Source organism: Streptomyces sp. NPDC002055 (assembly GCF_040296705.1).
Classification (GTDB): Bacteria; Actinomycetota; Actinomycetes; order Streptomycetales; family Streptomycetaceae; genus Streptomyces.
This window is the reverse complement of the sequence record NZ_JBEOXS010000016.1, coordinates 1-57671: the sequence shown is the minus strand read 5'-3', so window position 1 is coordinate 57671 and position 57671 is coordinate 1. Positions and strand designations below refer to the sequence as shown.

Below are 57671 nucleotides of genomic sequence, written 5' to 3'. Positions count from 1 at the left end.
CTGGCCAACCAGGCGCAGCACCGGATCCCGGATCCGGTCGACTACATCGAGATGCGCCGGATGACCTTCGGCGCGGATCTGACGATGGCCCTGTGCCGGCTGGGCCACGGACGGCGGATCCCCCCGGAGGTCTACCGGAGCGGGCCCATGAAGTCGCTGGAGAACGCCGCCGTCGACTACGCCTGCCTGCTGAACGACCTCTTCTCGTACCAGAAGGAGATCGAGTTCGAGGGCGAGGTCCACAACGGGGTGCTCGTCGTCCAGAACTTCTTCGACTGCGACTACCCGACGGCGGTCGCCATCGTGCAGGATCTGATGACCTCCCGCATGCGACAGTTCCAGCACGTCGCGGCACATGAACTCCCGGTGCTGTACGACGACTTCGACCTGGGTGCGGAGGCGCGCGGGATCCTGGACGGGTATGTGAAGGAGCTGGAGAACTGGCTCGCCGGGATCCTGACCTGGCATCAGGGCTGTCTGCGGTACGGGGAACCGGAGCTGCGCCGCCAGTTCCGGCCGGGGCTGCGGATCGGCATCCCGGCGGGGCTGGGCACCTCGGCCACGCGGATCGCCCTGCCCGCGGCGTCGCTCTGAGCCGCGGGGCGTCGCTCTGAGCCGCGCGGCATCGTTCTGACCCACCCGGCCGGGATCCGGCATCGGCCCGGCTCGGCGTCGCAGTGGCTCACCGGCGCGTCCTCACCTGAGACCCTTCGGCCCGTCCCCACCGGCGAGATGTTCTCGTTCGGTGGGGGCGGGCCGGGGAGCCGAACCCCCAGCCTGGTGTCAGAGCCCGCGTCATGACGCGCCGCCCGTCCGGAACGAGGCGCCACTGCCGCTCGGGTCCGAGTGCGACGGTGACCGCTGTGCCGCTGACTTCCCCTCTGCTTCGATGATCTACGACGAACAGAGAGGAAGATCCACCATGCCCACCACGACACTGCAGATACCCACCGAGGACGGCCGGGCCGACGCCTTCGCCGCCTTCCCCGACCACGGCGAGCGGCACCCGGGGGTGCTGCTGTACTCGGACGCCTTCGGCGTGCGGCCCGTGCTGAAGGAGATGGCCCGTGAACTGGCCGAGCACGGGTACTACGTGCTCGTCCCCAACCTCTACTACCGGCACGGCCCGGCGCCGGTGATCGACCTTCCCGAGCACATCGGGGAAGAGGCGCGCCCCGCGGTCATCGGGCAGCTGATGCCGCTGATCGAGGCGCACACCACCGACCATGCCCTGCGGGACGCCGACGCCTACCTCAGGTTCCTCACCACCCGGCCCGAGGTCGGCCCCGGGCCGGTCGGCGTGATCGGCTACTGCATGGGCGCCGCCCTGGCGATGCGCACCGCGACGGCCCACCCCGGCCAGGTGGCCGCCGTCGCCGGATTCCACCCCGGCTTCCTGGTCACCGACGCTCCCGACAGCCCGCACCGCGGCGTTCCCGAGCTCACCGCCCAAGTCCACCTCGGCCTCGCCGAGAACGACTTGACCCCCGAGGCCATCAGCGAGCTGAACCAGGCCCTGGACACCGCGGGCGTCGGCTACACCACCGAGGTCTACCCCGGCACCATCCACGGCTTCACCATGGCCGACACCGACGCCTTCGACCCCTCCGCGCTGCAGCGCCACTGGGACCGTCTGCTCCCCCTCCTCGACCGCACCCTGGCCAAGAGCTGAGGGTCCGGCCCGGACAGTGGAGCTGAACGACACGGCTCACGGAGTCCTCGGCTCACCCGCCGGCCGCGAACCACCGTCATCACGGGTGCGCCTCGGCTGAGTTGTGGTGCGAGGCCAGAGGGAGGCGCAGGCACAGGCACACGGGCACGGGCACCGGCACCGGCACCGGCACCGGCACGCGAGGCTCAGTCGGCGTCCGCAGTCCCGCCGAGGTAGCGGCGGGGCACGCGGGAGCCGATGCGGGCGACGATCTCGTGGGAGATGCTGCCCGCGGCGCGGGCCCAGTCCTCCGCGCCGGGCTCGCCGCGGTCGCCGGGGCCGAACAGGACGACCTCGTCGCCCGGTTCGGCGGTGGACTCGCCGAGGTCGACGACGAACTGGTCCATGCAGACCGTGCCCGCCACCGTGTGCCGCTCCCCGCTGACCAGGACCGGGCCGGTGCCCGAGGCGTGCCGCGGGATACCGTCGGCGTAACCGAGCGGCACCAGGCCGAGCGTGGTGGCGCGGGGGGTGCGGTAGCGGTGACCGTAGGAGACCCCGTGGTCGGCGGGCACCCGCTTGACGGACGCCAGCGGCGCGGTGAGCGTCATCGCCGGCCGCAGCCCGAAGTCGGCGGGTGCCGCGCGGTCCGCGACCGGGCTCAGGCCGTAGAGCGCCAGCCCCGGGCGGACGAGGTCGAAGTGGGCCTCCGGGAGCGTGAGCGTGGCGGCCGAGTTGGCCAGGTGCAGCACCTCGGGGTGCAGTCCCGCCTGCCGCGCGAGCGCCACCGCCACCTGGAAGTTGGCGAGTTGGGCGTCACAGCCGGGGTGGCCGGGCTCGTCGGCGCGGGCGAGGTGCGACCAGATGCCGACGACCTGGATGCAGCCGGCCGCCTCGGCGCGCGCCGCGACGTTCACCAGGGCGGGCCAGCCGTCGGGGCCGGGGCCACCGCGGCCGAGCCCCGTGTCGACCTTGAGGTGGACCCGGGCGGTGCGTCCGGTGCTGCGCGCGGCCCGCGACACCGCCTCGATCGCCCAGGTGGCGCCGGCCGACACATCGATGTCCGCGGCGAGCGCGGCGTCCCAGTCGTCCCCCGGGGTCAGCAGCCAGGCGAGCAGCCGGCCCGGCAGGCCGCCCTCGCGCAGGGCGAGGGCTTCGCGGAGTGCGGCGACGCCGATCCAGGTGGCGCCGCCGGCCCGGGCCGCGCGGGCGGATTCGAGCATGCCGTGGCCGTAGCCGTCGGCCTTGACCACGGCCATCACCTCGGCGGGCCCGGCCAGCTCCCGCAGCCGGCGCGCGTTGTCCTCGACGGCCGAGAGATCGATCAGCGCCTCGGCGTGCGGTGCCGACACCCCGAAAAGGATCGGTGCGGCGCCCGTGCCGTCGGGTCCGCCCGGGGTCCCGGAGCTCCCGGCCCGGTCATCCGCCGGGAGCTGCGGCGAGCGGCCGGCGTGGTCCGTCGTTGCTCCGCGGTCGGCGGTCCCGTCCGCGCGGGGCGTGCCGAGGGTCATGTGGGGTGGTCCTTCCGTGGTGTGAGCGGGGCCCGCTCGGGCCGGGGCCGCCCGCTGCGTCGCGGGGCCGCGAGGAGCGCGTCCGCGGGGCGGCTCCGCGGATACCGGCGCGGGCGGCGCCGTCCGCCGTGGGCGGTGACCCCGGCGGACGGCGCGTACCTCTGCCGGGAGGAGGGGTCGGCCGACCGACAGCGGCGAAGTGTGCCCGCAGGCACCTCCCGGACGCCCTGCCGGGAGATGTCGCAGCCGGGTCCGAGGGGGGAGGTTCAGGCCGGCCCCGACTGCGCATGCAGCCATGGTCGCGAGCGGGGTCCGGGCCGTCATTGTCCGATCGGCACCGTCCGCGGGCCCCGGACGGTGGGCAGGGCACAACGGGGGTCAGGTGTCCTCGCCGACCGGGCCCCCGGGACAGCCCTGCCGACCCCCTCGGTCCCCTCGGCCCAGGCGGCCCCCTCAGTACGGGTCGGCCCCCTCAGTGCGGGTCGGGGCCGTCGGCCGAGGCTTCCCCGTCGCCGGCAACGCCACCCCCGCCGGCACTTCCGGCACGGCTCCCGCCGGCAGCGCCGTCGGCGCCCCCGTCGGCAGCGCCGTCGGCGCCGTACCGGCGGGCGGTGAGCTGGAGCAGCAGCGCCGTCCGCACCTCGGGGTCGTCCAGCGGCACCGCCACCACCTCCTGGAGGCGGCGCATCCGGTGGCGGAGGGTGTTGGGGTGGATGTGCAGCCGGGCCGCCGCCGTCCGCGGGTCGCCCATCTCCTGGAGCCAGGCCCGCAGCGTCGGCACACAGCTCGTACCGTGCTCCCGGTCGTGCTCGACCAGCCGGTCCAGGGGCCCGATCCCGGCGATCCGCGCCGCCGCGGCGGACCGCGCCACATGGCGGAGGACGACGGTGGCCCACACCGCGTCGTGCACCGCCTGCTCTCCGTCGACCAGGCCGGTCCGCAGCAGGTCGAGGGTGTCGTCGGCCTGCTCCCGGGAGCGGGCGAGGCCGGGCACCGTCGACGCGAGGCCGCCCACGGCGACCAGCGGCGCCGGACGGCCGGTGGCCTCGCGCAGCTGCCGCAGCCAGCCGCCCCCGCTGTCGGCCGCCGGGCCGACCAGCTCGGCGGGGACGATCCCGTAGACCACGCCGCCGATCACCGCCGCCGGGGACCGCAGACGGGAGCCGCGGAACCGGGACATGCGTTCCCACGCCGTCAGCCGCTGCCGCTCGGCCTCGTCGTCGTCCTCGCAGCGCACGCCCACGCCGACCACCCGCCACGGCCCGGCGGAGAGCCCGAGGCGGCGCGCCGCGTCGGCCGCCCCCTCCTGGCCGTGCAGCACGGTGGCGACCATGTCGGTCAGCACCAGACGTTCGACGTCGGCTCCGGCCCGGCGGCGCAGCAGGTGCAGGGCGGCCGTGGCGGCGGTGGCGGCGAAGGCCTCGGCCCGTTCGGCGGAGACGGGGCCGGGCACGATGGCCCAGATCGAGCCGAGCACATCGCCTCCGGCGTGCACCGGCACGACGAGCCGCGGCTTGGTCCCCTCGACGAGCTCGGGTACGTAGATGGCGCCGGTGTCCTGGGCGATCCTGCGGAACACCCCCTGCCGCCGGAACCGGTCCTGGACCTCGTCGGGGACGCTGCGGCCCATGATCGTCGCCACCCGCGCCTCGTCGCCGCGCTCCTGCCGGGTGGAGTAGGCCAGGACCCGCGAGTTGCGGTCCTCGATGGTGACCGGGGCATCGATGACGGCGGCGATCGCGTCCGCCAGCCCGAAGAGGTCTCCCGCCTCGGCGCCGCCGAGACCCGGTACGGAGTCCGCGGAGCTGTCGCTGTCGAGCACCGCACGCACCAGCGACACGACCTGAGCCCAGCCCGCCTGCTGCTCGACCTCCACCAGCGCGACCCCGGAGGCGTCCGCCGCGGCGATCACCTCGCGGTCGGCCGCGGCCGGCGCCTTGAGCAGCAGCGCGGACGCGGACCGCCGGGCGCAGTGCGCGAGCAGCCGCAGGGCCTGGGCCCGGTCGGTCAGGTTCACCCCGAGGACGACGTCCCCCGCCCGCAGGTCGAACCCGCCGTCCGGCTCGGCGATCACCACATCGCCCAGGGGATCCGAGGAGCCGTCGGGGACGCAGACCTCACACAGCACGGCCGGTCCGACGGAACCGAGAAGCCGTTGCAGCGTCATCACTGGGCACCACCCGCTCACCTACCGTCCCATCGTGCACCACGGGAGGGGTCGGTGGCCGTCCGGGCTGCGGGGTGGGCCCTTGCCCCTGCCTGCACCGGTGCCCGGCCGAGGCGGTGAAGGGATCCGAGCGGAACCGCGTGTGCCGGGTCGGACCGTCCGTGGTGCGCCCGCCCGAGCTTGCTCCCTCACCCGCCGGATCCGGACACAGCCCACAGCAGGATGGCCCACCGGCGTCGCCGGTGGGCCATCCTGCTGTGGGCCTTGCCGTCAAGGACGTCCGAGCACTCGGACAGTCCATCCGGCGTCACGCCAGCGTGCGGGGTCGAGGGTGCCACGGCCGTCGATGATCTTCGGGCAGGCGACCCGCTGGGCCAGCCGGTGCGGGTCAATGGTGGCGAACTGGGGCCACTCCGTCAGGTGCAACAGCAGGTCCGCATCCTCGGCCGCAACGACCGGGTCGTGGACATAGTCGAGATCGGGCCGGGCCTTGCGGGCCTGATCGAGAGCTCTGGGGTCGGTCACGGTGATCGTGGCGCCGAGTTCGTGGAGCTTCTGCGCGACGGCGAGCGCCGGGGAGTCGCGGATGTCATCGGTGTCAGGCTTGAAGGCGGCGCCCCAGACCGTGATCCGCTTGCCCACGACAGCGCCGGACAGCAGTTCGCGAGCGAGGTCGACCATGTGGTCGCGGCAGCCGTTGTTGATGGCGTCGACCTCGCGGAGAAGGGACACGGCCCGGCCTGCGCCGAGTTCCCCGGCCCGGGCCATGAAGCCACGGAGGTCCTTGGGCAGGCAGCCGCCGCCGAAGCCGAGCCCGGGCCGCATCCCGCGCCGGCCGATACGGATGTCGTGACCGAGGGCATCGGCGAGCTCAAAGACATCGGCACCGGCGATCTCACAGACCTCGGCCATCGCATTGATGAAGGAGATTTTCGTGGCCAGGAAGGCGTTCGCAGCGGACTTCACGAGCTCGGCAGTGGCCCAGTCGCCGACGAACGTCGGGGTTCCCGCGTCGATGATCTTCGCGAAGCACTCACGAAGGACACGTTCCGCCCAGGAGTTCTCCGTGTTGAAGCCGAGGACGAGCCGGTCCGGACGGAGGGTGTCCTCGACGGCGCACGATTCCCGCAGGAACTCCGGGTTCCAGGCAACCTCAATGGCATCGCCGGCGGGAGCCATGTCGCGCAGCAGAGCAGCGACTCGGGGTGCGGTGCCGACCGGGACGGTGCACTTGACTGCGATCACAGCAGGTGAGCTGAGGCGGGGTGCGAGCCGACGGACGGCCGTGAACAGCTGAGTGAGGTCGTAGGCGTGTTCGCCGGGCTGTTGAGGGGTGCCCACGCCGATGAAGTGCAGGTCGGCGAAGGCGGCGGCTTCGGAGAAGGAAGCAGTGAACCTCAGCCGGCCGGTCCCGGTGTGCTTGGCCAGGAGGTCATCGAGGTCCCGTTCGAGGAACGGCGCCTTTCCGGAGTTGAGGATGGCGACCTTGTCCATGTCGGCGTCCATGCCGAGGACTTCGTGGCCGAGTTCTGCCATGCAGGCGGCGTGGGTGGCGCCGAGGTAGCCGCAGCCGATGACGGTGAGCTTCACGAACGGATGGTCCTCTCAGGGCGGGCCGCTGACGACGGCTCGTCCCGCTGCCCCCTGGAAGAGCGAGGTATCAGGCGAGCCGAGCGGCCAGGTAACGGTGGATCCCGTTCCGGATGAACGGCGGGATCGTCAGCATGTCGAGGTGTTCAGGGGCGAAGAACTGGAGCGTGACGCCCTCGCTGAGCGGGAGGCCGGTCTCGTCGCCGTCCCAGGTGGCGGCGAAGAAGGTGATCAGCTGCCCGGAACCGTGTGCGTCACGGATGTCGAAGAGCTCTTCGAGGCAGCCGATGGCGAGCCCGGCTTCCTCGTCCAGCTCGCGGACGATCGTCTCCAGGGAGGTCTCGCCCTCGTCGGTACCACCGCCCAGTAGGCTCCAGTGGGCGGGCCAGGCGATGTCCGGCAGATCGTCGCGCAGGTGCATCAGGAGGTCGCCGTGTCGGTTGGCGATGATGGCGACCGCTCCGCGGGCGGCGGCCTGCTTCTCGGTGGCGGTGGTGTCGGAGTGCATGTCGATACGGTAATGACGGGCGCAATCGCCATCAGGCAGCGCCCTTCACCGTCTGATGCGTCACCCAGGCGGCGGCCATCAGTGCCTGCATTCTGGTGCGGTCGAACCGTCCTCCCGGCTTGAGGCCGCTCTCCAGCAACGGCAGCCAAGCAGACGGCGCATCGCACAGCGCAGCGTGGATCCTGGCGTCCGTCCAGGCCGCGAGCGGGCCGTTGAGCCAGGCGGGGACAGGGCTGGCGAAGCCGAGCTTGTCCCGGCTGCCCCAGACCTCCTTGGGGAGGCCCAGGACCTTTGCAGCGTCCCGCAGGACCCGCTTTCCCTGGGCCGGATCGGTGATCTTGTGTTCCGCCGGGAGCCGGTAGGAAAGCTCCACCAACTCGCGTGCGAGGTAAGGCGACCGACGTTCCAGTGCGTACGCGGAGGCGAGCTTGTCGCTGGTCATGACCAGCGGACGCCAGGCGGTCGCCAGGTCCACAAGGGTGAGCGCGCGGGCGAGGTCCCCGCCCGCCCGGCTCATGGCATCGGCGACCAGTTCGCGAATCCGGCCCTCGGGATCCGGGCCGCGCAGGACGAGACGGGTGAGAGCCTCGACGGGATCGAGCGGTTCACCCGCATGGTGCCGCAGCCGCCCGGCCAGTGGGCGGTATGCCTCCAGGCCCGCGTCCAGTACCGAGTCCGGGCCGAACAGAACCAGTGCCTGGCGGACGTAGCCCATCAGGAACTCGTCCGGCCCGAGCCCTCCGACCACGACCCTCAACCCCAGCTCGGAGACCTTTCGGTAGGCCATGTGCTCCGAGAACGTGGACGCGTTGCCCATCGGGTAGTCCAGGGCGGACATCATGTGCGGCAGGACGGGGGTGAAGTCGGCATGGTCCGGCTCCACCACCACGAGCTCGGCGCCGATGTCCTTCGCGATCCGGGCCGCGATCCGTGATTCGTCGAGACGGTCCTGCCCCCGGTAACGGACCGTGACACAGACCGGAGGTCGCATCAGGTAGGCCAGCACCGAGGAACCCAGCCCGCCGGACAGCAGCAGCGCGAAGTCGCAAGCCGGGACTCGCAGCGGGACCTGCTCGGAGAGCACGACGGAGTACCTCGCGAGCGCCGCCCGGTAATCACCGTCGAAGGGTCGCCGGTCTTCCAGCTGCCACCAGGTCTGCTGGACGAGTGATCCGCTGGCGACGTCGAAGGCCAGCAGCGTCGCGGGAGCCAGCAGCTGAATGCCTTGGAAAGGGGTGTCGACACCGACCGGGGTCTCGATCGCGACGGCCTCCGGGCTCAGGACCAGTGGCGCCGCCCCGTAGCCGGTGAGGGTGGTGACCTCGGAGGCGAAGGCGAGTCTGCCGCCGTCGAGGCGCCAGTAGAGAGGCTTTTCACCCAGTCGGTCCCGCGCGAGGAACAGTCGGCCGGCCCGCGGGTCGTAGACGGCGACGGCGAACATGCCGTCCAGCCCCTCCAGGCAGGCCGGCCCGATCTTCGCCCAGGCACGTAACAGGAGGTGGGCGTCCGACTCCCGGTCCGTCAGCCGAATGCCCCAGGCGGCGGCCTGCTGGGCAAAGTTGTAGATCTCGCCGTTGAAAGCCAGCAGGATCCCGGAGTCTCGGTCGAGGTAGGGACCGGGCGGGGCCTGCGGGTCGACAATCAGCAGCGAGTTCATGGCCAGCACGGCCCGGCCGTCCGGGGCGGCGACGCGCCTGGTTCCGTCCGGGCCCCGGTAGCGCTGCGCATGGCCCATGGTCTCGACGGTGGCCTGATGGCGGACGGCGTCGCCTCCGGCCAGTCCTGCGATTCCGCACATCTGGTTCGCCCCCGAGTGTGATGGTGTCGTGGCTGCGGCCGCCGCGGGGAGGAGAACCCTGCCCGTCCCCAGGAGCGGCCCGGGCTCTCATCTCAGCGGTCCGCGGAGAGCTGCGCGAGGGCTCACAAGGGGGCTCACAACTCGCAGATGCGGTTCGCGGTGGGCGCCCGAAGCAATACGCTCGGTGACCCGACACAAGGGCGTGGCGTCCGACTCCGCGTTCCCGGCGAGGGCCAACGCTTCGCGCCCACAACGGGCTCGAGCCGACGCAGACGCTCCGGACTTTGGCCAAGGGGGAAGATCGTGGCGTCGACCGTCCGCCGGACTCGTCCGCCCAATGCGGACCTGGCCCGGCTCATCAAGGCTTCCGGCGCAAGCCACAAGGCCCTTGCTCTGCGCATCAACCAGCTCGCCCGGGCCACCGGCCTGGAAACGGACTACTCGCACACCTCCATCGCGAACTGGTCCCGACGGGGCATGACACCGAAGTGGCCGGTACCGAAGCTGATCGCGCAGGCCCTGGCCGAACGGCTGGGTCGGCCCGTCGGTCCCGCGGAGATCGGTATGGGCGATGCGGAGACACCGGACGCGACCATGGGGTTGGATTTTCCGCGGGATCCCGCCGATGCCGTCCGTGCTGCCACTTCGTTCTGGAGCTCCGTGAACCGCCGCGACTTCCTTGCCGGATCCGGCTTCGCCGTGTCCGCCTTCAGCACACCGGTCACCCGCTGGCTCGTCGCCCCTGCCGACGATGCAGCCGATCACCGCGGGGGCCGACAGGTAGGCCGGGCCGACCTGGACGAACTGCGCGAAGCCGCCGACGACGCCAGGCGGTGGGACTCGAAGTACGGCGGAGGCAATTGGAAGGCCAACTCCGTCACCGTCTGCCTGCACGAACGGGCCGCTCCACTGCTGCAGGGCTCCTTCTCCGACGAAGTCGGCAGGGAGCTGTTCTCCGCGGCCGCCGAGTTGTCCCGGCTGGCGGGCTGGACGGCGTTCGACGTCGGGCAGCACCAAGCCGCCCAGCGGCACTTCATCCAGGCGCTCCGTCTCGCCCGCGCCGGCGGTGACGTCGAACTGGGCTGCTACGTACTGACCACGATGGCGATGCAGTCGTTGTTACGAGGATTCGCCGGTGAGGCCATCGACATGGTCCAAGGAGCGTTCGAGCGGGCCAAAGGCCGGGCCGTGCCCCGCGTCCTGGCGTTCACGAAACTGATCGAGGCCCGTGCTCATGCCCGCGACAACGAGCCCCGAGCCGCCTCACGTGCCCTCGCCGTCTCCGAGCATCTCCTCGGGACGGCGAACACCGAAAGCGGCGACGAACCGGCGTGGATCGACTTCTACGGCCACGCCCGCCTTTCCGCGGACGCCGCCGAGGTCTTCCGGGACCTGAGGAACCCCAGAGCGGCTCTGGGGTGGAACCAGCAGGCCACCGCCATGCCGCCCGGCGTGTTCACCCGTTCCGTCGGCATGCGGCTGGCCATCGTGGGGACCGCTCACCTCCAGGCCCGCGACCTCGACCACGGTCTGGAACTCGGCAACCGCTCGGTCGACATCCTTGCCCGTGTGAAGTCCTCCCGGGCGAAGGACTACGTCCGCGAGTTCACCGCCGCCCTCGGTCCGTGGCGGCGCGAACCGGCCGTCCGCGACTTCATCCACCGCACCCGCACCGAACTCGGCGTCACGACCTGAGTGGTTCCCCAACCGCCGTGTCACAGCAACGTCGCCGGGCAGGGAAAGGCCGGCCAGGTCCCCTGGCTACCCGACTGCGGCGCTCCACGGCATCCCGCGGACCGACGCGCTCCCGGCCGGGGGCCGAGACCCTGTCCCGTAGCACCGTAGAGCCGTAGTGGCGTAGTGGCGTAGTGGCATCAACGGCCCGGGCCCGCGGCGGTCATGGCCACCGCGGGCCCCGTCCTTCGGAGCGCCGGAGCCGTCGCTCCTACAGGAAGCTCACATTCTGCGCGAGTGCCAACTCGCTGGAGTAGTTGACGGTGTTGGTGGCCGCGCGCATGTAGGCGCGCCACGAGTCGGAGCCGGACTCGCGGCCGCCGCCGGTCTCCTTCTCCCCTCCGAAGGCGCCGCCGATCTCGGCGCCGGAGGTGCCGATGTTGACGTTGACGATGCCGCAGTCGGAGCCCTCGGCGGACAGGAAGCGCTCGGCCTCCTGCTGGTCGCGGGTGAAGATGCTGGACGACAGGCCCTGGGGGACGTCGTTGTGCAGGGCGATGGCCTCGTCCAGGGTCTCGTACGTCTGCACGTAGAGGATGGGGGCGAAGGTCTCCTCGCGGACGACGGCGGTCTGGGCGGGCATCCGGACGATGGCCGGTTCGGCGTAGGCGGCGTCGGGTGCGGTGTCCGAGAACCGCCGGCCGCCGCCGACGAGGAGCTTGCCGCCCTCGGCCTGGGCGCGGGACAGCGCGTCCTGCATGGCGTCGTGGGCCGTGGCCGAGATGAGTGGGCCGACGAGGGTGCCGTCGTCGAACGGGTCGCCGATGGGGAGCTTGCGGTAGGCGTCGGTGAGCCGGTTGATCAGGGTGTCGGCCACGTCGCGGTGGACGATGAGGCGCCGCAGGGTGGTGCAGCGCTGTCCGGCGGTACCGGCGGCGGCGAACACGATGCCCTGGACGGCGAGGTCGAGGTCGGCCGAGGGGGCGACCACGGCGGCGTTGTTGCCGCCGAGTTCGAGCAGGCTGCGGCCGAAGCGGGCGGCGACCCGCGGGCCGACCTCCCGGCCCATGCGGGTGGAGCCGGTCGCGCTGACCAGCGCGACCCGGGAGTCGTCGACGAGCTTCTCCCCGATGACGCGGTCGGCCAGCAGCAGCCGGTGCACGTCCTGGGGCGCGCCGACGTCCTCGGCGGCGCGGGCGAGCAGCCGGGCGGAGGCGAGCGAGATCAGCGGGGTGAGCTCGGAGGGCTTCCACACCACGGTGTCGCCGCAGACGAGGGCGACGGCGGTGTTCCACGACCACACCGCGGCGGGGAAGTTGAAGGCGGAGATCACGCCGACGACGCCGAGCGGGTGCCAGGTCTCGGCGAGGCGGTGGCCGGGGCGCTCGGAGGCGATGGTGCGCCCGTAGAGCTGCCGGGACAGGCCCACCGCGAAGTCGCAGATGTCGATCATCTCCTGGACCTCGCCGAGCGCCTCGGAGCGGATCTTGCCCGCCTCGATGGTGATGAGGTCGGCCAGGTCGCCCTGGTGCTCGCGGAGCAGTTCACCGAGGCAGCGGACGAGCTCCCCGCGCCGCGGCGCGGGGGTGACGCGCCAGTCCCGGAATGCCCGGTGGGCCGCGGCGATCGCTGCGTCGGCCTCGTCGGCCGTGGTGGCCCGCAGCCCGAACAGGTCCTCGCCGGTGACCGGCGTGCGGGCGGAGAAGTCGGTGCCCTCGGGGATTTCGGCGCCGACGCGGTGCAGCGCGGTGCGGGCCGTCTCGCGCAGCGCCTCCGTGGTGGGGAGGCTGATGGCGGTGGCGGTCATGGTGTCCTGCCTTTCAGGTGGGTGGTCGCGTCAGGTCAGGTGGGTGGTGACGGCGCGTCCGGTCACGAGGACGTGCGGGTGCGGTGAGCGGTGGGTTCGTTCGGACGGGATGGGTTCCTTCGGTCGGCGCGGCTGCCATGAGGTGGCGTGTCAGGTGCGGTCCGGGTCGCCGGTGCGGTCCGGGTGGCCGGTGCCGTCCCGGTCGCCGGTGCCGGACGGGCCGGTGGACGGATCCGTGGCCGCTGCGGGCGCCGCCGGCTCCGCGGACGGGACGCCGGGCAGCCCGAGTTCCCGGGCGGCCCGGGCCAGGGAGGCGTTCCGCTGTTCCTCGTAGAGCGCGAACGGGTCGAGCACCGGGCGGCCGATGGCGCCCGAGAGCCAGTCGCTGTCGTAGGCGACCGCCGACCGGGCGTCGTCCCGGGAGCCCTCGCCGCTGAGGTTGGACTGGAAGATGCCGGCCGCCGACCGGGGCAGGAAGTCCTCGTAGACGATGGGTTCGGCGCGCAGCCACCCCGCGTCGAGCAGTCCGCCGAGCGTGGGCGGAACGCCGTCGGCCGTCCGGCCGGGCCCCGCGCTCCCGGTCTTCGCCGACGGCACCGCGTGGTAGGTGAAGAACCCGTGGCCCCGGGCGGCCAGTTCGCGTTCCGTGCCGGGGAAGTGCCGCTCCCACAGGGTGCGGAGGATGGCGCCGCGGTCGGCGCCGGGGTCCTGGGCGGCCAGGGTGTCGGCGCGGGCGAGCAGGTCGTCGTAGTGGGCGCGGCCCTGCCGGGTGAGGGCGATGCCGCGCGCCTCGACCTCGCCGAAGCGCACCCGCAGCGCTCCGGTGGTGACCTCGCCGTCGTCGGTGCGCAGGGCGCGGGGTTCGGCCAGGGCGCGGAACGAGGTCTGGCGCAACAGGACGTCCGGCCCGTCCCAGCGCGGCGGGCCCTGGATGGTGTCGATCATGGCGATGCCGCGGTCGGTCATCCGCCGGTAGAGCTCGTCGATGTCGAGGACGCGGGGGGTGAGGTGGTTGATGTGGGTGCTGCGGACGCCGCCGATGTCCGCGGCGACGGCGGAGACCCGTTCCAGGGTCTCGTACCAGGACCGGTCGAGCGGTTCGGTGGAGAGTTCGAAGGCCTGGACGGCGAGGTGCAGGAAGCGTTCGGCCTCGGCCCCGGGGAGGCCGCCCCGGGCCTCCGCCCGGTCGGCCAGGTCCAGCAGTTCCGGCGGGAAGAGCTGTCGTTCGGCGAGGAAGCGCTCCAGGCGGCGGCGCAGGTCGTCGTCGAAGAACCGGGGGTCGGCCGGGGTGAGCATCGAGGTGAACACCCGGAACGGGTTGCGGGCCAGCTCCTCGGCGTCGACCGGGCGGAACGCGGTGGAGACCACGGGTACGGCGCTGGCGGCGGCTTCGCGCAGGTCGTAGAAGCCGACCGGGTGCATGCCCAGGGCGCCGAAGATCCGGGCGACCTGCTGGAGTTCGTCCGGGGTGCCGACGCGGATGGCGCCGTGCCGTTCGGCGGTGACCCGGCCGATGGAGCCGAGCCGTTCGGCCTCGGCCCCGGCAGCGCACATCACGTCCCCGTTGACCTCGTGGGAGACGTCGACGAGCGTCGTGTAGGCGGGGACCTCCCGTCCGTACATGTCGGAGAGCCGCTGGGCGAACGCGGCGCGCAGTTGCCACTGGCTGATCATGACCGGGGCTGCCTTTCGGTGCGGGGCCCGGAGGACCGGGCCGGTGCGGGCCGGGGTGGTGCGGGGCTCAGACGATGTGGGCCTCGGGCCGGATATCGGCACCTGCGGTGAAGCGGTCCACCCCGAGCGGAGTGACGTCCACCGGTGGTGTCCGCCCCAGGTGCAGATCGCGCACGATCTCTCCCACGGCCGGCGCCTGCAGGAAGCCGTGGCCGGAGAAGCCGGTGGCGTAGAGGAAGTTGTCCGGCTCGGCGGCCCGGCCGATGAGGGCGTTGTGGTCGGGCGTCACCTCGTAGAGGCCGGCCCAGCCGCCCGCGGTCTCCATCTCCGCCAGGGCCGGGGCGCGGCGGCGGGCGGCGGCGCGGAACAGGTCCAGCCACTCGGGGGTCCAGGTGGTGTCGAACCCCTCGGCCTGGCGCGGGTCGGCCAGTCCGAGGAGCAGCCCGTCGTCGCTGTTGTGGAAGTAGGCGCTGGTGGCGAAGTCGATGGTGAAGGGGATGCGGGGCGCCGGGGGGTCGAGCGGTGCGGTGAAGGCGAGCTGCCGCCGTACCGGACGCACCGGCAGGTCCACGCCCACCATGGCACCGATCCGGGCCGACCAGGCGCCGGCCGCGCAGATGACGGTGGTGCAGCGGACCGGGCCGCGGCTGGTGTGCACGGTGGAGACCCGGTCGCCGCGGGTGTCGATGCCGGTGACGGCGGTGTGCGGGGCGATCACCGCGCCGGCCGCGGCGGCGGCCCGCGCGTAGCCGTCGACGACGAGCCCGGGGCGGGCGTGGCCGTCCGCCGGGGAGTGGACCGCCGCGAGCAGGCCGTCGGTGCTGACGTAGGGGCACAGCCGCCGGGCCTCCTCGGGGCCGGTCATGCGGCTGGGGACGCCGAGCCGGTTCTGCACGGCGACGCAGTCCTCGAAGTCGGCGACCTGCTGCGGGGTGGTGAGGAGGAACAGATAGCCGACGGTGTCGAGCCGGATGTCCGCGCCGGGGCGGCGGGGGAAGTCCTGGTAGGCGCGGAGGCTGCGGTTGCCGATCTCGATGTTGAGCGGGTCCGAGAACTGCGCGCGGACGCCGCCGATCGGCTTGCCGGAGCTGCCGCAGCCCAGCGTGCCCTGTTCGACGAGGACGATGTCGGTGACGCCGGCCTCGGCGAGGTGGAACGCGATGCTGGTGCCGATCACGCCTCCTCCGACGATCACGACGTCGGCTGTCCGGGGGACGGGGCTGGATGTGGCTGAGAAGGACACGGGCCGATCCCTTCCTGGCCCGCACCGGGCGTGAGCGGTGCTCGCGGTGACCGGACGGCGCCAGTGCATGACGGGCGGTGCATGACGGGAGAGGGTGCTGATCAGCGGCTCGGAGCCATCGTGCCTCTCCCCGACCGTTGACGTCCATGAACGGTTCTTCCTCTCGATCCATTAGCGTTGCTATATGGAATGGACGAGTGCGCAGCTGCGCTCCCTGGTGGAACTTCCCCGCCGCGGCACCATCACCGCGGTCGCCCAGGCGCTGGGTTACACGCCCGGCGGGGTGTCCCAGCAGATCGCGGCGCTGGAGAAGGCGACGGGGATGGAGCTGCTGCGCCGGGTGGGGCGCCGGGTGGAGCTCACCGACGCCGGGGTGACCCTGGCCGCGCACGCGGAGCGGATCCTGGCCACCGAGGCCGAGGCCGTGGAGGCGATGGAGCGGGCCCGGAGCGAGATCGCCGGGGTGCTCCAGGTGGGCCTGTTCGCGACCGCGGCGGCGGAGATCCTGCCGCTGGCGCTGCAGCAGGTGCACCGGCGGCATCCGGGGCTGAGCGTGCACAGCCAGGACATGGACGTCGACGAGGTCTTCGACGCGGTCGCCGCCGGGGCGGTGGACCTGGCCCTGGGCCTGGACTACCCGGACGTCCCGATTCCGCGGAACCCCGCACTGCGGCTGCGCCGGCTGTACCGGGAGCGGTTCTCGCTGGCCGTGCCGACGGGGACGATGCCGGGCGCCGACGCCGTGAGCCTGGCCGCGACCCGCGACCTCGGCTGGATCCTGCCGTCGGCCGAGAGCTACTACGGGCGGGCGGTGCGGACGGCCTGCCGGCGGGCCGGGGTGGAGCCCGACGTCCGGCACGTGGTGACCGACACCGCCGCGACGCTGGCCCTGGTCGAGGCGGGGATCGGGGTCAGCACGGTGACGGACCTGATGCTGCGGCTGCGGTCGTCACGGTTCGACGTGGTGCCGCTGGAGGAGACGATCGAGCGTCACATCGTCGTGGTGGTACGGGCGTCGGCGGAGTTCCGGCCGACGGTGATGGCGCTGGTCGGCATTCTGGGGGAGCTGGCGGATCACGCCCGCGCGGAGGCCGGCCCTCGGGGACTCGTGTGACGCTGCGGACCCGCGGCCCGGCTCGCATCACTCACGGCTCCTGTGCGCACCGCCACCGACATCGCCCGCGTGCTCTTGCGTTCAGGCCAGGCGCAAGCCGCCGGCCCGATCGGGGGCCGACGCACAGCCGAGCGGACACTCAGTCCGCGCGGGGCCTGAGCAGGTTCTCGACCAGGGTGTCCACCAGACCTCGGGGGACACTCGACCCCGTCAGGGCGCAGTAGACGATCGGGCCGACCAGAGCGTCGAGCGTGGCGTCGGGGCCGAGTTCGGGCGAGACCTCGCCGGCGTCGGTTCCGCGCGCGAGCATGTCGCGTTCCAGGCCACGCCGTGGACCGAGATAGCGCTGGTGAAAGCGCTTGGCCGTGTCGGGATGGTGCTGGGCCTCGGCCATGAGCGCGAGCAGGACCTTGCCGGCAGGGTCGCGGGTGAGGAATCGCGCGAAGGCGCGCAGGTAGCCACGGATGCTTTCCGCCGTGGGCTGCTCCGTCGGGACGGGGAGGCGTTTGTCGCTGTCCTCGATGAGCGTGTCGAGGAGGATCTCGACCTTCGAGGGCCACCAGCGGTAGATCGTCTGCTTGGCGACGCCGGCACGACGCGCGATCGCCTCGACGGTCAGAGCGCCGAAGCCGTGCTCGACGAGCAGATCGTCCGCGGCATGCAGCACAGCCAGACGGGCGGCCTCGTCGCGCCGGTTGCCGGAGCGCGGCCTGCGGGGCTGAGAGCTGGCGGCGGGCATGCGAGACACCCTACCCGTCAGGAGTCCCGCGGCATTGCCTAGACGCAACGCCGCGTCTAGGCTGCAGTCACCCACCACAAAGGAGTGCATGTGTCCGCCACGCCCCACCGCCACGCTCTCGTCATCGGCGCCTCCCGAGGGTTAGGGCTCGTCCTCACCGACGAGCTCGCCCGACGCGGCTGGCACGTCATCGCCACCACGCGCCAGGACGGCGGCGAGTTGCAGGCGCATGCCGATGCCTGGAAAGGACGGTTGAGGGTCGAATCCCTGGAGATGACGAGCTCCGGGCAACTGGCCGCTCTGCGCGAGCGCCTGGACGGCTGCCGACTCGATCTGCTCTTCGTCAACGCCGCAGTCGACCGAGGCAATCTGCCGATCGACGAGGTCTCCACCGACATGTTCACCGAGGTGATGATCACCAACACGTTGAGCCCGCTGCGCGTCCTCGAGGCCCTCCGCGGACTCGTCGCGCCCGGCGGGACCGTCGCGGTCATGTCCTCCGATCAGGGCAGCATCTCGCGCAACACCGAGGACGGCTACGAGCTCTACAAGGCCAGCAAGGCCGCGCTCAACCAGCTGATGCGCAGCTACGCCACCCGCCATGCCGACGACGGACGGACCAAGCTGCTCATCGACCCCGGTCACAATCGGACGCGGCTCGGCGGACCCGACGCGCCGCTCGCTCCCCAGGAGAGCATCCCGGCCGTCGTCGACGTCCTCGAAGCGCAGGCCGGCGCCCCCGGCCTGCAGTTCCTGGATCGCCATGGCGAGACCGTCCCGTGGTAGAGCTCCGGGCCGGAGCGCCGGGAGCGCCCGAGGGTGCGCACCATGCGCTCCCCGGAGGGCATGTCCGGCTGCGTGGGGTTCCTGCTGGAGGTGGTGGGCGTCCAGCTGCCGGTCTGGGCCATGGGGGCGCCCGGCACCGGTGACGGCCACCGCATCGACCTGGTGGCGGTGCTGATCTGTCTGGGCGTGGCCTGGCTGCTCACCCGCGGCACCCGCACCTCGGCCCGGGTGGAGACGGTGCTGACCATCGTCAAGATCGCGATCGTGCTGGTCGTGGTGGCGTTCGTCGTGGTCTCGGCGGCCGTGCTGATCCTGCGCTACCGGAAGCCGAACCTCAGCCGCGGGTTCCGCTGCCCGGGCATGCCGTTCACCCCGGTCCTGGGGATCGCCTTCTCCGTCTGGCTGATGTCGTTCCTGCGGATGGAGACCTGGCTGCGGCTGGGCGCCTGGCTCGTCGTCGGGCTGGTCGTCTACGCCGCCTACGGCTACCGCCGCACCCGCCGGGTGATGCCGGGCGGCTCCGTCGACCTGGACGCGCTGGAGGAGATGTCCGACTCCGACGAGCCGGCGCCCGCCGCTGCGGCGCCGCCTCAGGAGACGACCGGGACCAGGTGATCCGCGTCGCCGGGGACGGCGTGACGCAGCGCCTCCAGCACCGCCCCGAGCAGGGGGTTGCTGCCCGCCTCGCGGTGCAGGGCCACCACGGTCCGGTGCGCGGAGCGGCGGGTGAGCCGGGTGGCGAGGATCCGCTCGTCGTCGAGGTGGCCCAGCGCGGGCACCACCGCCATACCGAACCCGGCGGACACCAACTCCCGTACGACGTCGTAGTTGTTGCTGCGGAAGCCGACTTCGGCGGTGAATCCGGCCGCGGCGCACAGCCGGGTCAGCGAGAGCGCCCCGGCCGTGCCCTCGCGGCTGGTCACCCAGCGGGCGCCGGACAGGGCGGGCAGGTCGCCGCCCGGACCGCTGTCCCGGGGGCGCAGCAGGAGCAGGTCCTCGCGCAGCAGCGGGCGGGCGGTGAGGCCGTCGGGCCACTGCCGGGGGCTGAGCCCGTACTCGTAGACCAGGGCGACGTCCAGGTCGCCGTCGGCGAGCGGCCCCAGCAGCTCGTCCGGTTCACCCTCCTCCAGCAGGATCTCGGCCCGGGGATGGGAGGCGGCGAAGGCGGTGAGCGCCGCGGGGACGAGCCGGACGCTGGCGGTGGGGAAGCTGCCGAGGCGGAGCCGGCCGACGGTGCCGGTGGCCAACTCCCGTACGTGGTGGTCCAGATCGTCCAGCGCCGCCAGGACCCGGGCGCTGGAGTCGACCAGCCGGCGGGCGGCTGTGGTGGCGCGGATGCCGTGGGCCTCGCGTTCGAAGAGGACGAGGCCGGTCTCCTTCTCCAGGGCGGCGATCTGCTGCGAGATCGCGGAGGAGGTGTAGCCGAGGTCGCGGGCGGCGATGGCGAACGAGCCGCTCTGGCAGACGGCGCGCAGGGTGAGCAGATGCAGGGGCTTGAGCATGCGGTGCTCCTCGGGGCGGTCCCGGTGTGCCGCGGGCGGCCGGGGCCGGTGGCCGGCCGGTGGTGGTGACGGAGCGGCGGAACGGCGGTGGCGGGGCGGCCGGCGGTGGTGACGCGCTTCCGGACGTCGTTGCGGGATGTCCGCAGCACCGTACCTCCGGGCCCGGCCGAGGCCAAGCAATCCTTTCCCTCAACATCGAATTCTGTCGTGCTGCTGGCCCTTGTGAGGCCCGGAAGGCGGGCTTCATGGTGGACAGGTCCTGGTCACAGCGGTGATCCGTGAGCAGAAGGAGCGAGACACGTGGCGACGACTGCCGAGCACAGCGGCCGGATGTCCGACCCGGACGCGGTGGCGGAGGCCCTGGCCCAAGCGGGCTGCGGGGAGGTGGCCGCGGATGCCGGCCGCCGTGCCCAGTACTCCGCCGACGCGTCCAACTACCGGCAGGTGCCGCTGGCCGTGGTCTTCCCCCGGAGCCGCGAGCAGGTGATCAACGCGGTCGCGGCCTGCCGGCGGCTGGGGGTGCCGGTCACCTGCCGTGGCGCCGGCACCAGCACCTCGGGCCAGGCGGTGGGCCCCGGTGTCGTTCTCGACCTCTCCCGCCACTACCACCGGGTGCTCGGCGTCGACCCCGCGGCGCGGACCGCGACCGTGCAGCCCGGGGTGGTGCTGGACGACCTCCAGGCGGCGGTGGCCGGACACGGCCTGCTGTTCGGCCCCGACCCGTCCACCCACAGCCGCTGCACGCTCGGCGGCATGATCGGCAACAACGCCTGCGGCTCCCACTCGGTCGCCTGGGGCCGCACCGTGGACAACGTCGTCGAGCTCGAAGTCCTCACCTACCGGGGCACGGTGCTCACCGTGGGCGAGATGACCCGGGCGGAGATCGACGCGGCGGTCGCCGCGGACGACGAGCGCGGCCGGCTCATCGGCGCCCTGGACCGGCTCGCCCAGGGCAACCTGGAGACGCTGCGCACCGGGCTGGGCCGGTTCCCCCGGCAGGTCTCCGGCTACGGGCTGGAACACCTGCTTCCGGAGCGGCGGTTCAACCTCGCCAGGGCCCTGGTGGGCAGCGAGGGCACCTGCGTGGTGATCCTCTCCGCGACGGTCCGCCTGGTCACCCCGCCCCCGGCCCGCGCCCTGGTCGTGCTCGGCTTCGCCGACTCCTGCGCCGCCGCCGACGCCGTACCGGACCTGCTGCGGCATCCGCTGCTCGCGCTGGAGGGCCTGGACCACGCGCTGACCGACATCGTCACCCGGCCCGCCACCCGGCAGGCCATCGACACCCTGCCCGAGGCCCGGGCCTGGCTGTTCGCCGAGCTCGGCGGCGAGGCCGAGGACCTTCCTTCGGCGGCGGACGCGCTGACCCGCGCCGCGGAGAAGACCGACGGCTTCACCGGCGCCGAGACCGTCACCGACCCGGGGCGGGCCCGGCAGCTGTGGCGCATCCGGGAGGACGGCGCCGGGCTGGCGACCCGGCTGCCCGACGGCTCCGAGGCCTGGCCCGGCTGGGAGGACGCCGCGGTGCCGCCCGAGCATCTGGGCTCCTATCTGCGCGGCTTCACCGGACTCCTGGACCGGCACGGCCTTCAGGGGGCGGTGTACGGGCACTTCGGCGAGGGCTGTCTGCACGTGCGGATCGACTTCGACTTCACCACCGAACAGGGCACGGCCGTCTTCCGGGCGTTCCTCACCGAGGCCGCGGAGCTCGTCGCCGAGCACGGCGGATCGCTGTCCGGGGAACACGGCGACGGACAGGCCCGCTCCGAACTGCTCCCCCTGATGTACCCGCCTGCCGTGATGGCCTTGTTCATGCACTTCAAAGACGCATGGGACCCGGACAACGGCCTCAACCCCGGCATGATCGTGCGGCCGCTCCCCCTCGACGGCAATCTGCGGGTCGATCCGCAGCGCACTCCCCTGCCGCTGGCCACCGTCTTCCCGTTCCACGGCGACGGCGGCGACTTCGCCAAGGCCACCCGCCGCTGCGTCGGTGTCGGCAAGTGCCGCACCACCGAGCAGCGGGGCGACGTCATGTGCCCCAGCTACCGGGTGACCCGCGACGAGAAGGACTCCACCCGGGGCCGCGCCCGGCTGCTGTACGAGATGACGCAGGGCGAGGTCATCACCGACGGCTGGCGCTCCACCGAGGTGCGGGACGCCCTGGACCTCTGTCTCTCCTGCAAGGGGTGCAGCACCGACTGCCCGGTGGGCGTGGATGTCGCCACCTACAAGTCGGAGTTCCTGCACCACCATTACCGGCGCCGGCTCCGCCCGGCGTCGCACTACTCGATGGGCTGGCTGCCGCTGCTGTCCCGGGCCGCCGCCCGCGCCCCGCGCCTGGTCAACGCCGTCACCGGATCCCGGCTGGCCCCCCTGCTCAAACGGCTCGGCGGGATCGCCGCCGAACGTGACGTGCCGCGCTTCGCCGACGAGACGTTCCTGTCCTGGTTCCGCCGCCGCACCCCCGAGGGCAGCGGGGAGAGGGGGCCGGTGGTGCTCTGGACCGACTCCTTCAACAACCACTTCAGCCCCGAGGTGCTGCGGGCCGGCGTACGGGTCCTGGAACACGCCGGCTACCGGGTGCAGGTCCCGGACGGCACCCAGTGCTGCGGGCTCACCTGGATCACCACCGGCCAACTGGGGGTCGCCCGGCGGATCGGACGGCGCACGATCCGGGCGCTCGGCCCCGCCGTCGAGGCCGGCGTCCCGGTCGTCGGCCTGGAACCCAGCTGCACCGCCGCTCTCCGCACCGACCTGCCGGAGCTGCTCAACGACCCGACGGCCCGCGCCGTGGCCGGCGCCACCCTCACCCTCGCCGAACTGCTCACGCGGGACGCCCCCGACTGGCAGCCCCCGCAGCTGGCCGCCCGCTCGATCAGCCAGACGCACTGCCACCAGCACGCCACCGCCGGCTTCGACGCGGACAGCGCCCTGCTGAACCGCATGGGCGTCGACAACACCGTGCTGCCGTCCGGCTGTTGCGGCCTGGCGGGCAACTTCGGCTTCGAACGCGGCCACTACAACGTGTCCGTGGCCGCGGGCGAACAGGTCCTGCTGCCCGCGGTGCGCTCCGCCCCGGCCGGAACCGTGGTGCTGGCCGACGGCTTCAGCTGCCGCACCCAGATCGGCCAACGCAGCGACCGGACCGGCACCCACCTCGCCGAACTGATCGCCGCGGGGCTGCCGGCGGGGGCGGCGGGGCCGTCGGGGGACGCGGGGGCGGCCCGTGCTCCCGCGGCCCGTACCCCGTAGGTCCGCCGCTCGGCCACCGCACCCCGTGGATCCGCCGTCCCCGCCACCGCACCTCCGACGTCCTGCGCCCGCATCCCCTCCCGTATCCCCCTGAGGAAGAAGGAACCGCCACCGTGACCGACTCGCTCTCCCTCGTCGACGACTGGGGCCCCGAGAAGATCGTCGTCGTCTCCCACCGCCGCACCGGCATGAAGGGCGTGCTGGTCATCGACAACACCGCCCGCGGCATCGGCAAGGGCGGCACCCGGATGAGCCCGGCCGTGACCGTCATCCAAGTCGCCCGGCTGGCCCGGGTGATGACGTGGAAATGGGCCGGCGTCGACCTCTTCCACGGCGGCGCCAAGGCCGGGATCGTCGCCGACCCGGCGTCGCCCGACAAGGAGGCGATCCTGCGGGCCTTCGCCCGCGCCCTGTCCAACGAGGTGCCCCGCGAGTACGTGATGGGCCTGGACATGGGCCTGACCGAGGACGACGCCGCGGTCATCCAGGACGAGCTCGGCGACCGCGGCGCGGCCGTCGGCACGCCCGGACACCTCGGCGGGGTCGCCTACGACAAGCTCGGCGTCACCGGCTACGGGGTCGCCGAGGCCACCGACGCCGCCGCCGGGACACTGGGGCTGGCGCTGTCCGGTTCCCGGGTGTCCCTCCAGGGCTTCGGCGCGGTGGGCAGCGCGGCGGCCCAGCGCTTCGCCGACCTGGGCGCCACGGTCGTCGCCGTCTCCACCGCCGACGGGACCCTGCACGACCCCACCGGCCTCGACGTCCCCGAACTGCTCCGCGCCCGCGCCGAACACGGCGACGCCTTCGTGACCCGTCACCCCCACGGCACCGCGCTGCCGCCCGGCGGCGAGCTGACGGTCGACTGCGACATCCTCGTACCGGCCGCACTCCAGGACGTCATCGACGACGACACCGCGCACCGGGTCAAGGCCCGTCTCGTTGTGGAGGGCGCCAACCTGCCGACCTCCCCCTCGGCCCAGTCGGTGCTCGCCGAGCGCGGCGTGGCCGTGGTGCCCGACATCGTCGCCAACGCGGGCGGCGTCGTCGCGGCGGCCTTCGCCATGGACGCCCGCTACTCCGGCTTCCGCCCGGACGCCGGGACCATCTTCGACGCGGTCTCCACCCGCCTGCGCGCCAACGCCACCACGGTCCTGGAGGAGGCCCACCGCCGCGGCATCACCCCGCACGACGCGGGCCGCAGCCTGGCGGAGGAGCGGGTGCGGGCGGCGATGGAGAGCAAGGGGCGGATACCGCGGGGGTGACTCCTCACGGCCGGGGCTTGCCCTTCCCTGGAGACCCACAGGTCCGCACAGCGCAGGCCAGAGCTGGGCGAGCCCCGCTCACCAGCTCATGTCCGCCCACACCACCTTGCCGAAGGGGCGCTCATCGACGCCCCATTTCGCAAGCCGGTCCACGATGAGCAGACCCCGTCCGCGCTGCCGCTCGTCGGACTCGGGCCGCAGACGAGGGTGCTTCCGCACCGGATCGTGCACCTCGATGCGCACGCGGCCCGTGCCGACCACGACCGCCAGGGCGACGAAGTCACCGGGCTCGGTGCCATAGCGAACGGCGTTGGTCACCAGTTCGGAGACCACGAGCTGCACCTCCCGGACGAACTCCGGGTCGGCGCCCGGCAGGTCGCGCTCCATGACCTCACGGGCATAGCTGCGCGCCTGCCCGACCGTCCCGGGTTCGCTCGGAAAGACAGCCTGCGGCGACGGATCCGATGCGGGTGAGCAACGGACCACCGCGTCCGGACCTTGATGCATGGTCATCACGCAGATCCCCTCATGGGAAGTGCTGCACCGACGCAGGGGTCACCACACCGGAACGGCACGAGCTACATCGTCGCGCTACAGCGTGCTCCGACATCTGCACGCAGCGCAGCCAATCTCACGAAAGAGTGAGAATTTACAGATGAGTGCGAAAGGTGCCACCCGTGGGTGCCATCGCAGATGACACCGGCCAAGCGCACACGGCAGACTGTCCGTCAGGATTCGAGAGCGGAGGGCAACGTGAGCGCACCGACCGTGCGTCGGCGCAGACTCGGCACCAAGCTCCGCGCCTTACGCGACGGGCGCGGACTGACACTTGAGGACGTGGCGGAGAAGTCCGCATCCACCGAACGTCCCCTCACCATCGCCAAGTTGTCGCGCCTGGAAACCGCCCGGAGCGCTGCCAAGCCCGACGACATCGGCCATCTGCTCGACCTGTACGAGGTCACCGACGACGAGTTGCGGACGGCCCTGCTCGCCCTCACCCGCGAAGGTGGGCAACGCGGCTGGTGGCAGTCGTATCGCGGAGTTCTGTCACCGGTCTACGAAGACCTGATCAGCCTCGAGGCTGAAGCGACGTCCATTCGAGCATGGCAACTGGGGATCATCCCAGGCCTGTTGCAGACGGCGGAGTACGCCCGGGAGATCATCACGGCCACGGCGATGTCCGAGGCTGTCGAGACACGCATCGATGCACTCGTGGAGGTACGCCTCGCACGACAGGCAGTGCTCACACGCGAGCGGCCGGTCGATCTCTGGGCCATCATCGCCGAGGACGTACTGCGCGCACGTTGCACGGGCGATGGCGTGATGCGCGAACAGCTCGCGCGGCTGCACTCCCTCGGCCGACGCCCGAACGTCAACATTCAGATTCTGCCGACAGGCTCCCCACCCCATGTCGGTCAGATGGGCACCTACTCGGTTCTCAGCTTCGAAGACCACGACGACCTCGACGTTGTCCACGCGGAGAGTCTGACGTCGGCACTGTATGTGGAGGATCGGAAGCAGGTGGACGTCTACCGAGCAGCCTTCGAGAGGCTGCGGGCAACCGCACTGCCCGTGGAAGCCTCCGCCGATCGCATCGCAGAGATAAGGGAGCACGGATGAACCACAGTGAAGACGCCTCGACCCTGCCCGTCGAGTGGTGGAAGTCCTCGGCTTCCGGGGCCCAGTCGGACTGCGTCGAGTTCGGCATCGTCGACCCCGACACGGTCGCCGTCCGTGACAGCAAGGACCCGTCCGGCCCGGCCCTGCTGCTGAGCCGCGAGCAGGTGGCCGGCCTCGTGGCGGCGGTGCGCGGGGGCCGGTTCGACCACGGTCTGTAGGAGTACGGGAACGCCAGCGGTCCGCCCCCGGCACGTCCGGGGGCGGACTCGCGCGTTCACACCGCAGGGCCGCCGCTGCGGGCCTGATCCCGTGACGGCGGCCCTGTTCCGGCTCAGCTCAGCCGGGTCGTGACGTACGCCGCGATGGCGTCCCGCTGGTAGGCGGCCAAGCCCGGCGCGATCGACTCGTAGGCCGCGCGCCACGGCTCGTTGTCCACGCAGGCGCGCCCCAGCGCGCGGTACTCCTCGGCGGATACGGCGCGGAGCTCGGCGAGCACCCGGTACTGGGCGTCGATCTCGGCCTGCACGGGTTCGGCGTCGGCCGGGGTGCCTGCGGCCATCAGCTCGGCCAGCCGGATCATCCGGGCCGTGCGCTCGCGCTGTCCGGCCTCGATCTCGGCGTCGCTCATCGTCGCGGTGTGCCGGTCGATCGCCCCGGCCAGCTCCGGGAAGTCTCGCAGGGTCTCCTGGTACTGGGCGGGCTGGATCCCCTCGAAGAGGTTCTCCGGTCGGTTGATGGTCATGGGTCTGCCGTCCCTCCTGGAATGCTCCAGTTCGGTGATCGTGCGGGCAACGGTGCCGGCCAGGGCGTCGAGCCGGTCGCGCTCGGCAAGCAGGCGACGGTGGTGCCCCCGCAGGGCCTCCACCTCGTCGACCTGCGAGGCCAGAACCTTGCCGATCTCGGGCAGCCCCAGGCCCAGCGCACGCAGGACGAGGATCTGCTGCAATCGCAGCAACTCGCCTTCCTCGTAGTAGCGGTGGCCGTTGGTACCGATCCAGGCGGGCGGCAGCAGACCGATCTCGTCGTAGTGCCGCAGTGTCCGAGCCGTCACGCCCGACATCCGGGCGACCTCCGCAGTCGGCCAGGCCATCGCCGCCTCCCTCACGAGTGCTTCACCGGGCCGGTCCTTCCGGCCCTGGTCAGGACGGTAGGAGCTTCCGCTGCGGCAGCTTCAAGCCCCGGCGCCCAGAAGCCCAGCGCATCGCCGTCGCTGCAGCCCTGCCGACCTCGTCGCACGGCTTCCGACGAACGATCCGCTCCGCAGAATGCCACCCGCGACCAGCGCGAGTACGCCGACAGACCGGCACACCAGCCTTGCGACCTGTGGCAACAAGGTGGCGAAGGCTCACTGACCGGCCTGCCCCCGCACCCCGACAATCACCACCGTGACCTACACCATCCGTGCCTACGCCCCCGCCGACGAGCGCTCCTGGCTTCGCTGCCGGGTACTCGCCTTCCTGAGCACCGCCTACTACGACGACGTCGATCGCGCCAAGCCCGCCGTCCCCGCTCCCGGCCTCGAACTCGTAGCCGTCGACCGGGCGGGAACCGTGGTGGGGATCATGGACGTCCTGGTCGCCGACGCGCTGGCGACCATCGACACCGTCGCCGTCCACCCCGATCACCAGCGCTGTGGGATCGCCAACGCTCTCCTACGGGAGACGCGCACCCGGGCACGCGACGCCGGGGTGACCACGCTCGACGCCTGGACACGGGACGACCCGGACACCCTGCGCTGGTACCGGGCGATGGGTTTCGAGGAGAGCGACCACTACCTGCACGTCTACGCGCACGCCTACACCGCCGCGGACGAGCCCGGCCGTGCCGTCGTCACTCCGCGATCCGATCTGCGGCTGATGGCCGCCTTCCTGCACGCGAAGCTCTCGGACGAGGTGCGGCTCCGGCGGGAGTTCAGCCGGGTGCATGTCTGCCGTCGCTTCGCCATGGCTCTTTGAAGACTCTCCGAAACGATCAATCCGGCGCCATGGCCGAACCCGGACCGGCTGCATCGCGGCCCTGTGCGGGCAGGGCCCACGTGGACGGAATCGTCGATCGCCGCCTCTCACGGCGTGCCCGATCCACCGCCCTGAAGACACCGGGGTCGGGCCCATCAGGACACCCCGGCCCGGAGAAGTGCTGTCGTCCCGGGGCCCCGGGACCCCAAGCTGTGTTAAACAGGGCGTAACCAAAGGGGTACTTTGCAGCAGCTCAAGCTCGGAATCATGTCGCAGTCCCGCAAAGAGAACGAGCACCGCCTGCCGATCCACCCAGCGCACTTCGGACGTATCGACGCCGACCTCCGGGCCGGCATCCACCTGCAGACCGGTTACGGAGAACGCTTCGGCGTTCCGGACAGTCAACTCGCACCGTTTGTCGCCGGTTTCCGCTCACGCCAGGAGCTGATCGCGGAGTGCGACGTCATCCTGCTGGCCAAACCGCTGCACGAGGATCTTGCGGAGCTGCGGGACGGGCAGGTGCTGTGGGGGTGGCCGCACTGCGTGCAGGACCAGAAGGTCACGCAGGCCGCCATCGACCGCCGGCTCACCGTGATCGCCTTCGAGGCGATGAACCACTGGACCCGCGAGGGTTCGTTCAACCTGCACGTCTTCCACAAGAACAACGAGCTGGCCGGCTACTCGTCGGTCCTGCACGCCATGCAGCTGACCGGTTCGACCGGTGACTACGGGCGTCGGCGCCGTGCGGTGGTGATCGGATTCGGCGCCACGGCCCGCGGCGCGGTCACCGCGCTCAGCGCGCTGGGCGTTCACGCGGTGGACGTGCTGACGGCCCGCGGCGTCACCGCCGTCAGCTCACCGATCCACTCGGCGCGGATCGTGCACTTCGACCACGACGAGGCCGACGACACCCTCGACCCGCGGCGCAGCGTCGCGCTCACCGAGCACGGCCCGGAGCCGCTGGCCGAGTTCCTCGCCCGGCACGACATCATCGTCAACTGCGTGCTCCAGGACACCGCGGCGCCGCTGATGTTCCTGATAGAGGAGGACCTGCCGAAGCTCGCGCCCGGCACCCTCGTCATCGACGTCTCCTGCGACGAAGGCATGGGCTTCACCTGGGCCCGGCCGACCACCTTCGACGACCCGATGTTCACCGTCGGCGACCACGTCCACCACTACGGCGTGGACCACAGCCCCTCCTACCTGTGGGACGCGGCCACCTGGGAGAACAGCGAGGCGCTGATCCCGTTCCTGCGGCCGGTCCTCGCAGGACCGGCCGGCTGGGACGGCGACACCACGATCCGGCGTGCGATCGAGATCCGCGGCGGCACGGTCCAGAACCCCGCGGTCCTGGCCTTCCAGCACCGTGCCGAGCAGTACCCGCACGCGGTGCTCTGAGCCGGCGCCGCCCGGTCGTCGGCGTGCCCGGTGCGGGTGTGCCGGCGACCGGGCACGCCCAAGCCTTCAGCGGGGATTCGTCGCCGGTACAGCCGTATCCGGTTCAGCCCGGTCCCGTGTCCGCTGGACACCTGCGCGTGGACATCCACACGTGGACACAAGCGCAAGACGCCGTCCGGTCCGGCGAACAGGGCTGCGGACGGGAGCACATGACGGGAAGGAACCTTAGGTCGCTTCCGGCCGTTGGCTGATCATGGTGATGTTAGCGAGTCTGATGGCCATTCTGGTGCCGGTGATCGGCGGTTTCCTGCTGGCCGCGGCGCGGCAGGTCGTGCTCAGATCAGGCCGTCCGGCCTGGCTGCGGAAGCGGCTGGCCAAGCGGACTCCGACCGGTGGGGTGGGCGTGGGAGCCTCACTCACCGAGGAGCTGCACACCTTGTGGAACGGGAACAAGCACATTCAGCTGGAGCAGCGGCGGGTTGATCTGACCTTGCAGGACAACCAGGAGAGTGGAGCACCGCCCCGGACCGGCGTCGACCTGGACGCGGGCAAGGCAGTGATCAGGCTGCGCGATTGAGCGTGCCGCCCGTCCAGCACGGGAACACCCGCCCCGGCGTTCCGCCCTATCGTGACGGGCGCCCCCGCAGCCGGTCCAGTTCGCGGCGTTCGCGGTTGGTCAGGCGTCCGGCGTCGCGGCGGCGGTCGCCGGTCGGGCTGACGCCGGTGCCGGCCGGCGGCGGTGGGCTGTGATCGACATAGCATTCCACCGCAACGGGAGGGCCGACCCTCTTGTTCACCAGGCGTGAGACGACGACGATCCGCTCGCGTCCGGCGATGCGCAGCCGCACCTGGTCGCCGTTGCGCACCGGGTGGGCCGACTTGACCCGCTCACCGTTGATCCGCACATGACCGGCCCGGCACGCCGAGGCCGCCAGCGACCGGGTCTTGGTCAGCCGGACCGACCAGATCCAGCTGTCGATCCGTACCGTCGCCTGGTCTGCACTCATGCCCACGACCGTACGGCAGGAGGCCGACGGACGTCCTGGTTCCGGGCGTCCACCACACCTGCTGTCGTGCCACGGACTGCCCCATTCCCGGGCGCGAGGAACGTCCGAAGGGCGCACTGCCGACGGAGGGGTGCGCGGGCGGGAGCGCGCTCCTCGAACCCCATCCGCGTCCGGCGGTCCCGCTACGGGTACGAGTACGTACCCGTACCCTGAGGGCATGGGAAGGAGCGCCATCATGCCCGACGCCAACATCCGTATTCCCGAGGAAGCCAAGGAGCGCCTCGCTGCCATAGCCGCTGCCGAGGGGTTGCCGCTCCGCGCCTACCTGGCCCGCCTCGCCGAAACCCTGCTGACCCCGCAGGAACGCACGGAGCGTGCGGAACAGGCCCGCGCCGCGCTGCGGGACTGGAGCGGCTATAACCCGACCGCCGCAGAGCAGCGGGACCTCGACGAGGAACTGGACCGACGCCTGGCGCGGGTGATCCAGGGGTGAATGAGGCGATGCACATCGTCCTGGATGAGACGGCGATGGCGGCAGCGGGGCAGGGCAGTGTTCTGGCGTCCCGCCTGATCCACCGCGCGCACGCCGAGCCGGGCTGGTTCCTGTACGCCACGACGTGCGCGCTGGTCGAAGCTGACCGTACCCGGCCGGGCACTGCGGAGCACATCGCCGCCCTACCGGGCGTTACGGTCCTGCATCTGGATCTCCCGGCGGCCCTGACTGTGGCCCGCGAGAAGACGTGGGCTGCGGCGCACTCGCAGTACGCGGCGCTACCCACCGCCGAACGGCCCGACGGCGCGGTCGTCGCGACGGCGGTTCCTGACCAGTGGACCGGTCTGCCGATCCGCGTTCTGGATCTCAGCCCCTGACCGTTCACCTGGCCGCGCGCGGGGGGAGCCCTGTGCCGGGCCTTCCCCCTCGGCCCCAGCCAGCGGCATCCTTCCCCGGGCCGGGCGCGCCGCGGGGTGCCGGCCACCCCTGACGCGTCCGGCCCCCGGGGCTCGCGGCCGCACGCGGCATCCGTCGCCCCGGCGCGATCACCGCACGGCCGGCCCCATGACCTCCACCGCCCCCGGCACGCACTCCGCCCGGAGCGGCAGGTCGCCGACGAGCTCGCCGTCGGCGTAGCCGAGCACTCCGGGGGAGTCGATCTCCACGGTCCGGCCGGTGTAGGTCCGGACCCGGGGGTGGCTGGTGTGGGTGCCCTTGTACACGCGGGGGAAGACCCGGACGAGTCGGCTGCGGCCGACCGCCTCGACCACGGTCACCGTCAGCTGCCCGTCGGACAGGGACGCGCCGGGGCACATCAGCATGCCGCCGCCGTACGACGGGCCGTTGCCGACGGCGACCAGGGTCGCGTCGGTCTCCACGAGGCGGCCGTCGACGCGGAGGGTGAACGGCAGCGGGCGCAGCCGGGCCAGTTCGGCGACGATCGCCAGGTTGTAGCGGGCCCGGCCGCGCGGCCAGGTCATGCTGTTGGCCCGGTGGGTGACCAGGGAGTCGAAGCCGGAGGTCAGCACCGTGCCGAACCACCGGTCGCCGCAGCGGCCGAGGTCGACGCTCCGGCGGACGCCGTGGGTGATGAGACGCGCCGCTGCCGCCGGGTCGTCGCGCGAGATGCCGAGGGTGCGCGCGAAGTCGTTGCCGGTGCCGGCCGGGACGACCGCCAGGGCGGTGCCGGTTCCGGCGACCGCCTGGAGGCCGATGCTGACCATGCCGTCGCCGCCGACCACGGCCAGCACCTCGGCACCGGACGCCACGGACTCCGCCGCCCGGGTCCGGGTCTCGGCGGTGTCCCGGCCGGTGACGGTCTCCGCCTGCCAGCCGGCGGTGCCGAGGTGCCGTACGGTCTGTTCGGCGACGCGCCGGGCGGTGCCCCGCCCGGCGGCCGGGTTGAACAGGACGGCGGCGCGTGGGCCGGTCATGACACCGTGGGGATGAGCTTGCCCGGGTTGAGCACGCCGACGGGGTCGACCGCGCTCTTGACCGCCGCCAGCACCTCGACGCCGAGCGGCCCGATCTCGTCCTCCATCCACGGGCGGTGGTCGCTGCCGACCGCGTGGTGGTGGCTGATCGTGGCGCCGTTGGCGGCGATGACGTCGCCGGCGGCCTGCTTGGCGGCGCGCCACCGGGCCTCCGGAGCCTCCCCGGCGGCCGCGGCGACGCTGAAGTACAGGCTCGCGCCGGACGGGTAGGCGTGGGAGAGGTGGCAGAAGACCACCGGGTCCGGTCCGTCGTGGCCGAGGCTCTCGGTGAGGGCCCGGGTCACCTGCTCGCGGAGCTTGGCGAGCCGGGACCAGGAGGCCGCGGTCTCCAGGGTCTCGGTGAGGATGCCGATGTCCAGCAGGGCGTCCCGCATGTAGGGGCCGGAGAAGCGGGACCGGCGCCAGGCGGTGGCGGTCTCGGAGTCCAGGGCGGTGGCGCCGCGCTCCCGCAGCAGGCCGCCCACCACGGCGCGGCGCTCGGCGACCTGCTCGGCGGTGCCCTCGTAGCTGACGACCGCGAGGCAGCCGGGGGGCGCCTCGGCGCCGGCGACGGCTGCGTTGACGAAGGTCTCGGTCTCGTCCGAGATGCGCATCGCGGTGGGCAGTGCGCCGGTCTGGGCGAGCTGCCGCACGGCGGCGACGCCGGTGGCGAAGTCGGGGAAGGACCAGGCCTCGTCCGCGCGTTCCGCCGGGAGCTTCCGCACCCGGACGGTGACTTCGGTGATGACGCCGAGCACGCCCTCGGAGCCGAGGAAGAGCTGCCGGAGGTCCGGGCCGGCGGCGGAGGCCGGGGCGCGGCCGAGGTCGAGGGTGCCCTTGGGGGTGGCCACGCGGAGGCCGACGACCATGTCGTCGAAGCGGCCGTAGCCGGCGGAGGCCTGGCCGGAGGAGCGGGTGGCGGCGTAGCCGCCGATAGTGGCGTACTCGAAGCTCTGCGGGAAGTGGCCGAGGGTGAGGCCGTGGGCGCCGAGCAGTTCCTCGGCCTCGGGGGTGCGCAGCCCGGCTTCCAGGGTGGCGGTGCCCGACTCCTCGTCGAGCCGGACCAGCCGGTCCAGCCGCCGGAGGTCCACGCTGACCACGGCGTCGAACGTGCCGCGCAGCGGCTCCACTCCGCCGACCACGCTGGTGCCGCCGCCGAAGGGCACGACGGCGATCCGGTGCCAGGCGCAGGCGGCGAGCAGCTCCTCGACCTCCTGGTGGGTGCCCGGGCACACCACGGCGTCGGGGGCGGTGGAGACGTCGCCCGCCCGGCGGCGCAGCAGGTCGGGGGTGCTCTTGCCGCCGGTGTGCCGGATGCGGGAGGCCGGGTCGGTGAGCACCTGGTCGGCGCCGACGACGGCGGTCAGGGCGGCGTGCACCGGTTCGGGCAGCGCGCTGGGCGGGAGGGTCAGATCGCTCTCGGCGACCGGGGCGGGCGCGGTGGCCGAGACGCCCAGGGCCTGACCGATCAACTGGCGTACGGAGTCGTTGAGCGTGCGGGCCTGCCCGGGGTCGCCCCAGGCGTTCCAGGCCATCTCACCGACGCGGTGGTGGGGACGAGTCATGCAGTACAGTGTTACACATGACGTCAATGCGTAAAAGAGAGGACGCCATCCTCGATGCGGCCCGGCAGTGCATCGAGGCCTACGGAGTGCGCCGCACCACGCTCACCGATGTCGCCCGCCGCGCCGGCGTCAGCCGCCCGACGGTGTACCGGCACTGGCCCGACATCTCCTCGCTCGTCGGCGATCTGCTCACCCGCGAGCTGCGGGCGGTCATCGCGGCGTGCACTCCCCCCTCCCCCGACGCCCGGGCCCGGGAGCGGCTGATCGGCCAGTGCACCGGCACCGTCGAAGCGCTCTGGGGGCACCCGCTGTTCAACCGTTTCGTGGAGACCGAGACGGATGTGCTGGCGACATACGTGTTCCACCGGCTCGGCTCCAGTCAGCTCGCGGCGCTGGAGCTGCTCCGCGCGGAGATCGAGGCCGGGCAGGCCGACGGCTCCGTACGGGAGGGCGACGCCGACGAGTTCGCCCGGTTCGTGCTTCTGACCGTCCAGTCCGTCACCACCTCCCGGCGCCTGGTCGAGGACACCCTGTCCGACGACCGGCTGCTCGCCGGGCTGCGGCGGCTCCTGGACGGATACCTGCAACCGCTGGAGGCCTCGCGATGACCCGCAGCCCCGCCCACAGCCCCGCCGACCGTCCCGGCTCGCTCAACGCGGCGCGGCGGGCGCGGTCCCTGGACCTGCTCGGCGACCGGCCGACCGTCGACGTCCTGGTCGTCGGCGGCGGCGTCACCGGCACCGGGATCGCGCTGGACGCCGCGTCCCGGGGCCTGAGCGTGGTCCTCGCCGAGAAGCACGACCTGGCGTTCGGCACCAGCCGCTGGAGCTCGAAGCTGGTCCACGGCGGACTGCGCTATCTGGCCACCGGCGATGTCGGCATCGCCTACGAGAGCGCCCGCGAGCGCGGCCTGCTGATGAGCCGCACCGCCCCGCACCTGGTCCGCGCCCTGCCCATGGTGCTCCCGGTCCACCGGGACACCGGCCGGCTCCGGGCGGCGACCACCCGCACCGGCTTCCTGCTCGGCGACGCGCTGCGTCTGTCGGCCGGAGCCGGGGCGCGGAACCTGCCCGCCTCCCGCAGCATCTCCGCGGCGCTGACCCTGGCGCTCGCACCCGCCCTGCGCCCGGCCGGGCTGCGCGGCGGACAGCTCTCCTACGACGGTCAACTCACCGACGACGCACGGCTGGTGGTGGCCCTCGCCCGCACGGCCGCCGCGCACGGCGCGCACGTCCTCACCCGGTGCGGCGCGGTGGAGCTGGACGGTCGGGCCGCCGTCCTGCGGGACGAACTCTCCGGGGAGAAGCTGGAGATACGGGCCCGCTGCGTGATCAACGCCACCGGCGTCTGGGCCGACACCCTCGCCCCGGGCGTACGGCTGCGGCCCAGCCGCGGCACCCATGTGGTGCTCCCCGCATCGGCGCTCGGCCACCCGACGGCCGCGCTGACCGTGCCCGTCCCCGGCGAGTCCAACCGCTTCGTCTTCGCCCTGCCGCAGTCCGACGGCCGGGTCTACGCGGGCCTCACCGACGAACCGCTCGACACCCCGGTGCCCGACGTTCCCGAAGCCCCCGGTGAGGACATCGACTTCCTGCTGGGCGTGCTCTCCCGGGCGCTCGCGGCGCCGCTGAGCCGCGAGCAGGTCATCGGCGCGTTCGCGGGACTGCGCCCGCTGCTGGACTCCGGCGGCGGCCGCAGCGCCGACCTGTCCCGCCGGCACGCCGTCCTCACCGCGCCCTCCGGGGTCATCACCGCGGTGGGCGGGAAGCTCACCACCTACCGGGCGATGGCCGAGGACGCCGTCGACGCGGGCATCGCGCAGGCCGGCCTCGCGGCCGGCCCGTGCCGGACCCAGGCCCTGCCGCTGATCGGCGCCGCCTCACCCGGCCGGCTGGCCGCGTCGTCCGCACCGGCGCGCCTGGTCACCCGGTACGGCAGCGAGGCGGAGGCCGTCCTCGCCGAGGCCGCGGACGACCCCGCAATGCTGGAGCCCGTCGCCGCGGGCGTCACCGGGGCCGAACTCCGGTGGGCCGTCCGGCACGAGGGGGCGCTGGACGCGAGCGACGTCCTGGACCGCCGCACCCGGATCGGCCTGGTGGCCGAGGACCGCGACCGGGCACTGCCGGCGGCACGGGCGGCACTGGAGGTCTGAGGCCCCGCCCGCATCGCGGGGGCCGCATGACGGAGAGGCGGGTCCGGTGGCTCGGTGGGGCTGCCGGGCCCGGGGCCGGGGCCGGGCCATGGGATCAGGTGTGCCCGGGCGGGCCCGGCGGTGGCCTCCAGGATCAGTCCAGCGCTGCCAGGGCATCGAACAGCGCACGCCCCTCGGGGACCCTGCGGCGGATCAGCATCCCCGCCACTCTGTGCAGCTCTTCCCAGGCGTGAGGGCGGCCGATCTCGGAGGCGTCGGTGAGCACGCTCAGAGAGGTCGCCAGAGCGACCTCCGCTTCCCCGGCTCCTGCGTACGCGTGGGCCAGGCAAGCCCCGTACCAGGCCCGGTCCCTGCGGAAGGACGGAGCGAAGCCGGCCAGTCCGGTCACCAGGTGCTCGGCCGCGCTCGACCATTCCTTGAGGTGCAGATCGGCCATACCGCGCTGCGCGGCGAACCACGACTCACCGTAGAAATACAGCCAGGGCGGAGCGTCCGAGGCGGCTGCGATGATCTGCTGCGCCTCGTCCAGCCTGCGGTACGCGTCATCGGCGTTCCCTTCGAGAGCGTGCCCGCGCCCCGCCATCTGGACCGCCATGGCTCTCGTTGCCTCGCTCGCTCCCGCCGTTGATGCCGCGGCCTCACCCAGCCGGACACATCGCCGCCCCTTGCCCTGAGACCACGACAGGTGCGCCTTCATGCTCATGGTGGTGGCCGCCATGTCGCCATACCCGGCTTCCAGTGCCCAGTCGTAGGACCGGTCGAACCATCCGAGCGCCACGGGGGCGTTGTCCTGGTCCTGCGCCATCCACGCGAGGAACTGTGCGTACTCGGCCAGCAGCTTGACCACACGGTCCGCCAACGCCCCGCGGGCCTGGTCGTGGAGGGCGGCCACCTCCTCGAACTGAGCGATCACGAGCGGAGCGATGGTGCGTGAGCCCACGGTGTCCTCCGCCCGCCGATGCGCGGCCAGTAAGGCGTCCAGCGCGTCCAACGCGCGGGTATCCAAGCGCAGGCCGCCCTTCCTGACGGCGGTCAGCCTCTCCGCGTCCGCCTCCGACACCATGCCGGGCAGCACGAGCGAGGGAAGGGGCAGTTCCTCGTGCCGGACACCCAGCAGTTCACGAGGCACGCCAAGGCCGTCAATGATCCGCTGCCGTACCTCGACGGACGTCACCTCACGCCGCCGGTTCTCGATCGCGGAGATGTCCGGCTGCGCCAGACCCACGAGTGCGCCGAGCTTGCTCTGGCTGCTGCGCGTCAGCCTTCGCCACGTCTTCAACAGCGCCGGCCAGTCCTCCAGCGCCACGGCGGCCCGCAGTTCAGGGTGTGCCCACAGGTTCGGCTCCGGCTCCATCCTCGAAATATAGGACGGGCCTATAGGGTCCCGCGGTGGCCTCGGGACGCATCTGCGCGATCAGGCCGGGAAGGCTTCGGGCCCAACAGCGGCCCCCGAAAGGCATCTCGCAACGGCGCAGTGGCGATCCGTCAGATGGCCCATCGCACGACGTCGTGGTGCCGGGCGGGAGGACTGGGATGTCGCATCCCAGCCCGGAGCCGTCATTGCGCAACCAGGGTCCAGCCACGGTGAACCCAAAAGCCGCCACGCGATGATCTTGAACTGGTGAGAGCCTCGGTTTCGGCTTCCTGGAACGAGGAGTTCGTGGTGTCGACAGTCGGACTGCCTGGGTGCGGGATGGCCCGCGTTCTCCCAAGTGGCCGGCCAGTCGCGCAGGACAACAAGGGACGCGAGCCGAGGTGGGTTCTACGATGAGCCGGTGACCGAGACGCTACCCCCAGTGGGCCTTGACCTCTTCGAGGTGGAACGGCTCCTGTTGGCCGAAGCCGCGGAGCCACCGCTACCGCCCCGGGACGCCGAGGCCCGGGACCGAGTGTGGGACATGGCGGTCCGGGCCAACCCCACCCTCTTCGACGGGCCCGTGGTGGCATGTGGGGGACTGGAGTGGACGGGCCCGCGCGCCCTGCGTCTGTCCTGGGTGCGTGTGACTTATCGGCACTATGCCTTGCGTCGCGTGCCCGGTGCCACCGCGCTGCCCTCGTTGTTCGTGAACGTCGTCCAGCCGACCGACGACGGCCGTGTGCTGGTGGCGAGGATGTCGCCCTCTACGGCCGCCCCGGGCCGCTGGCAGCTGCCAGGGGGGTCAGTGGAGCCTCCCCAAAGTGGGGCGGCGCTGGACGAGTCGGCACTGGCCGGCCAGGCCGCACGGGAACTCGTCGAGGAGTTGGGGAGCGGCGCAACCCCCGGGGACCTGAGGCTGTGGGTCGTCACCCGCGGCGAGAACGGCAGCGTCGGCCTGACCTACCTCGCCCCGGCCCTCCCCGATGCAACGCTGCGCGCGGACTTCACCGCTGCCGCGGCAGCCGAGCAAGCCCAGGGCCGCGAACCTGAACTCGACGGCATCGCCCTGGTGCGCTCACCGGATGAACTGGCCGCTCTGTCCGGTCCGCACGCGGACTACCTGGAGCCGATCGTCCGCCGCTTTTTTGGGCACCGCTGAGATCAGACGCGGGCAACACCGGCAGGGGAGAGGCAGGGGTCACCCTTCAAGATCATCTCGTGATGGCTCCGGGGCTCACCTTGGCTGGACCCCCAACCGGCCCGGCGGCACAGGAGCCCCCGCTCAAGGAAGCTCGCCCCGAGCCGTCACGCCGCCTCCGGGCCGCCCCTGCTCTGTTCCTCGGGGATGGGCTGTTCGAACCAGACCACCTTGCCGGTGCTGAGCCGGGTCGCTCCCCAGCGGCGGGCCAGTTGGTCGACGAGGAACAGGCCGCGTCCGCCCTCGTCCCCCGCCAGGGCCCGCCGCATCCGGGGGACCTGTGGGGAGTCGTCGCCCACTTCGCAGCGGAGCACATCGGTGCGGAGCAGGCGCAGGGCGATCGGCCGGGAGGCGTACCGCACGGCGTTCGTCACCACTTCGCTGACCATCAGCTCGGTGGCGTCCAGCATGGATTCCAGGCCCCAGCGCTCCAGCGCCCGGCGGGTGAGCTCCCGTGCGCGGCCGGGGGTCCGCGCGTGCGGTCCGAGGAACCAGTACGCGACGTTGAGCGGCGGGAAGCCGTCGAACCGGGCGGCGAGCAGGGCCACGTCGTCGTCGCGCGACCCGGGGCCCAGGATGTCCAGGACCTCATCGCAGAGCGATTCCAGCGGGGGCGCCGGGACGGCCTGGGCGGCGGCGTGCAGCCGGGCGCGCAGCAGTTCCACCCCGGTCGACACGTCCCGTTCCCGGGACTCGACGAGGCCGTCGGTGTAGAGCACCAGGGTCGCGCCGGTGGGGGCGGGCATCTCCACCGACTCGAAGGGCACACCGCCGACGCCGATCGGCGCGCCCGGCGGCACCTGGAGCACCTCGCCGGTGCCGTCCGGGTGCAGCAGCACCGGCGGCGGATGGCCGGCGTCGGCCACGAGCAGCCGGTGCGAGATGGGGTCGTAGATCGCGTAGAGACAGGTCGCCATGTGCTCGGTGCCGAGCCGCTGCGCCTGCTCGTCGAGGTGGTGCAGGACCTCGTCCGGCGGCAGGTCGAGCCCGGCGAGGGTCTGCACGGTGGTGCGCAGCTGGCCCATGATCGCGGCGGAGGTCATGGAGTGGCCCATGACGTCCCCGACGACGAGGGCGACCCGGTTGCCGGGCAGCGGGATCGCGTCGTACCAGTCGCCGCCGACCTGCGCGGTCTCCGCGGCGGGCAGGTACCGGCTGGCCAGCCGGACGCCGGTGGTGCTGGGGAGGGACGAGGGCAGCATGGTGAGCTGGAGCGCGTCCGCGACGGAGGCCTCGCGCCCGTAGACCACCGCCTTGTCGACCCCGAACGCGGAGTGGGCGGCGAGCTGGGAGGCGACGAGCAGATCGTCCTCGGTGAAGGCCGCCCGGTCGGGGACGCGGAGCAGGACGACGGTGCCCATGAGGTGGCGGGGGCCGAGCAGCGGGGCGACGATCAGCCGCCGGTCCAGCGGTGTCTCCGGCCCGCTCGTCACCGGTTCCAGCAGGTCGGCGGCGGTGGACCGGAGCTCAGGGTCGTCGCCGAACACCGCCTGGCCGTCCAGCAGCGTCCCGGCGAGCGGGTCGGTGACGGTGAGGCCGGAGAATCCGGAGGTGCCCGGACGGACGTCGGTGACCGGCTCCTCCGGCCCTTCGGCGATGCAGTACAGCCGCAGCGCGAGGGGCGTCCCGGCGGGGGCGTCGCCGACGGGCAGCGGCTCGCGGAGGTGGACGAGGATCGCGTCGGCGAAGACGGGGATCGCGGCCCGGCACAGCTCGCACAGCGTCTCGCCCAGGTCGAGGCCGCGGGCGATCTGCCGGGTCGCGGTCTGCAGGTAGCGGAGGCGGTCGGTCTGCTGTGCGGCGGCGGGCTCCGACGGGTCCGGCAGATGAGCGGCCACGGGAGCCCCGGTGGCCGGGGCCGGGGGCAGGGCCTCGTCGCCCGGGACCACGGCGGCCCGTCGCCCCCGGCCGGGCTGCTCGCTGTCCGCACGGCCGTCCGGCGCGAGCGGCGGGGGCTGCGACCAGGGCTGCGGTCGGGACGGGGACGGCTGTTCGGCGGTGCCCGGGGGCGCTGCCGTACCGCTCCCCCGCCCCGGGGCGCCGGCTCCGGGGCCCGGTCCGTCGGGTGCTTCGTGGGGGGTCGGGGGCTCCATCACTCGCGTCGTTCCGCTACTGGCTGTCCGTTACTGGCTGTCCGTTGTCGGGAGTCGTTCGGCATTCCGTGTCATCGCGCTGTTCCGCTGTCCGTCGCGTTGTTCGGTGTCGTTCCGTCCGGTGGCGGCCGTGGGCCGCTGCGGGTCGGAGGCTCTCTCAGCCGAGCCGCTTGCAGGTGAGGAAGATCTGTTCCTCGGGCGGCACGTCCGAGATGGCAGGGGCATAGGTGTAGGAGGTTTCGTCGACGATCTCGAATGCCGCCCCCTCGACGACCGTGCGCAGGTCGTCCCGGAGATAGCCGGACACGCGGATGACGTGCCCGAGGAACGGGATCGAGAAGTTGTCCACATCGGCCTCCACCATCGAGAGGACGAACAGTCCGTCCGGGACCAGCAGATGGTGGACGGTCTCCAGGGCCACGGGAATCTCGGCCCGGGGCAGCATCAGGAGGGAGAAGAACGCCGCGACGGCATCGAACCGGCCCAGGTCCCGCGGGCCGCCGGGGCACAGATCGGCGATGTCGAGCTGGTGGAAGGCGGCGGCGGGCACGTGCTGCCGGGCGAGCCCGAGCATCCCGCCGGCGAGGTCGATCCCGACGACGTCGAACCCGGCGTCCGTCAGCTGCCGGGCCGTCGGCAGCCCGGTGCCGCAGCCGAGATCCAGCACCCGGGCCCCGGCGGGCAGGGACCGGATCAGCCACTCGGCGGCGGCGACCTGTCCGTCCTTGTGCGGAAAGGCCTCGTCGTACCGGTCGCCGATGGCGTCGAAGGCCTCGGCCTGTCCGGCCCGGTCGAGCCGCAGGCCACCGCTGTCCGTCTCGTCGAACTCGTCGATCCCGTCGATCACGAATGCGTCCCTCCCGGACTGGCTGGCGCATTACTCCCATGATGCACCTCATACCGGGCGGTCCGTGGCGTCCGGGCCGCCTTCCCGACGAGGCACGACAAGGTCCCGACGACGCGCGGCAAGGCCCCGACGGGCCACGATGACCGTCCGGGGTGCGCGCTCGCGCTGGGTCACCGGCGTCGGCCGGACGGCGGACGGCGCCTTCGGCAGGCCGGGCGCGGCACGCCATAGGTCCGCGACAGGGGCCGGGACGCCGGGGCCGCGACGCCGGGGCCGCGACGGCCCGGGACGCTGGGCAGCCCGCGGCCGCGCGGCGGCGGGCAAGGCCCCCGCGACACCCACGGCCCACGCAGCCCCCGCGACACCCACGGCAGGCCGTCGGACAACGGAGGGGACGGAGGGGACGGAGGGAACGGATGAGCCGGCCCCGGAGCGCGCTCCTCCGTCGCTCAGGGGCCGGCCGTTCGACCGGTCCGACGGATCAGGCCGCCGGGTGGGGCACCAGGACGACGTCCCGGCTGCCGCCGGTCTCCCCCGCGTCCGGGTGGAGCGTGAGGGCGCCGTCGGACCAGCGGACGAGGATGTCGTCCGGACGGTGGTTGCCGGTGTAGTCACCGGCGGCGAGCACGGTGGCCTGCTTCCACGGTTCGCCGGGGGCCCTGAGATGCTTCTCCCCGTGGAAGCCGTCCTGGTCGAGGTCCGGGTAGAGGGTCAGCTCCCCGTCGGACCAGCGCACCATCAGGTCGTGCTGTGCGGTGCCGGTGAAGTCCCCGGAGGTGAGCGTCGCGGCGTTCTTCCAGGTGCCGCTGGGCGGTGAGAGCTTCTTCTCGTCGTGGAACCCCTGGCGGTCGACGTCGGTGAAGAGCGTGACGGTGCCGTCGGACCAGCGGACGAGCAGGTCGTTCGCCCGGTCGTCGGTCGTGGTGTAGCGCCCGGCGGTGACGGAGGCGGCGCGCTTCCAGCGGGCGCCCGGCTTCTGCAGCTGGACCTCCCCGTGGAGGCCCTTCTCGTCCACGTCCGGGTACAGCGTCACCTCACCGTCGACCCAGCGGACCAGCAGGTCGTCGTCCCGGCCGGTCCCGGTGAAGTCGCCCGCCGTCACGGAAACCGCGTTCTTCCAGGTGCCGTTGGGGCCGAGGACCCGGATCTCCTTGTCGAAGGTGCCTGCGCCGTCGCCCGATCCGCGGTAGATGCTCAGTTCGCCGTCGGACCACCGCACCAGGAGGTCGGAGTAGTCCTCGCCGCCCGGATTGCCGCCGGCGAAGTGCCCGCCGGCCAGCACGTCGGCGTGCTTCCAGGTCCCGGCCGTCCCCAGCACTCCGCGCCCGGCCGGCGGCTTGCCCGCCACCGCGGCCTCGTAGAGCGCCCTGGCGTCCGCGTCCAGGTAGGAGCCGTAGGAGACGTCCGCCTTGTCGCCCCCGGTCTTCCAGCCGCCGATGACACCGATGAGGCCCCAGCCCTCGCCCTTCCGGACCAGGAACGGGCCGCCCGACGTGCCGCCGCTGTACCCGTCGCACTCGATCCGGAGGAAGCTGCCGGGGATGCCGGGGTCGGTGCTGTCGTACCGCGTCGTCCGGTCCCAGCAGTCCAGCGGTCCGGTGCGGTTGGCGGGGTAGCCGATCAGCCGGACCGCGTCGTGGGCGTAGCCCGGGTCGGTCATCAGGTCGACGCTGCCGACGACGTCCTGCACGTTCTTCCCGGCCCGGGGCTCCAGCCGGAGGAAGGCGAAGTCCAGGTCGGCCGCCTTGTCCGGCCCCTTCGACAGGTACCGCTTGTCGACGTAGACCCGCCCGGGCTCGACCGCGAAGGCACCGTGCGGCTTCGCCCCGTTGTTGTACTGGGGCACGAACGTCAGGTTCTTCCGTGCCTCCTTGCCGTCGAAGCAGTGACCGGCGCTCATGACCAGGTTCTTGCCCGGGCTGGTCACGACGCTGCCGCTACAGAAGCGCCCGGTGTCCGTGCCGTCCTGCCAGAAGAAGGTGCCGGCCATCGGCAGCCCCTCGAAGGGCTTGCCCGGCGACCGGGCGGCACGCTGCCCGCCGGCCTTCGGAGTCCGCGCGGACGCCGTCCCGTTGAGCTGCCGGTCCTCCGCCACGGGCCGGGCGGCGCGCAGGCGGGCCGCCGTCCAGTAGGCATCGGCGCGCGCCGAGGCGAGAGCGTCGGGGTCCGCCGAGTGGCGGGCGTCGGGGTGCGCCGAGACGCGGGCACCGGCACCGGCGGGGGCCGGTACGGGAACGGGCGGGGCCGGGGCCGGGGCCGGTACGGGAACGGGCGGTTCGGCCGGTTCGGCCTCTGCCGGGGTCAGCGGCAGCAGGGCCAGCGCGGCACCCCCCGCAAGAGCGCCGAGCGTTCTGCGCACATGCATGGTGTTGTTTCCCCCTACGGAGGAGAGCCACGTCAGGTGGTGACGTGCCCTCGTCGAAGCGAGCCATGATCGTACGGCACAACCGGACAAGCGGCCGAATAGGTGATGGACCGCCGCCACCCCTACCCGACCGGCCCTTTCTGTCGGTATGCGCCCATCCTGTCACCGTGTGTTCGCCCGCCTTGCCGGGTGTTTTGTCGCCTTTACCCTGGCAAGAGGGGGAGCCGGGCCCGCGGAGCCGGCGCCCGGAAGCGGGCGTCACGAGCGGGCCACAACGCCGGAGGACGGCACGATGGCCGAGGACGCCGAGGCCCCGGACGAGGGCTACGAGGACTTCCCGGAGACCGAGGAGGAGCCGGACGTGCTGCTCGACGTCCCGGTGCTCAAGGTCGACGAGATCGAGCTGGAGGTGGAGAACCTCACCGCCCGGGTCTCGCTCCAGGCCGAAGTCCTCGATCTGCTGAAGCTCCATGTCGGCGCGGATGTCGCGCTCGGCCGCGTTCACCTCGGTATCAAGGGCGTGGAGGCGCAGGCGCTGCTGAAGGTCCGGCTCGGCCATGTCGCGGGGATCATCGACCGGGTGCTGCAGACGATCGATCAGCACCCGGAGATCCTGGAGCAGATCACGCGTGGGGTGGGCTCCGCCGTCCAGGAGGTCGGCGCGGGCACGAGCAGAGCCGTGGGCGAACTCGGCCGCGGCGCGGGGGAAGCCGTCGAGGACGTCGGCCGGGGCGCGGGCGAAGCGGTCGAGGACGTCGGTCGGGGCGCGGGCGAAGCGGTCGAGGACGTGGGGAAGGGCGCGGGCGAGGCCGTCGAAGGTGTCGGGCGGGGCGCCGGGGAAGCCGTCGAGGGCATCGGGCGGGGAACGGGCGAGGCGGTCGAGGGCGTGGGACGCGGAGCGGGCGAGGCCGTCGAGGACGTGGGACGGGGCGCCGGGGAGACAGCCGAAGCGGTCGGACGCGGCGCGGGCGGAGCGGCGGGCCGGACGGTGGAAAAGGCAGGTGACCGGGCCACCGGGGCGGCGAGCCGGACGGCGAATGCCACCCGCACCAAGAAGGCGGCCGACAGCAAGAAGGCCACCGAGACCAGGAAGAAGGCCGGCACGAAGAAGACGGCCGGCGCCAAGAAGACCGCCGCAGGCAAGAAGCCGGCCGGAGGCAAGAGCGAGACCGGCGCCCGGAAGGCAACAGCGAAGAAGAAGACCGGGACCGCGGGCACGAAGAAGGCCGGCGAAGCCGCCCGTTCCGAGCGCAAGAAGAGCCGGCGGGCCCCGTCGACGGCGGCGGAACCGGACGACTCCGGCCGGCGCACCACCCGGACGACCCGCGGCAAGGCCGAGCGCCGCACGAGCCGCACGAGCCGCACGCGGGAGCGCGACGAGGAGCAGGAGTAGCACGTGCAGGTGCAGGTACCGCCCCAGGAACGGGAACGGGAGCAGGAACGGGAGCGGGAACCGTGAACGGCCCTGCCCGCACAGCCGGTTCGGGCCCGGACACCTGGGATGTCGCGCTGCTCGCCGCGGTCCGGGCGCGTCGGCTGCGGTTCGGCGCGGTGCCGGATGTCGAGGTGCGCTTCCACGGCAGCCCGGGCCGGGAGTCGGTCTCGCGGAGCGTGCGCTCCCGGCTGCCGGACCGTGTCGGGACCGCGGTGGACTATCGCGACCTGCGGATCGACTCCGTCGTGGCCTCCCGGCTCACCGATGACTCCGCGGAGCAGCCGCCTCGACGGCCGCGCCGGGCGGCCCAGCGGGCCCCGCAACCGCCACCGCCACAGCCACGACCCCCGCGGCCTGCGCGACGCCCTGCCCGTCCGCCCCGGCCGACCCGCCGTGCGCTGCCGCCGGTGCGACGTACCGGACGCCGTTCCTGAGCCGCGCCCGTCCCCGGAGCCGCGCTCATGCTGAGCCGTGCCCGTCTTGAGCCATGCCCGCACTGAACCGTGCGCGCCCTGACCATGCACGTCCTGAACCATGTCCGCCCTGGCCGTGCCCGTCGCAAACATGCCCGTCGTGAACGTGCCCGTTGACCCGCCGTTCCCGGTCCGCCCATGAGCAGCCGCGGAGCGTCAGACCGCGCCGGGCCCCGGCCCGAAGGCCTGCGCCTCCCGCTGCCCCAGCAGCCCGGCCGCCCGCAGGAGCACCGACGCGGTGAGCAGACCGCCCCGGATCGCATGCCCGGCCCGTGCGGGGACGCAGCGGTCCCGCGCCGGGTCGTGCTCGGTCATGATGACGCCCGCGTGGTCGGTGGCCGTATCCTCCCGGTGGACGGGCCAACCGCGCGCCTCCAGGGCCGCGGCGAAGGCGTCCGTGTGCTCGCTCCCCATGACCGTGTCGTGGGTGCCGTGCACGAGCCACACCGGCACGGGCGACACCGCGACGGGCGACTCCGGCACGGACGACACCGGCACGGGCGAGGCCTGCATCGGCGACACCGGCACGGGCGAGGTCTCCATGGCGGCGATGTCCTCCAGCGGAACGGTGCCGGTGGTGCGGGCCGGACGGTCGTAGCGGGAGCCGATGCCGACGACGCCCGCGAGGCGCGGGCCGTCGGCCGTTCCGGGGCGCAGGACGACGCCCATGGCGGCCGGGGCGCCCGCCGACCAGCCCGCGAGCACGAACCGTTCGGTGTCACCGCCGTGGCCGGCGGCGAAGTCCCGGGCGAAGGCCAGGGAGTCCAGCAGCTGGGAGCGCCCGCCGTCGGGGGCGTCGGAACCCCAGTCGGGGACGCACACCCGCAGCCCCGCCCGGGCCACGGTGGCGGCCAGCGGCCCGAGGATGTCGCGCTCGTCCGGTGCGATGCCGTGCCAGAGCAGTGCGGTGGGGCCGCGGTCCGGCGCTCCGGGGCCGGGACGGTAGACGTCGACCGCCTTGCCCCCTGCGGTACGGGCGAGCGTGCGGCGCACCCCGAAGTCGGGGGCTCCGGGGACACGTTGCGCCTCGGCGGCGCCCTGGCGGACGTCCTGGTCCGGGGTCCTGGCTGGGGTCCTGGCCTCCCCACGAGGCGTTCCGGCGTCCGGTGTCACAGCGCGGCGCTCCTGCTCCTGTCCGGCCGTGGTCCGCCGGTTCCGGCGGCCGACGGCGTGCGTCGTCGGGCGGCGGACGAGCGGGTCACTGGATCTGGCGGCGGACGAGCTCGCGGAACATGCCGCCCGTATCGGCGAGCAGGTCCGCGGGCGCCCCCTCCTGCACGACCCGGCCGTCCGACATGACGATCACCCGGTCGGCGTCCATGACCGTGGACAGCCGGTGGGCGATGACGACCCGGGTGGAGCGCAGTTTGCGGGTGCTCTCGCTCACCACGCGCTGGGTCTCGTTGTCCAGCGCGCTGGTCGCTTCGTCGAAGAACAGGATACGCGGGCGGCGGATCAGCGCCTGGGCGATCATCAGCCGCTGCCGCTGGCCGCCGGAGACGGTGCCGCCCCCGTCCGAGAGGACGGTGTGCATGCCCATCGGCATCGCCTTGATGTCCTCGGCCAGGCCGGCCATCTCCGCGGCGTCCCAGGCCTCTTCCAGCGAGAACATCTCGGCGCCGCAGATGCAGTCCAGGATGGAGCCGGTGAACGGCTGGGAGTTCTGCAGCACGACGCCGCACTGCCGTCGCACCGCCGACTGGTCCAGCGCCGAGAGGTCCTGCCCGTCGTAGAGGACGTCGCCCGCGGTGGGCCGGTCGAAGCCGATGAGCAGCCGCAGCAGGGTCGACTTGCCGCAGCCGCTGGCGCCGACGATCGCCACGAACTCGCCGGGCCGCACCCGGAAGGACACGTCGTCGAGGACCAGCGGGCCGTCGTCGCTGTACCGGAAGGACAGGCCGCGGGCCTCGATGCCGCCGGTCAGCTCGCCGGGCTGGGTGCTGCCGCCGCGGACCTCGGGGACCTCGTCCAGCACCGGCTTGATCTGCTCGAACATCGGCAGCACGGCGGCGGCCGAGAGCAGGGCGCCGGTGAGCTGGTTGACGGAGGTCAGCAGCATCGTCACCGCGGTGTTGAAGGTGAGGAAGCCGCTGGTCGACAGCGATCCCCGGGCCGGGCCGGCGAGCAGCACGAACATGATGAGGGTGCAGAGCGGCAGGTAGACGGCGTTGACGACGGTGATGAGGTTCTTGATCCGGCCGACCCGCTGCTGGAGTTCCCGGCTGCGGGCGAACTCGCGGGCCCAGGCCGCGTAGGCGAAGCTCTCGGCCGCGGCGACCCGCAGTTTGGGCAGTCCGCGCAGCGTCTGGAACGCCTGGTTGTTGAGCTTGTTGTTGAGCTCGATCAGCCGCCGCTGCCAGCGCAGTTGCCACAGCCCCATGGCGAGGAACACCGAGGCGATCACGATCAGCATGCCGATCGCGGTCAGCGCCAGCGGGACGCTGTAGCAGAGCAGCAGGACGAGGTTGACCGCGCCGACCGTCCCGGCCTGCACGGCGATCGAGCTGATCCCGGAGAGCACCCGCCGGATGGTGCTGATCCCCATGGCCGCGCTGGCCAGCTCCCCGGTGGACCGCTCGGCGAAGAACCGCGTCGGCAGGCGCAGCAGCCGGTCCCAGATGGCGGGTTGCAGGGTGGCTTCGACGCGCCCCTCCATGCGCAGGATGGAGGTGTTCTGCAGCAGCATGAAGGCGGCGGAGACCAGGGAGGTGGCCACCAGCGCCAGGGAGGTCTGCACGATGAGGCTGTTCTCGGCGTTCGGCACATAGGTGCCGAGCACGGTGCCGGTGGCGATGGGGACCAGCGCGCCGAGGCCGACCGCGACGAGGCCGCCCAGCACGAGGTTGCGCAGGTCGAGCCGGGTGCCGCGGAGGCTGAACAGCAGCAGCCGCCAGGCGGGCATCCCCTGTTCGGGCAGCGGCCGGTAGAACATCACGGCGCGGGGCTCGAATCCGGCGGCCTCCGCCTTGCCCAGGCGCGTCCGCTCGCCGCTGGTGGCCTCCACGGCCTCGTACCGGCCGCGGCGCCAGAGCAGCGCGACCGGCTCGCCGGTGTCGGCGCGGTGGCCGACCAGGGGGCCGATGTTCTCCCGCCACCAGCGTCCGTCGAGCTTGATGACGCGGGTGCGGAAGCGCGAGCTGAGGGCGATGCGTTCCACCGGGTTGAGCCGGTCGTTCAGGGAGCCGCCGCCGGTGGGTTCGCTGACGGTGATGCCGGCCGCGGCCGCCACCTTGCGGCAGACCTCCAGGGTGGCGTCGTCGGTTCCGGCGGCCGGGCCCGACCGGTTCCGCCGCGACCGGTTCATGGAGGCCAGCAGCGCCTGGTCGGCCTGGGCGCGCACGGTCTCGCCGGCCTCGATGCCCGCGGCCGTCCGGTCCTCGTGGGCGCGTTCGAGCTGCTCGATCCAGCCGTCCAGCGCGAACAGCAGCCGGGAGAGCTGGTTGACCATCTGCTGCCACAAGGCGCCGTCGATGAGCAGGTCGGCGGCGGCGTCCGTGCTGTAGGCGGCGCCGTACTGCACGCTGCCGGGCGCGACGGGCATCCACAGGATGTCGTCGTCGGCCGAGCCGTACGCGGTCTCCACGGCCGCGGTCTCCACGGCCGCGGCCGGAGCCTCGTCGGAGTCGGGTGCGGGCGCGCCGGCCCCGGGGGCGAGCTGCCCGTCGAGGGGTGCTTCCAGGAGCACGCGCAGGCTGCGCCCCACGCCGCGGGCGAAGGCGTCGTCCAGCGCGGAGAGGGCGGTGGCGGGGGCCTGGGCATAGGGGTCGCCGTAGCCGGTGCCGCCCGACGGTCCGTACGCGGTGCCGTAGCCGTAGTGCGTGCCGTGGCCGTCGGAGTGTCCGTAGCCGTCCGGGGTGCCGTAGCCGCCGTGGGTTCCGTAGCCGGACTCCGTCCCGTAGCCGGCCTCGGTCCCGTAGCCGCCGTGCGCCGCGTACCCGTTCGCGGTGCCGTAGCCGTACTCCGGGGCGTACTCGGTGGGGAAGAGTTCGCGGAGCTGGATCCGGCGCAGTACGCAGCCGCGCAGCGGCCGGCCGACGAGGGTGTGCCGGGGGCCTTCCACCGGGCCGAGCAGCAGGGTGCCGGTGCCGAGCCGGCCGAGGAAGTGCCAGTGGCCTTGCTGGCCGGCGTCGACGGCGAACAGGTCCAGGGCGCCGTCGGCCACCAGCCACAGCACGTGCGGCCCCTCCAGCGACAGGCTGCGCACACCGGCGCAGTCGACCGCGGTGCCCAGGCCTCCGAGGGCGTCGACCACCACGTCGCCGGACCCGCCGGTGCCGGGGCCGGTACCGCTGCCGGGCTCGCCGGTGCCGGTGGCGGCGGGGTGGTGCACGGATGACACGTCAATGCTCCTTGACCAGCTCGGCGTACGGTCCCCCGGCGAGGACGAGGTCCTCGTGCCGGCCGCGCTCGACGATGACGCCGCGGTCCAGCACGACGATCTCGTCGCTGTCGCGCACGGTGCTCAGCCGGTGGGCGATGACGACGCAGGCGCAGCCCCGCCGCCGCAGGTTGTCGATGATGACCTGTTCGGTCTCGGCGTCCAGGGCGCTGGTGACCTCGTCGAGGACGAGGATGCTGGGCCGCCGGACCAGGGCCCGGGCGATCTCCAGGCGCTGCCGCTGGCCGCCGGAGAAGTTCCGGCCGTCCTGTTCCACCCGGCTCCGCAGACCGCCGGGCCGCCGGGCGATCACCTCGTGCAGCGCCGCGTCCTTGAGGGCGGCGGTGACGGCCTCGTCCGGGATGGACGGGTCCCACAGGGCCACGTTGTCGCGGACGGTGCCCTCGAAGAGGAACACGTCCTGGTCGACGAAGGACACCGAGGCGGACAGCGCGCTGCGGGAGAGGTCCTCCAGCCGCTGCCCGTCGATGCGGATGGCCCCTTCCCACGGGCTGTAGAGGCCCGATATCAGCCGGGAGACGGTGGACTTGCCGCTGCCGGAGCCGCCGACGAGCGCGACCTGCTGTCCCGGGCCGACCGACAGCGAGAAGTCGGTGAGCAGCGGCTTGTCCAGCGGGCTGTAGCCGAAGGTGACGTTCTCCAGCGTCACATGGCCCTTGAGCCGGCGGGTGCTGGCCTCCGGCTCGCGCCGGGTGTAGAGCGAGTCCACCGGGAAGTTCTCGACGTCCTTGAGGCGGGCGACGTCGGCGGCGAAGTCCTGGATGCGGCCGGCCACGCCGTTCAGCCGGGTGATGGGGGCGGTGAAGCTGGTCACCAGCGCCTGGAACGCGACGAGCAGGCCGATGGAGATGTGCCCCTCCACCGCGCGCAGCCCGCCGATCAGCAGGATCATGGCGCTGTTGAGCGTGGCGAGGGTCGGGGCGACGACGGCCAGCACCGCGCTGGGGACGCCGAGCCGCTGCTGGATGTCCAGGGTGGTGGCGTGCTGGCCGGCCCAGCGGCGGAAGTAGCCGTTCTCGCCGCCGGTGGCCTTCATGGTCTCGATGAGCTGGAGGCCGCTGTAGGAGGTGTTGGTGAGCCGGGCGCTGTCCGCGCGCAGCTTCTGGGTGCCGGTGGCCCGGATGCGGATCACCACCCGCATCGCCACCACGTTGAGCAGGGCGATCAGGATGCCGATGACGGTCAGCTGCGGGTCGTAGGCCCAGAGCAGGAACGCGTACATGACCACGACCACGGCGTCCACCCCGGCGGCGGCGAGGTCGCGCGCCAGGGTCTCGGCGACGGTGTCGTTGGACTGGAGGCGCTGGACGAGGTCGGCCGGGTTGCGCTGGGAGAAGAAGGTGACCGGCAGTCTCAGCAGGTGGCGCAGGAACCGGGCGCTGCTCAGCGTGGACGAGATGATGCGCCCGCGCAGCAGGTTCGCCTGTTGGAGCCCGGTGAGGACGGCGGTGAGGACCACGGCCGCCCCCATCGACGCGAAGAGCACGCCGAGCAGCGACGTCTGGTGGCCGAAGAGGAACAGGTCGATGTACGTCCGGCTGAGCGCGGGCACCGCAGCGCCGACGACGACCAGCAGGAAGCTGGCGATCACCGCGGCCAGCATGGTGCCCGAGGTGCCGCGCAGCCGGGCGGGCATGGCGCCCATGATGCCCGGTTTGCGGCCACCGCGGCGGAATCCGTCGCCGGGCTCGAAGGTGAGCACGACGCCGGTGAAGCTGGAGTCGAACTCCTCCATGGGGACGAACCGGCGGCCCTTGCCGGGGTCGTTGATGTGCACGCCGCGGCGGCCGAGGCGCCGCCCCATGCCGTCGTAGACGACGTAGTGGTTGAACTCCCAGAAGAGGATGGCCGGCCCGCGCACCTCGGCGAGCGCGGCGGGCTCCATCTGCATGCCCTTGGCCTGGAGGCCGTAGGAGCGGGCCGCCTTGAGCACGTTGCTGGCCCGGGAGCCGTCGCGGGACACGCCGCAGGCGATCCGCAGTTCCTCCAGCGGGACGTGGCGGCCGAAGTGGCCGAGCACCATGGCCAGGGACGCGGCGCCGCACTCCACGGCCTCCATCTGCAGCACGGTGGGGCTGCGGACGGTCTTCTGCCGGGTGGCCTTGGGCACGGGGGCGGGCCGCTTCGGGCGGCGGCGGCCACCGCTCGGGCCGGGCCGGCGCCTGCCGCGGTCGGGCTGCGGGGCGGCGGACGGGGCGTCCTGCGCGGTGCCGGCAGCGTTCCGGGGCGTGGCGCCGGAGGTGTCCTGGGGCACGGTACGGGAGGTGTCCTGGGGCGCGGTGCGGGAGGTGTCCTGGGGCGTGGTCACGGCAGCAGCCAATCGACGGGGCGCTGCTCGGCGAGGTGTACGGCTCCGCTGACCATGGTGGTGGATTCGATCGGGTACGGCGGCCCCTGTTTCGACGACCAGGCGTAGCCGGACTTGGTGCCGGCGGACCGTTCGAGCCGGACCTTGACGGCCACCGGGTGGCCCTTGGCGGCGAACTGCGCGCCGAGCTGACTGTCCCCGAGGAAGCCGCTGATCTGCCGCCGGGTCTGCGGCACCCGCCCGACGGCGAGGACCCGGCCGCGGAGCACGCCGAACCGCTGCGTGGGAACGGACTGGACGGTGAGGTCCACCTTCGCTCCGACCGGGACCGTGGAGGCGTTGCTGCCCTGGACGTACAACATGGCGACCAGGGGGTCCTTGGCGTCGGAGACCCGCTCCACGGTCGCGACGTCGGTTCCGGTGGTCACCACGGAGCCGATCTTGGAGACCAGGGAGGTCACCCGCCCCGGGGCCACGGCGCGGACCGCCCGGGTGCCCTGCTGGGTGCGGACGCCGAGCACGGGGGCCCCGGCCCGCAGGGTCTGTCCCTCTTTGGCGAGGACGGCGGTGACCTGCCCGGTCACCGGGCTCTGGAGGACGTAACTGCCCTCCGCGTGGGTGAGGATGCCGGGCGCGCTCAGCTTGGAGGACACGGTGCCGGTCACGGCCCAGAAGCCGGCGACGGCCATGACGACGACCGTGACGGCCAGCACCAGCCGTCCCTGGGGCCGTGCGAAACGCACGGGTACATCAAGCTCTTCAGGCGATTGCAGCTTGGAAAGCGCCTTTTGCCGGAACTGCACGGGACTATTCCTTCAACTGCATTCGTCTCGATCAGGCACAACGGTGCATGACCGTAACACAGCAACCGACGGACGGATCCGCCCTCGATTGCTGCCCATGACAAACCGGGTGCGGCCGAAGACATCCGTGAACCCCGGAACAGAAGTTCCGGGGTTCACGGCGGCCTCAGGGATTCAAGAGACCCCCGGGGCCGGGAGTCGCCCTCGGCTGTGCAGCCTGGTGGCGATCAGCCTCAGAGACCGGCGAGACCGGTGACCGGGGCGGTGTTGACACCGGTGACCTCGGTGGCCAGACCGGTCACACCGGCGACCGTCGGCAGAACGGAGTCAACGGTGCCAACGGTGTCGGCGACGACCGGGCCGAGCACGCCACCGGAGATGGTGTCCAGGTCGGCGTCGGCAATCTCGCGGGTCTCGACCTGGGGGGTGAAGTCGTTACGCATGACCTGCGTTCCCTTCGTTTGCTTTGGGGTGTTTGAAAGAGATCCGACCGGTTCGGCGACAATCGATCCGGACGGTTCAACGGTCGTCTTTGATACCCGAAACCCGGGAACCATTTACTCAACTTCCGCGTCTCGCAAGATGAAATCACGGCGACCGGCGCACCTGCCAGCCGACCAAGGCTTGTTTTGGTGAACGTTGCACGGCCTTAACGCCCTGACGTGCAGCTTTGACCACCGGATGGTGACGAGTCCTTCACATGGTTCACCGTTCAACTCTCCGCGAGGCACCTTTCCGGGGCGCGACACCGGACATACCAGCGCGTAACTGCGATGCACCGGGAGCCCCATGAGGGCGTATGGGATTCGTGTGCGCCTTCTGCGGACGAGATGTGCAGGTTCCTCAACCGCGGTTTTGTGAACGGCAGGTGACGGCACACTTGGTTCAACGCGCCCACCACGCACGACTCCTGTATGAATCGGGCCGATTCCAGACTTCCGGCGACGCCTCGGCCGCTTAACCATCTGCAGCAATAGGAGCATGTTTTCCGCGATCTGGGGACCAGTTCACCGAAAAGGCCCGGACAGCAGAGAAATCGCACGTAGGCGAAGAACCCGACCGCCATCCCACTCCACACCGGGGAGGGAATCAGGCCGGAAACGGGACGGAATCGGTCACCAACTCGATGCGAACCGGTACGGGTTGCCGCCGAGTGAACCAGGACGACTCCAATCCGCCTCGCTCACTCAATATCACCCCATGCCGGAGTCATCGGCAACACGGGGCACACCGGCGCACCGGCGCCCAAAAGGGAAATCAAACGGATGGCTTTCGCTCGACCCGATCGGACATCCCGGCATACAGCCGGACAACAGCTGACCATTGCCGTTGTGTATTTCCCGTCACCGGATCGCCGGCCCTGCCCCGCTCGGTGCAGGGTGCCTGTCCGCCCGGGGTGCCGCGGGAGCGGCGACGGGCCGCGGGAGCCGCGGGAGCGTGGGCGGGCCGCGGGATCGTCGGCGGGGCGGCAGGATCGTCGGCGAGGCGGAGGGATCATCGGCGGGCGCTCGCCATCCGGGCGGCGACCGCCGCGGGACCGGCGGACCGCTGTGCCGAACGGAGCTCCACCGCACGGCCACCCGGCCCCCCGCCGATCGCCGAAGGTGGTGCGGGGCAGCGACTTCCGTCGACGGGGCCGAGCCCGTCGGCCGATGTGCCCGCGGGGGCGCCCCGCCCAGGCTTGCCCCATGACCTCTTCCATGCCCTCGGCACCGATCCCCCGCCGCACCCTGCTCGCGGGCACCGCGGCCCTGGCCACCGTCGGCGCCACCGCCTGCGCCGCCGATCCCGCGCGTGCCCGTCCGGCACCCTCCGGCACGACGGAGTCGCTGCGGACCGCCTCCTCGCTCACCCACGGGGGACTCGGCCACAAGGGACTCGCCTACAAGGGGCTCAACTTCGACACGGACCGCGACGTCTGGCGAACCGAGTACGTCCGCCGGGAGATCGCGGCCATCCGCGAGCAGCTGCACTGCAACGCGATCCTGCTGCTCGGTCACGACCTCGACCGGCTGACGGAGGCCGCCTCGATCGCGGCCGGGCACGGGCTGTTCGTCTGGTTCGAGCCGCGGCAGTTCGACCGCGACGCGGAGGAGACCCTCGCCTTCCTCGGCAAGGTGGCGCGCGCCGCCGAGCGGCTGCGCACCCGCCACCCGGACGTGGGCATCTCGCTCGGCACGGAGCTGACCATCTTCATGTCCGGCCTGGTACCGGGCAAGGACTACAACGAGCGCGCCCAGGCGCTGCACCGCCCCGAGTCGGCCGGATTCCAGAAGCGCCTGAACGTCTTCCTGGACCGGGCCGTGCGGACCGTACGGACGCTGTTCCGGGGCCGCGTCACGTACAGCTCCGGGGAGTGGGAAGAGGTCGACTGGCACGGCTTCGACATCCTGGGGCGCAATCTCTACCGGACCGCCGACAACAGGGCCGGCTACACCGACCAGGTGCGCGCCCTGCACCGGCACCGCAAGCCCGTCGTCATCACCGAGTTCGGCTGCTGCACCTTCACGGGAGCCAGGGAGCAGGGTGGCGCGGGCTACACCGTGGTGGACTGGGAGCGGCAGCCTCCGGTGGTGAAGGACGGCTACGTGCGGGACGAGCGGGAACAGGCGGACGAGATCGGCGCGCTGCTGGACCTCTACGCGGCGGAGCGGGTGCACGGCGCCTTCGTCTACAACTTCATCGCCCCCGACTCACCCCACTCACCTCAGCGCCGCCACGACCTGGACATCGCCAGCTTCGCTCTGGTCAAGACCTTCCCCACCGGAACACGGCGCGGCTACGCGGAGACCGGACAGTGGGAGCCGAAGCAGTCGTTCCATGCGGTGGCCCGACGGTTCCGGTGAGCTGCTGTACCGGACGCGCGGCGCCGATGCGGAGGGGGACGAGGAAGACCACCACCGTCGGCCCTCTCACCCGGGCACGGGTGGCGCGGCGGTACGAACTTCAGCGCCAGGCAGCGGTGCTCGGGTCGATGCCGTGGGCCTGTGCGTTGGCGTCGATGACGCGGCTGAGCCAAGCAGCGAGTCCGGGGTGCACGCGGTCGTAGTAGGCGGTGAACTCGGCGTCCTCCCGGTACATGCGCCCGAGGCAGACCTGCATCTCGTGGGTGAGGTGGAAGTAGGCGTCGAAGGCCTCCCGGTGGCGTTCCGCGAGCCGGTTGGCTTCGGCGCTGCCGGGGACGATGCCCTCCCGCATCGCTACGGCGAGGTCGCTCTCGAGCGCCGCGTTCGCCTGGGCGATGGCCTTCCAGTCGTCGGGTCCCCGGGTGGCGGCGCGCTCGGCGTACTCGGCCCACTGCGGGGTGTCCCCCCAGCGTTCCCGGGCGCGGAGGACCCCTTCGGGTTCCCAGTCGGGGCCGAAAATGGCGGCCTGTTGTTCAACTGTCAGCAGGATGCCCTGCTCGTGCGCCCGGATCATCCGGTCCAGGCCCTCGACCAGGTCGTTGAGGCGTGCGATGCGCTCCTGGACCTGGTCGCGCTGCGTACGCAGCGCCACGGTCGGGTCCACCGCCTGGGCGTGGAGCAGTTCCCGAATGGTGTCGAGCGGGAGACCGAGCTCGCGGTACACCACCACACGCTGGAGACACGCAATATCCGTGGCGGTGTAGAGGCGGTATCCGCCGTGCGTGCGCAGTGACGGGGAGGCCAGGCCGATCTCGTCCCAGTGGTGCAGGGTGCGCACGGTGACGCCCAGCCGCGACGCCGCCCGACCGACGGTCATCCCGGAGGTCTCGGCGGCGTCCGCGGGCAGGCTCATGCCTCACAGTCTCCCATCAGCTTCCGCCATCAGCGATCGTCGGACTTCGGAGGAGTGATGCCGACCGCTGCCAGGTTGCGGGCCTCCTGGCTCTCGGGATCGAAGGGCTTGGCGGCGGTGAAGATCACCCGCGCGTTCTCCGGTGTGACCACCTCGACGTCAACGGTGTTCCAGGGGGTGTGCCTCGGACCTTCGGTGCAACCCGGCTGCAGCGCCTCGCATGCCTCGACGATCCGGTCGATCTCGCTGAGTACGCACGAGAAGCTCACGCTCGCCGCCGGCGTCGACGTCACCTTGCCGGTCGCGGGCACCAGAAGCGCGTCCTGGAAGGCCCACCGCCGCAGATGGGTGACCTGTTCAGGGATGCTGAACAGATCGATGAACCCGAATCCGTTGACCCAGAAGTCCACCGACGCGGCCAGGTCCGGTGTCGGAATCGTGACGAACATCGGCATCCCGTAGATGCCCCGGAACGGCTCCGGCGGAACCGCGTCCACCGCGGGGTCAGGGACAGGGCTTATCTCGAAGGCGTTGTAGTAATCGCTCATGCCTGAAGCCTGAACCCTCACGTAACGAGAGGGTCAAGTCATCTCAGCGGGCAGCGGGCAGCGGGCAGCGGGCAGCGGGCAGCGGGCAGCGGGCAGCGGGCAGCGGGCAGCGGGCAGCGGGCAGCGGGCAGCGGGCAGCGGGCAGC

At 72.5% G+C, this 57671-nt stretch carries 46 protein-coding genes (1 of these 46 running past the window's edge); 20 read left to right on the top strand and 26 right to left on the bottom strand.

The window, feature by feature from the left end; all coding sequences use genetic code 11:
* A protein-coding gene (locus ABT112_RS12600; protein ID WP_351508566.1) for a family 2 encapsulin nanocompartment cargo protein terpene cyclase crosses the window boundary here: on the top strand, window positions 1–594 show its end. Its footprint begins 1644 nt before the window's first position; only the last 594 of its 2238 coding nucleotides appear in the window; its start codon lies off the left edge, out of view; its stop codon occupies window positions 592–594.
* A gap of 328 nt (window positions 595–922) precedes the next feature.
* Window positions 923–1672: a dienelactone hydrolase family protein gene (locus ABT112_RS12595; RefSeq protein ID WP_351508564.1), complete on the top strand. Its 750-nt coding sequence runs from the start codon at window positions 923–925 to the stop codon at window positions 1670–1672.
* A 185-nt stretch (window positions 1673–1857) separates the two neighbouring features.
* Here ABT112_RS12595 and alr read toward each other — a convergent pair whose 3' ends face one another.
* The 5 genes from alr to ABT112_RS12570 all read right to left on the bottom strand — a co-directional run bounded on the left by alr (window position 1858) and on the right by ABT112_RS12570 (window position 9225).
* Window positions 1858–3003: an alanine racemase gene (gene alr / locus ABT112_RS12590; protein ID WP_351508562.1), complete on the bottom strand. Its 1146-nt coding sequence runs from the start codon at window positions 3001–3003 to the stop codon at window positions 1858–1860.
* A gap of 631 nt (window positions 3004–3634) precedes the next feature.
* Window positions 3635–5329, bottom strand: coding sequence for a PucR family transcriptional regulator (locus ABT112_RS12585; RefSeq protein ID WP_351508560.1), 1695 nt, complete (start codon window positions 5327–5329; stop codon window positions 3635–3637).
* A 270-nt stretch (window positions 5330–5599) separates the two neighbouring features.
* A complete protein-coding gene (locus ABT112_RS12580) occupies window positions 5600–6919 on the bottom strand; it encodes a UDP-glucose dehydrogenase family protein (protein WP_351508558.1) in 1320 nt (439 codons plus the stop codon).
* Between the two features lie 70 nt (window positions 6920–6989).
* On the bottom strand, window positions 6990–7427 hold the full coding sequence (locus ABT112_RS12575) for an NUDIX domain-containing protein (protein WP_351508555.1): 438 nt from the start codon (window positions 7425–7427) through the stop codon (window positions 6990–6992).
* A gap of 31 nt (window positions 7428–7458) precedes the next feature.
* Window positions 7459–9225 (bottom strand): asparagine synthetase B family protein, encoded by a 1767-nt coding sequence (locus ABT112_RS12570; RefSeq protein ID WP_351508553.1) that lies wholly within the window; start codon window positions 9223–9225, stop codon window positions 7459–7461.
* Window positions 9226–9528: 303 nt separating this feature from the next.
* On the opposite strand from ABT112_RS12570, the gene ABT112_RS12565 reads away from it, so the two are divergent.
* Window positions 9529–10920 (top strand): NsdA family TPR-like regulatory protein, encoded by a 1392-nt coding sequence (locus ABT112_RS12565; RefSeq protein WP_351508552.1) that lies wholly within the window; start codon window positions 9529–9531, stop codon window positions 10918–10920.
* A 250-nt stretch (window positions 10921–11170) separates the two neighbouring features.
* On the opposite strand, the gene amaB is transcribed toward ABT112_RS12565, so the two are convergent.
* The 3 genes from amaB to ABT112_RS12550 all read right to left on the bottom strand — a co-directional run bounded on the left by amaB (window position 11171) and on the right by ABT112_RS12550 (window position 15623).
* Window positions 11171–12706 (bottom strand): L-piperidine-6-carboxylate dehydrogenase, encoded by a 1536-nt coding sequence (gene amaB, locus ABT112_RS12560; RefSeq protein WP_351508549.1) that lies wholly within the window; start codon window positions 12704–12706, stop codon window positions 11171–11173.
* A gap of 150 nt (window positions 12707–12856) precedes the next feature.
* Window positions 12857–14380, bottom strand: coding sequence for a 2-oxoadipate dioxygenase/decarboxylase (hglS, locus tag ABT112_RS12555; protein ID WP_351508548.1), 1524 nt, complete (start codon window positions 14378–14380; stop codon window positions 12857–12859).
* 67 nt (window positions 14381–14447) lie between these two features.
* The gene (locus ABT112_RS12550) at window positions 14448–15623 is read right to left on the bottom strand and encodes an NAD(P)/FAD-dependent oxidoreductase (RefSeq protein ID WP_351508545.1); all 1176 of its coding nucleotides are present in this window, start codon (window positions 15621–15623) and stop codon (window positions 14448–14450) included.
* 184 nt (window positions 15624–15807) lie between these two features.
* On the opposite strand from ABT112_RS12550, the gene ABT112_RS12545 reads away from it, so the two are divergent.
* On the top strand, window positions 15808–16737 hold the full coding sequence (locus ABT112_RS12545; RefSeq protein ID WP_351508543.1) for a LysR substrate-binding domain-containing protein: 930 nt from the start codon (window positions 15808–15810) through the stop codon (window positions 16735–16737).
* A gap of 139 nt (window positions 16738–16876) precedes the next feature.
* Here the strand turns inward: ABT112_RS12545 and ABT112_RS12540 are convergent, their stop codons facing one another.
* Window positions 16877–17476, bottom strand: coding sequence for a TetR/AcrR family transcriptional regulator (locus tag ABT112_RS12540; RefSeq protein ID WP_351508540.1), 600 nt, complete (start codon window positions 17474–17476; stop codon window positions 16877–16879).
* 90 nt (window positions 17477–17566) lie between these two features.
* On the opposite strand from ABT112_RS12540, the gene ABT112_RS12535 reads away from it, so the two are divergent.
* A complete protein-coding gene (locus ABT112_RS12535) occupies window positions 17567–18262 on the top strand; it encodes an SDR family NAD(P)-dependent oxidoreductase (RefSeq protein ID WP_351508537.1) in 696 nt (231 codons plus the stop codon).
* 42 nt (window positions 18263–18304) lie between these two features.
* The gene (locus ABT112_RS12530) at window positions 18305–18877 is read left to right on the top strand and encodes an amino acid permease C-terminal domain-containing protein (protein ID WP_351508535.1); all 573 of its coding nucleotides are present in this window, start codon (window positions 18305–18307) and stop codon (window positions 18875–18877) included.
* Here the strand turns inward: ABT112_RS12530 and ABT112_RS12525 are convergent.
* Window positions 18853–19764 carry a LysR family transcriptional regulator gene (locus ABT112_RS12525; protein WP_351508533.1) on the bottom strand — a complete coding sequence of 304 codons (912 nt, stop codon included), beginning with the start codon at window positions 19762–19764 and terminating at the stop codon, window positions 18853–18855. The two genes, ABT112_RS12530 and ABT112_RS12525, sit on opposite strands and share 25 nt — an antisense overlap.
* A 330-nt stretch (window positions 19765–20094) precedes the next feature.
* On the opposite strand from ABT112_RS12525, the gene ABT112_RS12520 reads away from it, so the two are divergent.
* Window positions 20095–23016 (top strand): FAD-binding and (Fe-S)-binding domain-containing protein, encoded by a 2922-nt coding sequence (locus tag ABT112_RS12520; protein WP_351508685.1) that lies wholly within the window; start codon window positions 20095–20097, stop codon window positions 23014–23016.
* Between the two features lie 113 nt (window positions 23017–23129).
* Complete coding sequence (locus tag ABT112_RS12515; RefSeq protein ID WP_351508531.1) at window positions 23130–24278, top strand: Glu/Leu/Phe/Val family dehydrogenase; 1149 nt, start codon at window positions 23130–23132, stop codon at window positions 24276–24278.
* A 78-nt stretch (window positions 24279–24356) separates the two neighbouring features.
* Here ABT112_RS12515 and ABT112_RS12510 read toward each other — a convergent pair whose 3' ends face one another.
* Window positions 24357–24791 (bottom strand): ATP-binding protein, encoded by a 435-nt coding sequence (locus ABT112_RS12510; protein ID WP_351508528.1) that lies wholly within the window; start codon window positions 24789–24791, stop codon window positions 24357–24359.
* 240 nt (window positions 24792–25031) lie between these two features.
* On the opposite strand from ABT112_RS12510, the gene ABT112_RS12505 reads away from it, so the two are divergent.
* Together ABT112_RS12505 and ABT112_RS12500 are read left to right on the top strand one after the other, a co-directional pair.
* A complete protein-coding gene (locus tag ABT112_RS12505) occupies window positions 25032–25898 on the top strand; it encodes a helix-turn-helix domain-containing protein (RefSeq protein WP_351508527.1) in 867 nt (288 codons plus the stop codon).
* On the top strand, window positions 25895–26116 hold the full coding sequence (locus ABT112_RS12500) for a DUF397 domain-containing protein (protein WP_351508525.1): 222 nt from the start codon (window positions 25895–25897) through the stop codon (window positions 26114–26116). Before ABT112_RS12505 ends, ABT112_RS12500 begins: the two co-directional genes overlap by 4 nt.
* A 113-nt stretch (window positions 26117–26229) precedes the next feature.
* Here ABT112_RS12500 and ABT112_RS12495 read toward each other — a convergent pair whose 3' ends face one another.
* Window positions 26230–26988: a MerR family transcriptional regulator gene (locus tag ABT112_RS12495; protein ID WP_351508523.1), complete on the bottom strand. Its 759-nt coding sequence runs from the start codon at window positions 26986–26988 to the stop codon at window positions 26230–26232.
* Between the two features lie 295 nt (window positions 26989–27283).
* On the opposite strand from ABT112_RS12495, the gene ABT112_RS12490 reads away from it, so the two are divergent.
* The 3 genes from ABT112_RS12490 to ABT112_RS12480 all read left to right on the top strand — a co-directional run bounded on the left by ABT112_RS12490 (window position 27284) and on the right by ABT112_RS12480 (window position 29828).
* Complete coding sequence (locus ABT112_RS12490) at window positions 27284–27853, top strand: GNAT family N-acetyltransferase (RefSeq protein ID WP_351508521.1); 570 nt, start codon at window positions 27284–27286, stop codon at window positions 27851–27853.
* A 243-nt stretch (window positions 27854–28096) separates the two neighbouring features.
* A complete protein-coding gene (locus tag ABT112_RS12485; RefSeq protein WP_351508520.1) occupies window positions 28097–29251 on the top strand; it encodes a N(5)-(carboxyethyl)ornithine synthase in 1155 nt (384 codons plus the stop codon).
* A gap of 259 nt (window positions 29252–29510) precedes the next feature.
* Window positions 29511–29828 carry a DUF6191 domain-containing protein gene (locus ABT112_RS12480; protein WP_351508518.1) on the top strand — a complete coding sequence of 106 codons (318 nt, stop codon included), beginning with the start codon at window positions 29511–29513 and terminating at the stop codon, window positions 29826–29828.
* Between the two features lie 46 nt (window positions 29829–29874).
* On the opposite strand, the gene ABT112_RS12475 is transcribed toward ABT112_RS12480, so the two are convergent.
* On the bottom strand, window positions 29875–30375 hold the full coding sequence (locus tag ABT112_RS12475) for an RNA-binding S4 domain-containing protein (RefSeq protein WP_502975321.1): 501 nt from the start codon (window positions 30373–30375) through the stop codon (window positions 29875–29877).
* 118 nt (window positions 30376–30493) lie between these two features.
* Here ABT112_RS12475 and ABT112_RS12470 point away from each other — a divergent pair, with 118 nt between their 5' ends.
* Window positions 30494–30751 (top strand): hypothetical protein, encoded by a 258-nt coding sequence (locus ABT112_RS12470; protein ID WP_351508683.1) that lies wholly within the window; start codon window positions 30494–30496, stop codon window positions 30749–30751.
* A gap of 8 nt (window positions 30752–30759) precedes the next feature.
* A complete protein-coding gene (locus ABT112_RS12465) occupies window positions 30760–31128 on the top strand; it encodes a PIN domain-containing protein (RefSeq protein WP_351508514.1) in 369 nt (122 codons plus the stop codon).
* Between the two features lie 168 nt (window positions 31129–31296).
* Here ABT112_RS12465 and ABT112_RS12460 read toward each other — a convergent pair whose 3' ends face one another.
* On the bottom strand, window positions 31297–32184 hold the full coding sequence (locus ABT112_RS12460; RefSeq protein ID WP_351508512.1) for a diacylglycerol kinase: 888 nt from the start codon (window positions 32182–32184) through the stop codon (window positions 31297–31299).
* Entirely contained in the window at window positions 32181–33788 is a 1608-nt protein-coding gene (locus tag ABT112_RS12455) for an FAD-binding oxidoreductase (protein ID WP_351508510.1), read from the bottom strand. The genes ABT112_RS12460 and ABT112_RS12455 overlap by 4 nt, the downstream gene beginning before the upstream one ends.
* Before the next feature lie 17 nt (window positions 33789–33805).
* Here ABT112_RS12455 and ABT112_RS12450 point away from each other — a divergent pair, with 17 nt between their 5' ends.
* Together ABT112_RS12450 and ABT112_RS12445 are read left to right on the top strand one after the other, a co-directional pair.
* The gene (locus tag ABT112_RS12450; RefSeq protein WP_351508508.1) at window positions 33806–34396 is read left to right on the top strand and encodes a TetR/AcrR family transcriptional regulator; all 591 of its coding nucleotides are present in this window, start codon (window positions 33806–33808) and stop codon (window positions 34394–34396) included.
* Window positions 34393–35940 (top strand): glycerol-3-phosphate dehydrogenase/oxidase, encoded by a 1548-nt coding sequence (locus ABT112_RS12445; protein WP_351508506.1) that lies wholly within the window; start codon window positions 34393–34395, stop codon window positions 35938–35940. The genes ABT112_RS12450 and ABT112_RS12445 overlap by 4 nt, the downstream gene beginning before the upstream one ends.
* Before the next feature lie 133 nt (window positions 35941–36073).
* Here ABT112_RS12445 and ABT112_RS12440 read toward each other — a convergent pair whose 3' ends face one another.
* Window positions 36074–37294 (bottom strand): helix-turn-helix domain-containing protein, encoded by a 1221-nt coding sequence (locus tag ABT112_RS12440; protein WP_351508504.1) that lies wholly within the window; start codon window positions 37292–37294, stop codon window positions 36074–36076.
* A 421-nt stretch (window positions 37295–37715) separates the two neighbouring features.
* Here ABT112_RS12440 and ABT112_RS12435 point away from each other — a divergent pair, with 421 nt between their 5' ends.
* Window positions 37716–38456, top strand: a complete 741-nt coding sequence (locus tag ABT112_RS12435) for an NUDIX hydrolase (protein WP_351508503.1) — start codon at window positions 37716–37718, stop codon at window positions 38454–38456.
* Window positions 38457–38602: 146 nt separating this feature from the next.
* On the opposite strand, the gene ABT112_RS12430 is transcribed toward ABT112_RS12435, so the two are convergent.
* The 3 genes from ABT112_RS12430 to ABT112_RS12420 all read right to left on the bottom strand — a co-directional run bounded on the left by ABT112_RS12430 (window position 38603) and on the right by ABT112_RS12420 (window position 43800).
* Window positions 38603–40588, bottom strand: a complete 1986-nt coding sequence (locus ABT112_RS12430) for a SpoIIE family protein phosphatase (RefSeq protein ID WP_351508501.1) — start codon at window positions 40586–40588, stop codon at window positions 38603–38605.
* 157 nt (window positions 40589–40745) lie between these two features.
* On the bottom strand, window positions 40746–41435 hold the full coding sequence (locus ABT112_RS12425) for a class I SAM-dependent DNA methyltransferase (protein WP_351508499.1): 690 nt from the start codon (window positions 41433–41435) through the stop codon (window positions 40746–40748).
* A gap of 481 nt (window positions 41436–41916) precedes the next feature.
* The gene (locus tag ABT112_RS12420; protein WP_351508497.1) at window positions 41917–43800 is read right to left on the bottom strand and encodes a trypsin-like serine peptidase; all 1884 of its coding nucleotides are present in this window, start codon (window positions 43798–43800) and stop codon (window positions 41917–41919) included.
* Between the two features lie 292 nt (window positions 43801–44092).
* On the opposite strand from ABT112_RS12420, the gene ABT112_RS12415 reads away from it, so the two are divergent.
* Window positions 44093–45193 carry a hypothetical protein gene (locus ABT112_RS12415; RefSeq protein WP_351508494.1) on the top strand — a complete coding sequence of 367 codons (1101 nt, stop codon included), beginning with the start codon at window positions 44093–44095 and terminating at the stop codon, window positions 45191–45193.
* 671 nt (window positions 45194–45864) lie between these two features.
* On the opposite strand, the gene ABT112_RS12410 is transcribed toward ABT112_RS12415, so the two are convergent.
* The 5 genes from ABT112_RS12410 to ABT112_RS12390 all read right to left on the bottom strand — a co-directional run bounded on the left by ABT112_RS12410 (window position 45865) and on the right by ABT112_RS12390 (window position 53661).
* Window positions 45865–46821, bottom strand: coding sequence for an alpha/beta hydrolase (locus ABT112_RS12410; protein WP_351508492.1), 957 nt, complete (start codon window positions 46819–46821; stop codon window positions 45865–45867).
* 85 nt (window positions 46822–46906) lie between these two features.
* Window positions 46907–49768, bottom strand: coding sequence for an NHLP bacteriocin export ABC transporter permease/ATPase subunit (locus ABT112_RS12405; protein WP_502975324.1), 2862 nt, complete (start codon window positions 49766–49768; stop codon window positions 46907–46909).
* 280 nt (window positions 49769–50048) lie between these two features.
* On the bottom strand, window positions 50049–52361 hold the full coding sequence (locus tag ABT112_RS12400; protein WP_502975323.1) for an NHLP family bacteriocin export ABC transporter peptidase/permease/ATPase subunit: 2313 nt from the start codon (window positions 52359–52361) through the stop codon (window positions 50049–50051).
* Between the two features lie 50 nt (window positions 52362–52411).
* Window positions 52412–53218, bottom strand: a complete 807-nt coding sequence (locus ABT112_RS12395; RefSeq protein WP_351508489.1) for an HlyD family efflux transporter periplasmic adaptor subunit — start codon at window positions 53216–53218, stop codon at window positions 52412–52414.
* A gap of 233 nt (window positions 53219–53451) precedes the next feature.
* Window positions 53452–53661: a type A2 lantipeptide gene (locus tag ABT112_RS12390; RefSeq protein WP_351508487.1), complete on the bottom strand. Its 210-nt coding sequence runs from the start codon at window positions 53659–53661 to the stop codon at window positions 53452–53454.
* A 1245-nt stretch (window positions 53662–54906) separates the two neighbouring features.
* On the opposite strand from ABT112_RS12390, the gene ABT112_RS12385 reads away from it, so the two are divergent.
* Complete coding sequence (locus tag ABT112_RS12385; protein WP_351508485.1) at window positions 54907–56064, top strand: glycoside hydrolase family 113 protein; 1158 nt, start codon at window positions 54907–54909, stop codon at window positions 56062–56064.
* A 100-nt stretch (window positions 56065–56164) separates the two neighbouring features.
* Here the strand turns inward: ABT112_RS12385 and ABT112_RS12380 are convergent, their stop codons facing one another.
* The gene (locus ABT112_RS12380) at window positions 56165–56977 is read right to left on the bottom strand and encodes a MerR family transcriptional regulator (protein ID WP_351508483.1); all 813 of its coding nucleotides are present in this window, start codon (window positions 56975–56977) and stop codon (window positions 56165–56167) included.
* Window positions 56978–57006: 29 nt separating this feature from the next.
* Window positions 57007–57525 carry a VOC family protein gene (locus ABT112_RS12375; RefSeq protein WP_351508677.1) on the bottom strand — a complete coding sequence of 173 codons (519 nt, stop codon included), beginning with the start codon at window positions 57523–57525 and terminating at the stop codon, window positions 57007–57009.
* Window positions 57526–57671: the final 146 nt, after the last annotated feature.

Bases quoted from the DNA above. Each gene is read 5' to 3' on its own strand.
- ABT112_RS12520 (WP_351508685.1), top strand. From the start codon at position 20,095: ATGTCCGACCCGGACGCGGTGGCGGAGGCCCTGGCCCAAGCGGGCTGC.
- ABT112_RS12595 (WP_351508564.1), top strand. From the start codon at position 923: ATGCCCACCACGACACTGCAGATACCCACCGAGGACGGCCGGGCCGAC.
- ABT112_RS12420 (WP_351508497.1), bottom strand. From the start codon at position 43,800: ATGCATGTGCGCAGAACGCTCGGCGCTCTTGCGGGGGGTGCCGCGCTG.
- ABT112_RS12450 (WP_351508508.1), top strand. From the start codon at position 33,806: ATGACGTCAATGCGTAAAAGAGAGGACGCCATCCTCGATGCGGCCCGG.
- ABT112_RS12375 (WP_351508677.1), bottom strand. From the start codon at position 57,525: ATGAGCGATTACTACAACGCCTTCGAGATAAGCCCTGTCCCTGACCCC.
- hglS (WP_351508548.1), bottom strand. From the start codon at position 14,380: ATGATCAGCCAGTGGCAACTGCGCGCCGCGTTCGCCCAGCGGCTCTCC.
- ABT112_RS12525 (WP_351508533.1), bottom strand. From the start codon at position 19,764: ATGCTCAAGCCCCTGCATCTGCTCACCCTGCGCGCCGTCTGCCAGAGC.
- ABT112_RS12415 (WP_351508494.1), top strand. From the start codon at position 44,093: ATGGCCGAGGACGCCGAGGCCCCGGACGAGGGCTACGAGGACTTCCCG.
- ABT112_RS12510 (WP_351508528.1), bottom strand. From the start codon at position 24,791: ATGACCATGCATCAAGGTCCGGACGCGGTGGTCCGTTGCTCACCCGCA.
- ABT112_RS12470 (WP_351508683.1), top strand. From the start codon at position 30,494: ATGCCCGACGCCAACATCCGTATTCCCGAGGAAGCCAAGGAGCGCCTC.
- ABT112_RS12575 (WP_351508555.1), bottom strand. From the start codon at position 7,427: ATGCACTCCGACACCACCGCCACCGAGAAGCAGGCCGCCGCCCGCGGA.
- ABT112_RS12465 (WP_351508514.1), top strand. From the start codon at position 30,760: ATGCACATCGTCCTGGATGAGACGGCGATGGCGGCAGCGGGGCAGGGC.
- ABT112_RS12585 (WP_351508560.1), bottom strand. From the start codon at position 5,329: ATGACGCTGCAACGGCTTCTCGGTTCCGTCGGACCGGCCGTGCTGTGT.
- ABT112_RS12540 (WP_351508540.1), bottom strand. From the start codon at position 17,476: ATGCCCGCCGCCAGCTCTCAGCCCCGCAGGCCGCGCTCCGGCAACCGG.
- ABT112_RS12530 (WP_351508535.1), top strand. From the start codon at position 18,305: ATGCGCTCCCCGGAGGGCATGTCCGGCTGCGTGGGGTTCCTGCTGGAG.
- ABT112_RS12385 (WP_351508485.1), top strand. From the start codon at position 54,907: ATGACCTCTTCCATGCCCTCGGCACCGATCCCCCGCCGCACCCTGCTC.
- ABT112_RS12445 (WP_351508506.1), top strand. From the start codon at position 34,393: ATGACCCGCAGCCCCGCCCACAGCCCCGCCGACCGTCCCGGCTCGCTC.
- ABT112_RS12455 (WP_351508510.1), bottom strand. From the start codon at position 33,788: ATGACTCGTCCCCACCACCGCGTCGGTGAGATGGCCTGGAACGCCTGG.
- ABT112_RS12545 (WP_351508543.1), top strand. From the start codon at position 15,808: ATGGAATGGACGAGTGCGCAGCTGCGCTCCCTGGTGGAACTTCCCCGC.
- ABT112_RS12390 (WP_351508487.1), bottom strand. From the start codon at position 53,661: ATGCGTAACGACTTCACCCCCCAGGTCGAGACCCGCGAGATTGCCGAC.
- ABT112_RS12500 (WP_351508525.1), top strand. From the start codon at position 25,895: ATGAACCACAGTGAAGACGCCTCGACCCTGCCCGTCGAGTGGTGGAAG.
- ABT112_RS12460 (WP_351508512.1), bottom strand. From the start codon at position 32,184: ATGACCGGCCCACGCGCCGCCGTCCTGTTCAACCCGGCCGCCGGGCGG.
- ABT112_RS12440 (WP_351508504.1), bottom strand. From the start codon at position 37,294: ATGGAGCCGGAGCCGAACCTGTGGGCACACCCTGAACTGCGGGCCGCC.
- ABT112_RS12570 (WP_351508553.1), bottom strand. From the start codon at position 9,225: ATGTGCGGAATCGCAGGACTGGCCGGAGGCGACGCCGTCCGCCATCAG.
- ABT112_RS12380 (WP_351508483.1), bottom strand. From the start codon at position 56,977: ATGAGCCTGCCCGCGGACGCCGCCGAGACCTCCGGGATGACCGTCGGT.
- ABT112_RS12430 (WP_351508501.1), bottom strand. From the start codon at position 40,588: ATGGAGCCCCCGACCCCCCACGAAGCACCCGACGGACCGGGCCCCGGA.
- ABT112_RS12495 (WP_351508523.1), bottom strand. From the start codon at position 26,988: ATGGCCTGGCCGACTGCGGAGGTCGCCCGGATGTCGGGCGTGACGGCT.
- ABT112_RS12480 (WP_351508518.1), top strand. From the start codon at position 29,511: ATGTTAGCGAGTCTGATGGCCATTCTGGTGCCGGTGATCGGCGGTTTC.
- amaB (WP_351508549.1), bottom strand. From the start codon at position 12,706: ATGACCGCCACCGCCATCAGCCTCCCCACCACGGAGGCGCTGCGCGAG.